Below are 56,359 nucleotides of genomic sequence, written 5' to 3' on the forward strand. Positions count from 1 at the left end.
TGCCGTTCGACTTGCATGTGTAAGGCATGCCGCCAGCGTTCAATCTGAGCCAGGATCAAACTCTTCAGTTCAATTCCTGTTACTGTTTTCGGTTGTCGCAGTTACCTGCTTGCAACCGGTCGCTCACTCAACGTACTGACGAATGATTAACCTGCGACTCTTCCGAAAAAGAGACAGGAAAACCTTCCTTTCATTACTGTGTGAGACTTGATACTTTCGCTTTACGTCAGGCTCCGAAGAACCCGACCGCGTCGCGCATCAAGCGCCCACACTTATCGGCTGTTAATTTTTAAAGATCGATCCGCATTCACCACCGAAACCGCGCCAACTTCACCTTCCGGCACCGCTTCGTTCTGCGTCGCTGCATCAGCAGCAGAGAAACGAGATTATGAAGAACTTCCGCTTGATCGTCAACAGGTTTTTTTAACTTCCTGAACCCGCCCGATCCGCTGCAAGCCTTGCCACTGCTGGCTCTCCCGCCTCCCGCGCCCGGTTGCCCGAAGCGCGAAAGACCGAGATTCTAGCGAGCCGGGAAGCGCTGTGCAAGCGTTATTTTGATACGCCCAAACAAAGGGGAGATTGGCGAGAACACGAGGCCGCTGCGACCAGCGCAAGGCATGCGGAGCACAACGAGAACACGGAAAAACTCACGCCACGGAATGAGCACTCATCACCCGCTCCACCACTTCTAGATAGTGATCGAGATCGGGCGTCGGGCGGTTGGCTTCCTTGGCGAGATCGTCCCACCGACGCACGCGCAGCGCGTCCTCCGCGTAGGGCTTGCTCAGGAAAGCGTCGGCCTCTTCCTTACTAAAGATGCCGCCCTGCAATTCGAGGCTACGTACCGAATCCACTGACAAATGCCCGAAGTATTCAGCGTCGATGGCACACAGGCAGCGCTTGGCGTCCACATGCAATCGAATCGGCTCCAGCACGGCATCCGGCAACACCGGCCGCAAAAACGGCAACGCAAAGTATTGATGCAGATCGTCGATGCCCCGCGCCGTCGGCGTCTCGCCAAAGCGGTTCAACAGATGGCCGAGGTCATGCAGAAACGCGGCCGCCACCAGCTCGTCGCCCGCGCCTTCCTGTTCCGCCAGCGCGGCGCTCTGCAACGCGTGCTCCAGTTGCGTGACGGGCTCGCCGCTATAAGCCAGCGCGCCGTGCTGCTCGAACAAACCGCGAATGTCATCCAGACTCAAAGCCATGCCATTACTCCCAAGGCAACGAAAACGTCTTGAGGTTGGTAAAGCTCTTCATGGCTTCCTGCACCCCTTCCTTATAACCTAGCCCCGAATCCTTGATACCGCCAAACGGCGTCAGCTCGATCCGGTAACCCGGCACTTCCCACACGTTGACGGTGCCCACGCGCAGTTCATTGACCAGACGGACGATCGCGTCCTGCCGGTTCGTGCAGACCCCCGAGGACAATCCGAACGCCGTGCCGTTGCTGATACGAATGGCGTCATCCAGCGTATCGAAGGTGATGATCGGCGACACCGGCCCGAAGGTTTCCTCGCGCACCAGCGCCATCGCCGGATCCACCCGGTCCACCACGGTCGGCGCATACAGCGCGCCCACGCGTCGATTGCCCGTCAACAGCCGCGCCCCTTGCGCCACCGCCTCGTTGACGCGCCGCTCGAACAGCCGCGCAGCGGCCTCGTCGATGACCGTGCCCATCTGGTTGGCCTCGTCGAACGGATCGCCGTAGGTCCACGCGCGGGTCTTCTCCACCACCCGCTCGGTAAATTCCGCCGCGACGCTCTTTTGCACCAGCATCCGTTTGACGGCCGTGCAGCGTTGTCCGGAGTTTTTATACGAGCCCTGCACCGCGAGCGTCGCCGCCCGGTCGAGGTCGGCGTCTTCGAGCACGATCAGCGGATCGTTGCCGCCCAGTTCCAGCACGACGCGCCGGTAGGCGGCCTTGCCCGCAATGTATTTGCCAATCGCGACACCACCCGTGAACGTCACCAGTTCGGCGAGCGGATGCGTGATCAGTTCGTCGGCGATCTCGCGCGGGTCGCCGGTCAGTACCTGCAACATCGGCTCGGGCAGACCGGCTTCATACAGGATATCCGCCAGGAAGAACGCCGACAGCGGCACCTTCTCCGAGGGCTTCAACAGAATCCGGTTGTTGGTCGCAATGGCCGGCGCGATCTTGTGCGCCACCTGGTTCATCGGATGATTGAACGGCGTGATGGCCACGATCACACCCGCGAGCGGCTCGCGCTGCGAGAACACGCGCCGCTTCTTGCCGTGCGGCGTCAAATCGCAAGAAAAACTCTGACCGTCGTCACGCAGCGCCTCGAACGAAGCAAACTTGAGCACATCGGCCACGCGCCCGATCTCGTAACGCGAGTCCTGCTTCGAGAGCCCCGCTTCTAGCGAGATCAGATCCGAGGCCGCTTCAGTGCGCTCGCGCAGCAACTGCGCCGCGCACTCCAGAATCTGCGAGCGCTCGTAGCGCGAGAGCGTGGAGTGATACGCGCCGGCGTATTCGAACGCCGCGCGCACATCGTCGACGCTTGCCATCGGCACCGTGCCCACCCGCAGGCCCGTGTACGGATCGAACACATCGAGCGTGCGTTCACGGCGCGCGCGTGCGCCGGCGAGACGCAGTGTTTCCTCGCGAAACGCGGGATGATCCGTTGAGGTCAATACGGCGTTCATGATGGCACCACGTGATTCAACGCCATGTCGAACACGTCGAAATTGCGCAGACGTTGACCGGCCTTCAAACCTTCCAGATGCCGATTGAAGAGCAACGGCACTTCCTGCTCGGACAGACCGCCATGCGATCGCAACGGCACGGTCAGCCCCGAGAGATCGTGTTCCGCGCGGCGCGTGCCCAGCACGACATTGCGCTGGCTCACGACGACGATGTCGCCCACCCGGTCGTTCGGCAATTCGAAACGCTCGCACGCAGCGCGGTTGTCCAGCACGACCTCGACGCCTTCGAGACCACCAATCCGCTCTATCACCTGACGCACGTTCACCTCACGCGGCAGATAGATCGTCGCAAACGAACCGAGCGCGCCGTGATGCACCACATACGGATCCGTAATCGGCAGGATGACCCGCGCCTTCGACGCGCCGAGCCATTCGTCCAGCACGTCCTGCAGATAGATCACGTTGGGCTCGCCGGTTTGCGGATCATGCTTGGCATTCATGCCGTGATCCGCAGTCAGCCCGATCACCCAGCCGAGTTCGTCGAGTTGGGCCAGATAGCGGTCCATCATCGCGTAGAACGCGTTCGCGCCTTCAGTGCCGGGTGCCCATTTGTGCTGGATATAGTCGGTGGTGGACAGATACATCAGATCCAGCTTGCGGGTTTGCGCGAGCCGCACGCCCGCTGCGAACACGAACTCGGACAACGCCGCGCTATACACGTCCGGCACCGGCAGTCCAACCAGATCGAGCACCTCGCCGATACCGTTCTCTTCCTGTGTCACCGTGTCGGCCTTCTCCGCGGAGAAGCAGATGCCCTTCAGTTGCCAGCCGAGCAGACGGCGCAGCTTGTCCTTCGCCGTCACGACCGCCACCGCCGCGCCCGCCTCTGCTGCGGCGGCGAGCAACGTCCCGGCACGCAGATACGCGGGGTCGTTCATCATCACTTCCGCGCCCGCGCCACCGTTGGCCTCAGGATCCCAGAAGTAGTTGCCGCAGATGCCGTGCACCGAAGGCGGCACGCCGCAGACGATGGACAGATTATTCGGATTGGTGAACGACGGAATCACGCAATCGCCCTTGAGTGCCGTGCCCGCTTTCAGCATCTTGCCGATGAACGGCGCGACGCCCGCCGCGACCGCGGCCTCCAGATAGTCGTATTCGCAGCCGTCCACGCACACCACGACCGTGGGCTGCGATGAGAGACGGTAGGCCCGGCCATTTACTTCGATAGTGCGCACGCTTTGTTCCGTATGGATTGACATCGATCTATTCCCTGCGCGTCGCTACGCGCGTTCTTCATCAGTCGGGGCCGACGACGGCAGCGCCTCGTTCCGTGGTCCAGCCGGTTCATAGGCCTCGTGTGCGCGTTGCCGTCCGCCGTTCACATGGGCCTGCATCAGTGCCGCCGCGCGCTCGGGTTCGCGCGAGGCGAGCGCCGTGAGGATGGCGCGATGTTCGGCAAGAGATCGTTCCATCGCGTCCGCCCGCACCACCAATGCGGCGCGCCGGAACAGACTCAACTCGCCCACCAGCCGCCGGTACGTCTCATACAGCTTGCTATTTCCTGCCGCCGCTACGATGCCGTCGTGGAACGCCACATTGGCGCGCGCGTAAGCGCCGTCGTCGCCCGCATCGAGCGCGCTGCGCATGGCGTCGATGTGCTTGCGCAGCCTCGCCAGTTGCGCCGCGTCGATGCGAGGCGCCAGGATCCGGCACGCCGCCTCTTCGAGCACGGCCCGCACTGCGTAAATCTCATCGGCTTCCGCCAGCGACACCACCCGCACGAACACGCCCCGATTCTTTTCGTTGCGCACGAGGCCGGCCTGCTCCAGCGCCCGGAACGCCTCGCGCACCGGCCCGCGTGAGACCTGCAGACGCGCGGCCCAGTCCGCTTCGTTGAGCTTGTCGCCAGGCGCCAGCACGCCTTCGATGATGTTGCGTTCGATGGCTTCGCGAACCAGCGCCGTCAACGAATGCCGACGCACCACATCAATTGGATCAGCGGAGCCCGTTTCCATATTTTCGGTCATTTCGACATTTTTTGCCACATTTTCATGCGTGAGGGAACGACTGGCACGATCCACAGAATGTCAGGGCAATCCGCCGCTCAGTCGAGCCGGCGGCGAGGCACCCGCGCGGCGATCACCAGCAGCGCGGCGAGTGAGACGAGCAGCAAGATCAACGAAAGAGCGGACGCCGGCAGGTAATAGCCGCGTTCCACCTGACCGACGACGACGATCGGCACCGTCGCGAAGCCTGGCGGGTACACGGTCAGGGTCGCCCCCAGTTCGCCGAGCGAGAGCGCAAAGCCGAGCGCCAGACTGGCGCGGATCGCGGGCACGAGTTGCGGCAGCACGACGCGGCGCAGCACCATCGAAGGCGGCGCGCCGAGACTGGCGGCCGCTTCGCGCAGCACCGTCAGCTCGGGTCGCAAAGCTGCGGCGGCGCAGCGGTAGCAGAACGGCAGCACCAGCGCGAGTTGCACGAACACGACGATTGCCGCGGAACTGGACAGGTCTACCGGCCGTTTGTGATACGCAATCAGCACGGCCAGACCGAGCACGACGCTCGGCACGCCATTGGGCATCATCGCGATCGTATCGACGAGCGCGCCAAGGCCACGCCGGTCACGCCCTTCGAGCGCGAGCGCCAGCCACAAGCCGAGGATGGTGCCCAGCACGGCCACGCCGAAACCGACTTCGAGGCTCGTGGTGAGCGCATCGAAATCGCTCGACCCCAGCCGTTCGAACCAGCGCATGCTGAAACCGTCGGGCAGGATCGTGCCGGACCAGTGCGCAGCGACGCTCGAGAGCGCCACCACCAGCACGGGCAACACGAACAACCAGAAGCACAGCAACGCGGCAAACGCGAGAAACACGCCGCCTGCCACGCGGGTTAGCAGACTGCGCTCGACAGGCCGCGCACGCTTGTGCATGACCGGCAACACTGTAGGGTCCAGATCGACGGGCATCAGCGCGCTCCTTTTACCTTGCGCCGGTTGACCTGGCGGTACAGCGCGTACAACGACAACGACATGGCCAGCATCACGACAGCGCCGGCGGCAGCGGTGGGCAAATCCAGATCCACGGTCGCGGAACTGTAGATGGCAACCGGCAGCGTGATCAGATGCGCGCTGCCCAGCACCAGCAGAATGCCAAACTCATTGAGCGTCAGCAGAAAGCACAGGATCGTGCCGGCCGCGATGCCAGGCCACGCGAGCGGCAGGATCACCTTGAACGCCACCATCCAGCCGTTCGCACCGAGACTGCGCGCCGCTTCGATCAGCCGCATGTCGAGCGTCGCGAATGATGCGAGTGTGGGACGCACGACGAACGGCGCGTAAAACACCACTTCGGCCAGAATCACACCGCCTACCCCGAACAGGAAGTCGAGCGGCGGCGCCTGGAGATGGAACAGCCGTTGCAGGCCGATACTCACCGAGCCCTGCGAGCCGTAGAGAAAAATCAGTGTGAAGGCCACGAGGAAGGATGGAAACGCCACGAACAGTTCGAGAAACCGCGTCACCAGCCGGGCGCCCGGGAACGGCTTGAAGAACAGCATCGAGGCAAGCGCCACGCCGAGCAGCGAGGCCAGTCCCGCGCTGGCGAACAGCACCCACAGCGTCGTACCGACCACGCCACGCGTTTCCGGATTGCCGAAGAACGTCGCGTACGCCTGAAAGCCGAGGCCACCATGCGGGCCGCTCAAACTCAACAGCACGAGCCGGATCAGCGGATACACCACCAGCGGACCCAGCACGACCACCGCAAGAAACAGCAGATGCCATTGCGCCGCGCGTTCGCGGCGGCGCACCGCAGCAGCGTGCGACGCGAAAGTCGCCGTGCGGCGCGCGTCGGCGGCGACGGCGTCCGGGGTGGCGTCAGGGCTGGATAAGGACGACATCGTCAGCCTCGTATCGCAGTGAAATGCGCGCGCCCTTTTCCGGCGACATGCCGTGGCCGCGCTGCATCGTGACGAGCACAGGCTCGTTGGGCATCGCATCGAGCGTAACGGACACGGACAACACCGCGCCGTACCACTCCACCGACGTAATCACGCCATGCAGTTGCCCTTCGCCAAGCGGCACCAGCCGCAACGCCTCGGGACGCAGGCAGGCGACGCGGTCACGCGTGTTGTAGCGCGCGTCGCCAAGCGGGAAGGCCACGTGCGGCGGCAGCAGATTCGCGGCGCCGAGATAGCGCGCGACGAAACTGTCGTTGGGCGCGTCGTACAACTGCTGCGGTGTGCCCAGTTGCGCAATGTGACCTTCACGCATCAGCAGCGTACGGTCGGACAGCACCAGCGCGTCGTCCTGGTCGTGCGTCACGCAGACGATGGTCAGATTCGGCAGCCGCTCATGCAGCGATTTCAGTTCGGAACGCACCGAGGCGCGCAGATTGGCGTCGAGTGCGGAAAGCGGTTCGTCGAGCAGCAGCACATCCGGTTCGATCACGAGCGCGCGTGCCAGGGCGACGCGCTGCTGCATGCCGCCCGACAGTTGCGCCGGCATCACGTGCCCCGCGTCGCCCAGTTGCACGAGCTTGAGCGCATCGGCCACGCGGCGGGCAATTTCCTTGGACGATTCGCGGCGCGCCCGCAAACCGAACGCGACGTTTTCGAATACCGAAAGATGGGGGAACAGCGCGTAGCTCTGGAACAGCAGGCCGAGATTGCGCTTGTGCGGCGGCACGTGGGTCAGGTCGTGGCCGGCCACCGTCAGCGTTCCGGCAAGACCATCCGCTTCGATGAAGCCGGCGATGAAACGCAGCAAGGTGGTCTTGCCGCAACCGCTGCGACCGAGCACGGTCAGCAGTTCGCCGCGTTCGATGTTCAGCGACAGGTCGTCGAGCACCGTGCGCGTACCGAAGCGCACCGTCAGATGCTCGATCTGCACGCCGCCCGGCGTGCCCGGTTGCGCTGCATCGCGCGCCTCTCGTGAAGCGCCCAGCGCGTCTGCGTGAGCAAGCGTAACGGTATTCACCGGGTTCATCCTCCAGCCAGGGTAGTGCGGTAGCCGCAGGCGCTGTTCCGATACGAAGATCGGGCGGCCCTGCGACAGACTTCAGGCGGACGTGAGCAGCGCTCGGTGCGCCGCCCACGTCGAACAGCAAAACAACGCCGTGCGATTACTGCGCCGGCTTGACCACTTCGACCTGCTTGCCCGAATCGCCGATCACGTCGGTCTTCCAGCGCGTCGTCCAGTCAGCCTTCTTCGCCATGACCTGGTTCCAGTCCACCGGAATCAGCTTGACGCCAGCAATGGCCTGCTTGACGGCTTCGCCGTTCTTGCCGGCGAGCGGCACGTCGCTGCGGCCCGGAATGCCGAAGATGTCCGGCACCTTGGCCTGCACGTCCGTCGACATCAGATAGTCGATCAGCTTCTTGCCTTCTGCCTGGTTCGGACCGTTCTTGATCAGGCCGATCGCGTACGGCAACTGGAACGTGGTCGGCTTGCCGCCGGCGGAAGCCGCGAGGAAGATCGGCTTGAGCGACAGACCGCCGTTAGCCGCGTCGTCCAGATCCATCTGCAGGTCGCCGTTGGCCACCGAGATTTCGTTACGCGAAAGCAGCACGTCGAGGTAGCCCGTGCCCTTGGTGTGGAACTTGGCGCTCTGCTCGAGCTTCTTCAGATAATCGAAGGCCTTGTCTTCACCCATCAACGAGGTAGTCAGAATGATCACGGCCATGCCGTCGCCTGCCGTGGCCGGGTTCGAGTACGCCACCTTGCCGGTGTAATCCGGGTGCAGCAGATCGGCAAACGTCTTCGGCTGGGTCTTCACCACGTCCGGGTTGATCGCGAACGAGAAGTAGTTGTTCACGAAGGTCGCCCACGAACCATTGGAGGCCTTGGCAATGGCCGGCACGTTCTTGTAGTTCGCGCTTTGATAAGCCTGCAGCAGACCCGCCTGATCGGCCTGCTGGATGAACGGCGGCAGCGTCACGAGCACGTCGCCCTTCGGAGCGTCCTTCTCGATGGTGGCGCGGTTCACCACTTCGCCGCTACCGGCCGTCACGATGTTGACCTTCACGCCTTCCTTCTTTTCGAAGGCCGGCAGCACGTCCTTGTAGAGATTCTCGAGGCCGTCAGCCGTGTACAGCACCACCGCGTCAGCGGCTTGCGCGGGCAGCGCCGCGCCGCCGAATGCCGCAGCCACCACGAGTGCCGGCAATGTTTTGCGGACGATGCTGGCAGTCGCGCGAAGGTGATTCGTCTTGTTCATGTCGCTCTCCGAAAGGCAAAAACCCGAACGAACGGGTTAACCCGAAACCTGTTGTATATGACGGCGGTAGCGCCGCGCCGCTTACGCTTGTCTGCAAGCCTCAGGCTAGCCCGAAGCGATTGCAGATTGCTGACAACCTCGTTGCTGCATTTCACACCGCTTCAGCCCGGCTGACAGCCCAACTGTGAATCCGACGCTGCCAGCCTTGCCTGAACGGGCACCGCAAGGATCACAGCTTTGCATGACAGCGCCATGACTATTTTCATGATTTCCAAAAAATGACACAATTCGCCAATAATATGCACATGCCGATCGCACTCGCCTAAGTGCGGCGCGATGCATTTTCTGAAGACGGAGGTTGTGTGATTTCTGGAAACGATCCGATCCTGCTCACCCCGGGGCCCCTGACGACCTCGCCCGTGACGCGCCAGGCCATGTTGCGTGACTGGGGTTCGTGGGACGCGGCGTTCAACCGTATGACCCAGTCTGTGTGCACCGATCTGCTGCAGATCGTACATGGCGAAAATGAATATGTATGCGTGCCGCTGCAAGGCAGCGGCACATTCGCCGTGGAAGCGGCCATCGGCACGCTGGTGCCGCGCCAGGGCTGCGTGCTGGTGCCTAACAACGGCGCTTACTGCGCGCGCCTCATCCGCATCCTGCAGCGCATGGGCATTGCGTATGTGGAACTCGCGCTGCGCGAGGACGAGCCTGTCAGCGCCGCGGCGATCGAAGACGCCTTCAATCGCGACTCGCGCATCACGCACGTGGCGCAGGTGCATCTGGAGACCAGCGCGGGGCTGCTCAATCCGCTCGACGATATCGCCGCTGTGTGTCAGCGGCACGGCAAAAGCCTGATCGTCGACGCCATGAGTTCGTTTGGCGCCTTGCCGATCGATCTGCGCCACGGCGGCATCGACGCACTCGTGTCGGCCAGCGGCAAGTGTCTGGAAGGCGTGCCGGGCATGGGCTTCGTGATCGTGCGCCGCAGCGTGCTGCAGGAGTGCGAGGGCCGCTCGCCGTCCCTCGCACTCGATCTCTACGACCAGTACGCCTACATGCAGAAGACCACGCAGTGGCGTTTCACGCCGCCCACGCACGTGGTTGCCGCGCTGCGCACGGCCCTCGACCAGTTCATCGCCGAAGGTGGCCAGCCGGCGCGCGGCGCGCGTTACATGCGCAACTGTGCGGCGCTGGTGGAGTCGATGAAGGCGCTCGGCTTCGAGACTTTCCTCAGACCGGAAGTGCAGGCGCCCGTCATCGTGACGTTCCATGCGCCGCGCGATCCGGCGTGGAAATTTGCGGATTTTTATGCGGCCGTGCGCGACGCGGGGTACGTGCTGTACCCCGGCAAGCTGACGCAGGTGGAGACCTTCCGGGTGGGCTGCATTGGCGCCATCGACGCCAATGAGTTGCTCAACGCGGTGGCGGCCATTGGCCGCGCGCTGACGGCGCTCGGTCTGAGCGTGCGGTAACGCCATTCGGGGTGCAGGCTCAGGCGATCAGCAGTTCCGGCCCGCGGGCGGCGATCGCCTTGGCGAGCGCGCGGTCCGGCGCGAGCTCCGTGACCAGATAGCGGGCACTTTCAAAGCCGTTGATGCGCACCGGCGTCACGCGGCCGAACTTCGAGTTGTCCGCCACCACTACCGCGACATTGGCCGCCGCGATCATGCGGCTGCGTACCTCGGCGGCCATGCGGGTGTAGTCGCTGAGCCAGGCTTCGGTGGAGATGCCGCCCGCGCCGACAAAGGCGAAGTCCGCGTGATACTGCGTCAACTGATGCACGGTATCCAGCCCGAAGGTGGCGTCTTCATTGTCCGACAGTTCGCCGCCCAGCAAGGTGACGCGGTTCTCGTTGCGGCGTCCGAGCAGCAGCGCGATGCGCCAGTCGTTGGTGTAGACAGCCAGGCGATGCCGGCTGGTCAGTGCCCGCGCCACCGCCTGGGTGGTGCTGCCCGAATCGATGATCACCGAGGCGCCGTCGGGCACCAGCTCGGCCGCGCGTTCGCCGATGGCTTTCTTGGCGCCGGCGTTGGCGGCCTCGCGCGTATCGAGGTCCGGCTCGCGACGATCGCTGGAAAGCGCGCCACCGTGCGTGGTGACGATCAGCCCGCGCGCGGCCAGCGTATTCAGATCGCGACGGATCGTTTCGCGCGACACATCGAGGTCGCGCACGAGTTCAGCTACCGATAGCGCGCCGTTTTTGGCAACCTGCGCCAGGATATATTGGTGACGTTGTTCTGCGAGCATTCGGTAGAGAGCCGTGAGCGGCGTACGAAGAGGTTCGGGAAGCCGCCGTATTGTAGTACGGTAGTACGGAATTCGTGCTCGCGTCCGCCAGTACCTGTTTCGACTGGTTCCGGCCGGTTTGTGCTGGTTTCTGCCGGTCTCCGCGCCCGCCGCAGCGCTTCCCTGCTAACCTGTGCGGCTATCCTGCGCGTCGGACGATGCGCCAGCCGTCCATTGAACTGCCAATGCCACCACTGTTTCGCCGCACCCTGCTGCTGTTCCACGCCCTGCGGTTTGGCGCTCGCCTGATCTGGCTCGCCGCGCCGCGCGAGCACAAGCTGCACTGGGCCGTCACGCTGATTGCGCGCGTGCACGCCTCCGAAGGCGGCCGTCAGAGTCTGCACAGCATGCTGCCCGCCCTCGGGCCGCTCGCCAGCAACTTCATGCAAACGCTCGCCGAGCGGCCAGAACTGGCTACCGGCACCGTGCACGAAGCGTTCGAGGCGGTCGGGCGCATGACGGCCCCGTTGCCGCCGCAAGAAGTGGAAGCCGCCTTCGCGAAGGCGCTCGGCCGTCCACCGGTGGGCCTCTTCACGCGGCTCGACCTGGTGCCCGCGCGCAACGGCTTCGCGGAACAGACGCATCTTGCCCGACTCGCCGAGCCGATCAACGGTCATCGGGACATCTCCATCAAACTGGTGCGCGCGGCCCAGCTTCAACAGATTGGCGACGAACTGGCGTTGCTGCGCTGGGTGGCGCGCTGGCTGGAAAAAATCTCCGGCAGTGCGCGCCGTCTGCACGTGAGAGCGCTGACCCAGACGTTTTCCGACGACGTGCTGCGTCGCTTCGACCTGCGCGCCGAGGCCGCCAACCTGAGTCAGACCGGACATCACTTCGAAGAGGACAAACGGCTGGTCGTGCCGGACGTGATCTGGGAACTGTGCACGGCGCAGACGCTGGCCGTGCAGCACGTTGAGACCGTCGCGGCCACGGATCTCGGGGGCCTGCTCGAACACCACATCAAGCTTGCGCGGCTGGCGACGCATATCGTCGAAGTGGTCACCGAACAGGCCTTCGAACACGGCTTCTTCCACGCGGCGTTCGACGCCGAGCATGTACGCGTCAGCATCGAACCCGAGAGCAACGGACGCATCGTGCTAGCCGAATTCGCGGCGATGTCCAGTTTGTCTTCGCACGAGCGCGAGTTCTTCGTGCATGGCGCGACGGCCCTGTTCGATCAGGATTACGGGCGTCTGGCTACGCTGCATCACGAAGCAGGTCACGTGGACGCCTCGACGCGCACCGAAGTGCTCGAAGCCGAACTACGACGGCGCAGCGAGGCGCATTTCGCGGCCGAGCCGGAAGATCGCTCGGCGGGCGACCTGTTCCATCATCTGCTGCATGCCGTGCTGCCCTTCGACGGCAGCGTCTCGCCACGGCTCGCGACGGCCCAGCGCTCCTTCGTGCAGGCCGAGGCGCTGGCGCGGGCGCTGCATCCGGGCGTGGATACATGGAACGTGGCGCGTTCGGTGCTGGGCGGTATCGCGCAACGCGATCTCGACCATCGCGGCTGGCTCAAACGCATCGGCCAGGAACTGCCGCATCTCGCCCACATGCTGCCCCGCGTGCCGCAACTGGCCGTGCGCTATCTGCAGCATCAGCACGATACCCACGGTAGTCGCGAGCATGCGCAATTGCTGCAGGACATTGGGCGCGAATACCGGCGTACGCGGGTCTTGTTATGGGCGTGCGCGGTATTTGGCGGTTTGCTCGGTGCGGGCGTGGTGCTGCTGAGTCATTGATTGAGCCGTTCAACGCCGCTCATTGAGGATTGAGACGCTTCTGCTTGACCACCGGGTCAACGGGTCAACAGGTCACTTCACCGCTTGGGCTCCTGGCCGCTGAGCCGCTGACTCCACGAAGCAACCACAGCCCAGCGCAGTGCAGTCTCGAACAAGACTTCACCCGCCGCTCTACCCGATACTGCGAGCCTTTCGCGCCAACCCAACCGCATCTCATGCTCGCAACGCTCACTGCCGTCGCTTTCGTCGTGGTCTGGTCGACGGGTTTCGTGGTTGCCCGTGCCATCACGCCCTTCGCCGATCCCAATCTGTTCCTGCTGGCCCGCTTCAGCGGCACGGCGCTGCTGTTCGCGCTGGCTGCCGGGCTGGGCCGCGCCGCCTGGCCGCGCGGGCGAGATCTGGGCAAGCACCTGCTCGCGGGCGGGTTGCTGCAGGGTGTGTATCTCGGCGCGGGATACTGGGCCGTTGCCCAGGGCATGAGCGCGGGCGTCATGGCGCTGCTCGGCGCCCTCCAACCGCTACTGACCGCCGCCGTCGCGGCACCGCTCTTTGGCGAGCGCCTGTCGCGACGCGGCTGGGCCGGCATGGCGCTCGGGCTCGTGGGGGTCGTGCTGGTGCTGCAACCCAAACTGGCGAGCGCGACGGCGCCGGGTTTATCGCACACGCAGCCGGGTCACGCGCCGGCGTGGCTCGTGGTCGCCGTGTCGATCGTCGCCGTGGCTGCGATCACGGCAGGCACGCTGTTTCAGAAGACCTCGCTGGCGCGGGCCGATCTGCGCAGCGCCAGCGCCGTGCAGAACTTCGGCGCGGCCGTGGTGGTGGCGATTCTTGCGCTTGCATTGGGCGAGCATCGCTGGATTGCGTCGACCACGCTCTGGATCTCGCTGGCGTGGGCCATCGTGATGCTGTCCGGTATCAGCGTCACCGCGCTGGTGTGGATGGTTCGGCGCGGCGATGCGGCGCGCGCCACCGCGCTCATGTTTCTGGTGCCGCCTTTTGCCGCGCTACAGGGCTACTTTGGATTCGGAGAAGTATTGTTGCCGGTGCAGATCGCTGGCTTCGTGGTTGCGTTGCTCGGGGTGTTGCTGGCGCGATCATAAGCAATAGCGCTGGGTTGCCGGCTCGCCCTCCGCGAGCGCATGTGCTGGCGTGACCAACGGGTATCCCGGCACGCCACACCATCAACTCCGCTTACGCTAGTCCGCTGTGTCCGCGCCAGCGGGCATCTGCGCCCGCGTCTTGCCGCTCGGTGCGGGTGACCACCCCGGGCGCGTCTTGCGACTGGAGTCGACTACCACGATGTACCGGCCCGCCCACGGCGTCACCTGACGGTCGGAGTGCAGCACCCACAATGACTTGCCCGACTCAGCCAACGTTTGATACTCGGCATCGAGAATGCCGTAGTGATCGAGGAACACGTTCAGCGACGCGGGAATGCGCACACAGCCTTTTGAATGGCGAATGCCGAGCAGCGGTTCGAGTTTGTCGGGGTCCGTGGCGTGCATCTGGAAGCGCATCTGCGACATGCCGCCCCTGCCCCAGCCCCGCTCGCCCTGGGCCCAGCCGAGATCGAAGATGCGCATGTCGCGCTTGCCATAGCCGCGAATATTGTTCTCGTTCATCGTGCCTTCCGCGCGGTAATCCATGTTGTCGGGCGTGTGCTCGAACACCCCGAGCGGCGTGACGAAATGATCGAACTCGCCTGGCCGGCCGGTGGCGACCGGCGACGCACCGATCATCGACCACGCATCGGAGGGCGTGGCGCGAAAGTAAATGAAGAGCGCCTGAACATTGGCGCAACGATCGACCAGCACCACGTATTCGCCGGAGAGATTGCCCAACTGGTCCGCCTGCAACGCAGCCTGGAGACGTTGGCCGTACTCCTGCTGGATCGCAGCGGGCACCTGCAGGCGGCGTGTCACGGTCTGCGCAAACGCAGCGCGTAATAAAAGCGCGCGGCGTGGATCGACGGCGCCCGCCGCGTCCGGCGCCGCAACCTCGGAAGCGGTTGGCGCGGGTGAGGCTCCAGTCGCAACGGGCGTGGGCGTGGGCGTGGGCGTGCCAGATGTTGCGCCCGATGCCGCGCCGGAAGACGCAGCGAATGAAGCCGGGATGGGCCTGGCCATTGAGGCAGAAGCCGGGGCAAAAACCGGAACAGACTTCGCGGTGGAAGTCAGGACAGAAGTCGAAGCAGCAGATGCGGCGCCACTCAACGACACCCAAAGCGCAATCCCCAGCAAGTGGCAGAGTGATTTCAACCGCTGCGCACGACGGACGCCGCTTGAATTAATCCCCGGCCGATCAACCGCATCGTTTTGCTCACGTAGGTCCCACCATTTCTGTTGGTTCATCGTGTGTTCGAGCAAACCTGCCTATGATTGATCATGCGGCGGCGTATTAGGTATGAATATGATATTACTCAGCGCGTCAGGTTGTGTCGATCAATGGACGAGCGCCCACTTATAAAGCCCGGTTGAGCGGTTCGATATCTGACAGTTGTGTGTCATCGAGCCTACGCCTGAATTAATCGGGCAGCCATTTGAAGGGATAGGCGCCGTTAAATCCGTTCGTCTCAATGGCATGTCTCAATGGCATGCAAACTGAATAAATCATGAGCCGCTCACGACGGCGTGCATCATGATGCAAAGAACCGCATGCTTCGCAAGAAGCTTCGGAACGTTTTAACCAGGAAACGTTTTGATGAGGAAACCATGAATCAACCGGATTCGGCGGAACGCCAGCAACGTATCGGCGCAGAGATGCACGTCACCGAGGCTTTCGACGCGGAACATCAAATCGAGCGGCGCGTCGCTTTTCTCGCGGATTATCTCCGCGCCAGCGGCCTGAAAACCTACGTGCTCGGCATCAGCGGCGGTGTCGATTCATCGACGGCGGGACGCCTCGCGCAACTGGCCGTCGAACGTCTGCGCGCTGCGCAATACGAGGCTCGCTTCGTCGCGTTGCGTCTGCCGTACGGCGTCCAGCAGGACGAAGCCGATGCCCAGCAGGCGCTCGCCTTCATTCGCGCGGACGAAAATCTGACAATAGATATCAAGCCGGCAGCCGACGCCATGCTGACTTCACTGACCGCAAGCGGCATGCGCTTTACCGATCACGTTCAGCAGGACTTCGTACACGGCAACATCAAGGCCCGGCAGCGCATGATTGCCCAGTATGCGGTGGCGGGTGCGCGCATGGGCGTCGTAATCGGCACTGACCACGCGGCGGAATCCGTGATGGGATTTTTCACGAAGTTCGGCGACGGTGGTGCCGACGTCCTGCCGCTCACGGGACTCGACAAGCGGCGGGTTCGCGCGCTGGCACGCGTCCTCGGCGCCCCCGATGCGCTGACCCACAAGGTGCCCACCGCCGACCTCGAAATGTTGCGCCCACAACGTCCTGATGAAGATGCCTACGGTATCCGGTACGACGACATTGACGATTTTCTTGAAGGCAAGCCGGTCAGCGCGGCAGTGCATGAAACCGTGTTGCGCTTCTACGATGCGACCCGTCATAAACGGGCATTGCCTTACACGCCGTACGACTGGCCAGTGAGTGAATAAAAACGCTTCGTGCGGAACTCACGCGCCGCATTGGCAGCGCGTGAGAATCAACTGACGGTCACAGAGTCATCACGCCGCGATGCACACGCTTGCACCCGCGATCGTGTTCGCCTCAGGCGTTTGCTCAGGCGGGCCTTGGCTCGCCGCCGCCAAACAACTCGGGGCTTGCTTGCAACCTGGCCCCGGCGAAGATTTTGCCCTGCAACTGCTGCGCGATGACTTCGCCGACGTACGAGCCATCTGAAGCGAGATCCACGGTCGCATAGGCCTTGGGCGTGCCCGCATCCTGCACGGTCACTCTTTTTGCGTAGTGACCCAGTTCATGCTCGAGAAATTCACGCACCTGCTGCTCGGTGCTCGATTCGGGAAAATTCCAGACAAACAGGTTCATGAGTACTCCAGATTAGCGCCAAGGACGCCTCTTACTGCGAAGCCGCAACGGCCCACGAACGGCCGGAGTCCCGACCGCGAGGGTGCGTCTGCCTGACGATTCGCTTCGCCGCTACATTGTTGATGAAGGCTGCTACCAGTGACGCCATCGCCACATAAAAAGCAACCATTTCAATGTCCCCTCGAGCTTCGCCCTGACATCAGGATAGTCACAAACTGTCGTAAATAATATGTGACACCGCAGTAGTGCGACCGAGGCAGGCCCCGTTGCGCGCTCTATCTATTGCCGCCATTCGCCTGCCAGCAATACGGCACGCGCCCTTGCACGGATGGAAATCTTCTCTTGACGGGTATCGCGCCGTCCGGCGCTGTTGAGAAAGCGCCAATGAACTGTACCTGAATCGCCTCGCACAAACGTACGCGATTCGTGCACGCTTGCGAGGACGCAACGGTTGACAAGACAGCGAAGTTTTAGGGCCCGTTAGACGACGCGCTATAGACGTGCATCAAGGCTGGTCTTAAGAGTTCCCCGATTACGGCTCGCTGTCACGGCTACCAGTCGCGACGTCGACGCCGTTCAGATTGCATGAGTTTTGACCGAAGCCGGGGTAGGCGGCGGACCAGTTGCCGAGGATGGTTGCCTGGGCGTCGCTCAGCGTCATCTTGCCCTCGCAGACGCAGTGCTTCAGACGCACGACGAGCCGGGATTTGCGGCGCTCGCCCTGATTGCCCGCCCACGGCAGCAAGTCGAAGTTGGCCGGCGAGTCGGGGGCACCGCCGAGAAGAACCGGCACGTGCCGGTCGAGCGCGTAAGCCACCCCCGCGTCCGTGCTGATGCCGAGGTCCGCGAGCAGACGCGCCTTGCGTTCCATCATCACACTGATGGACGGCGAAACCGCGTCGACGTAATCCGGACGGCAGATCGTGCTGCCAATCGACTGCTGCGTTACACGCCCGTCAAAGAGGGTCGCGTCGTGCGCCGCCGCTTGCTCGGCACGCAACGCTGCAAACAAGCCGAAGAGAACCGCCACACTGATTCGCCCCATGTGCGCGAGGTGTCGCCGGGACGCCCGCTCCGCGACGCACGGAGGGTTTGAATCTGTCATGCCTTGAACGCGAACGCGCCTACCTGTCTTACCTTCAATCATTCGTCGGCGCGCCAGGTCGTGACGCGGATAGTGAATTCGGCATGCAATTAAAACACATTCAATATGTACGGGTGCAATTGCAGCCCATACTTTGGGAAGTCGTGGCGCGCAGGGCCTGAGCGGCGCCCTGCCGAGCCAAAGCCGCGGGCTACGCCGGTTTGGGGGGTTTCGCCGGTTTTGCCTTGCGAGCCTGCAATGCGCGGATCCGGCTGACGGCCGCCGTATCCGACACCGTCGTGTCATACATCTTCGCCACATCGCCCTTCAGTGCGGTACGCGACGCCCCGTCGAGGTACACCATGTGCCCCGATGGATAGAAACGCGCGGACAGATTCTGACGCACCTGCGTGCTGACGAGCGGCATCTGCTGCAGATCGATCACCGTCTGATAGAACGGCGTCACGAAGTCGAAAAAGCCGTTCGCCGACAACACCTTGAGGTCCGGGTTGAGCGCCATCACAGCGGCGAGATCGCCGGCCGTGTAGAGAATGACGTTGCCCTTCGAATCCACGCCCTTCTGCGCGCCGGTTGGGTCGATGTGGCTGAAATCCCAATACTGGAAGGCCTGGTCGTTCAGGTCGGTAAAGGCGGAATTCGACGTGTACAGCAGTTGCTCGTTCAAATAGACGTTCCACATGGTCGTGTAGACGCCCGTCACCGCGGTCATGGTCGGATCGTTACCCCCCGAATTCGGGTTGATCTTGCCGGCGATACCGGTCTCGATGGCCGTCACCCGCCCGTCGTACTCACCCAGTGCGAGCCCCTTGGACTTGAGCAGCGTGGTCAGGAAGAGCGAATCGCCGCGGCTGTCGTAGCCGGCAATGTCGAGGTTCCACGCGAGCAGCGTGGGCTTGTCGATGCCGGTGTATTCGCTGAGCTTTTCGACCGTGGCCGCGTCCGTGGCGGGCGCCTTGCGCAAGGCTGCCAGATAGTCGGTGCGCGCGAACTGTGCCACCTCCTCGGCGAACGCACCGAGATCCTTCGGCGTAGGCGCGACGCCGAGCTTCTTGTGATACCAGGCGTCGGCCGCGGCGGTAGGCAAGGCACCCACCGGATTGCCCGACTGCGTGTAGTCGAGAATCGACGACTGCAGCGTAATGCCATTCAGATCGACGCCGTCTTCGTGCAGCAGATACGCCAGCACGCAACTGCGCGCCGTGCCGTACGACTCGCCGTACAGATACTTCGGCGAATTCCAGCGATTGTTCTTCGTCAGAAAGCGCTTGATGAACTGCTTGATCGAATTGGCATCCTGGTCCACGCCCCAGAAGTCGCGATTCTTCGCCGGAGCAATAGCTGCCGAATAACCCGTGCCGATTGGATTGATGAACACCAGATCGCTCTTGTCGATCATGCTGTCCGGGTTGTCTTCCATCGAATAAGGTGCAGGCGGCGTGAAACTGGGCATTGCCGTCTTGATGCGACGCGGCGCGAACGAACCGAGCAGCACGAACACCGACGACGAACCCGGGCCGCCGTTATAGAAGAACGTGACCGGGCGGCTTTCCTCTTTCTGCCCATCCTGCGTGAAGGCCACGTAGAACATTTTTGCGTTGGGCACCGAACTGCTGGGGTCGACCGTCACCAGATGCCCTGCCGTGGCCGTATAGGCAATCTTGCGTCCGCCAATGACGATGGAGTGTTTGGTGACGGCGGCGTTCTCGCTCGTGTCGGTGACCGAATCGTTGGGGCCATTACCGTAGGCAACCGGATCGAAGAACGGCTGGTCGCCTGCCTTGCGCTGCGCGGCGCTCGGGCTCGCTGCTTTGCTCGCGGCTTTTCCAGCGGCCGTGGCGGTGGCCGCCGGCGCAGGGGTCGAAGCAGGAGCCGGCGCGGCGGCAGACGCGGACGCAGGTGCTGGCGCAGATGCAGGTTTAGGCGCCGCGTGCGAGTTGTGAGACGACTGCGGACTGCCGGAAGCTGACTCGTTGTTCGTCATGATCGCTCCATCGGTTTCGTTTCAAGTCGTGCACGGCATGGACGCGCCGTACGAGCGTCTTAACAGGCAAGGCACCACCGCTCAGAGGCAAACTCAGTGGCACGGAAAGATGGCAAATACCCACGCATGCCAGGCAAATGCAGGACAAGGACGCGACGCCCCTACCCGCCCGCCCAGGCCAACCAGTCGCAGACACCGGTGACGCTGGTGACGCTGGTAACACCGGCGTCTGCTAACGAGGCTACAACTGACTATAGTGCCGCCGCGACCTTCTGACCATTAGGGCTACCAAGGCCTGTACACGCGTCCCATCCAGCGGAAGCCTCGTACGCACCGTTGTTGCCTTGCGTGATATCGCGCAAGGCACTGGGGTTCTTGTACAGCACCGGATTGACGAAACCCACCGGCGAGCCCTTCGCCGCATTGATGCGGGCAATCAACGCAGCCCACAACGGCGCTACCGCGCTGGTGCCGCCCACCACCGTTTGCGACCCGTCGATCAGCACTTCGTAGCCCGTCTCAGGCGACGCATTGCCCGCCACGTCCGGCACGCCGCGCCCCTTCAGCGCAGTTTTCACGCCTTTCGAGCTGGTGGACGACAGGCCCTGCTGCCAGCTCGGCACCGGGAAAGCCGCGCTGACTCCGCCGCCGCCCGAGCCGCCTTCCTTGCCGTCGTTCCAGACCACCTCGCTCGCAATGGTCTGCCCCGAGGCGGTGAGCTTCGTGCCGCCGCATGCCAGCACATACGGGCTCGAGGCAGGGAAATCGGCTACCGTGCCGGTGGAGCCGTCGCTCGAGCCGCTGTCGCCCGAAGCCACGCAGACCGTCACACCCATCGCCGCGGCCGATTGCAACGCGTTATTGAACGCCTGCAACGACTGCGACGTCCACCCCGACTCCGGGCCGCCCCAACTGATCGAAATGACCGACGGTTTGTTGGTGGTGTCGTGCACGGCAGTCGTTACCGCATCCATGAAACCGGAGTCCGTATTGGTCGTGAAGTACACGGCGATTTTCGCGGCCGGTGCAACCGCGCCGACCACCTCGATGTCGAGCGTGACCTCGCCGTCCGGACCGTTCGGATCGCCGGTCGGGCTGTTGCTGCCCTGGTCTACGCCCACCGACACCACGGTCGGCGCGCTCACACCCAGATTCGAGAAGTAGCTTTTCAGATCGGAAGTGTTGTAGCCCCCACCCAGCTCGACGATGCCAACGCACTGCCCGCTGCCATCTCCTTGCGGGAACTGGTAGAGCGAGGCGATCTGCAACGGCGTGAACGAACTTGGCTGCGCCGTTTTGGCGGGATGGAACGGCGGCCGGATACGGAAATGCGGACGCGCCTGCGGACGGTTGTCGAGCCCCAGTACCGCCGTGACGACACCTGACAGCGTATCGGGCAAGCTGATGACACCCGTGCGGCCACGGTACTGTCCGAGCACGTGATGCTGGTAGTGCTGGAGCTGAACGTCGAACGCAGTCTGGAACTGCGCAATGGTGCCGCCCAGCACCACCGTGCGCGAGGCGGCATCTTCACGCACTACCGTCAAGCCGGCCTGCGCAGCGAAGGCCTTGACCTTGCTCAGATCTTCCGCGGCCGCGCCGAACTCGCTGGCAAATGCCTCGCGTGACAGCGGCTTGACGCCCGGATCGCCCGCTTCGATCTTCTTCATCAAGGCGTCAAACTTTTCCTGCGCGGGACGGCGCAGGATCAGATGGACTTCGATCCGCTGGGCGGGGTCGCAATGTCCAACGACGGTTGAGCCCTCCACCGGGGCTCGCTCACTTCCTTGCAACACATGCCTGGCCATAGTCTCGACTCCTGTGATGCGTCGCCTCGCGTCGCGCGCGAGGCTCGCGTTAGTGCCGGCGGATACCACGTCGCCACATCAATGCAGTGCGGCAACTTCCGCCGGTGATGGTGGTTCAAGGGTGGTTTCAAGGACATCGTCAAGCCGTCCGACAAATTCATTCGAACACAGTTCCGGATCGCAAGACAGTCGGCCAGATGGCCAATGCAATTTCCTCACGGCTCGCGCTATGATGCTGCAGCGGCGATCCGGCCGTTGCATTGTTTCGCGCGGGCTCAGCGCACGCGCGGCGAAGAACCTGAGTGAACCAGAGGAACGTTCCATGTCCATTTCGATGTATCAAGCTTCCCTGCCCGTACTGGTGCGCGGCCTGACCAGCCTGCAAGGCATTCTTGGCAAGGCCGAAGCGCACGCGGCAGAAAAGCAGATCGACCCGTCCGTGTTCATCAATGCCCGGCTGTTCCCGGACATGCTGCCGCTCGCGCGTCAGGTCTATATCACCACGGACACCGCCAAGGGTTGCGCGGCGCGTCTGGCCGGCGTCGAGGCGCCCCGCTACGAAGACGTCGAAATGACGTTCGAAGAGCTGCATGCCCGCATTCAGAAAACGATTGATTACCTGCTGGAATTCAATGCGGCGCAGATCGACGGCTCAGAAGAGCGTTCGATCACGCTGAAGATGCGCAGCGGGCCGATTGAATTTACCGGCGTGAATTACCTGCTGCAGTTCGTGCTGCCCAATTTCTTCTTCCACATCACGACGGCCTACGACATCCTGCGTCATAACGGCGTCGAGCTGGGCAAGCTCGACTATCTCGGCGGTCGCTAACTAGCGGAAGCTGGCAAAGGGCGTCGCGACTACTCGCGGCGCCGGTGTGGCGCCGGTATGCATTCACGCCAGCATCTCTGTTGCTGGCAGCGCCCGCGTCAAACACGCGGCTGGAACGCAATCACGCTCATTCCAGCCAGCGTGAGCGCGACGCCCGCCAGGTCCCACAAGCTCGGGCGCACCTGCTCGACGCACCACAGCCACAGGATCGCCACCGCCACGTAGACCCCGCCATAGGCGGCATAGACCCGCCCGGCAGCCGCACCGTGCAGCGTCAGGAGCCACGCGAAGGCCGCCAGACTCAGCGCGCCTGGCACCAGCAGCCACACGGAGCCGCCCTCCTTGAGCCAGCGCCACGGCAAATAGCAGCCGAGAATCTCGGCGACGGCCGTCACGACGTACAGCAGAAAAGTTTTCATCGAAGCTGAGGCGGTGCAGGTGAGAGAGGTTGAAGGTGGCAGTCGGACCCGAACCCGGACCCGGACCCGGCATGTCTATCGCCCTTATTAACACAATCACTTGGCCCGCGACATGAGGGGCGTGCGAGAGTCCATGCATCCCATCCAAGGAAGCCCCGTCCAATGAGCGTCAAGTCGCCCTGTATCGACATTTGCAAATTCGACGCACGTACTGGCCTATGCGTTGGCTGTCTGCGTACGCGCGAAGAGTGCAAGGAATGGAAGCAGATGAAGAACAAGCACCGCAAGAAAATCATCGACGACCGGGCGCATCGCGCTGCAACCCTGAAGCGTTGACGCGCCAGACGAGGCGCTCGATGAAGAGCGCCTCGCAGCGCGCCGGCAAGGCGAAAAGCGGTTCAGTCGAACGACAACCGCAGCGCGAAACCAATGATCGCCGCTGAGAAAGCCCAGCGCTGCACCGTTTGCGCAAGCGGATGGGTGCGCATCCAGTTCGCGATGCGGGCGGCGCCAATCGCGTAGATGAAATCGAAGCATGCGCCCGTCACGACCAGGATCGCGCCCAGTTCGATCATCTGCCAGGCCACCGGGCCTGCCTGTGGCCGCACGAACTGCGGCAGCAGCACCGAGCAGAACAACAATGCTTTTGGATTCAGCAAGTTAGTCAAAAGCCCTTTGATGAACGCGGTGCGCAGCGGCTGTGCACCTGCCGCCATGGCGTCACCGGCAGGCAACGCAAAGACCGGTGAGCGAAAAATCTGCAAGGCAATCCAGCCCAGGTAGAGCGCGCCGCCGTAGCGCACCACGTCGTATAGCCAGGGCGCACTGCGCAGCAGCGCCGCCACCCCGCACGCCGAGAGCGTCACGTGGGTCGCACGCGAAATGCCCAGCCCGCCCGCAGCCGCAAAGCCCGTGCGGGCGCCGCGCGCAATGCTCGTCTGCATGACCAGCGCCATGTCCGGCCCAGGCACGGCATAGACCACGAGCAAGGCGACGACGAAGACGATCAGGAGATGCGCGGAAATCATGTTGAACCTCACGTTTTGAGGCCTCCATCTTGCTATTGCTTCGTGAGGGAATGCTGGCGATTTACATGGGATCAAGCGCTCGAATTAGGGGAATACGCTAGAATCAACTCTCTCTATGAGCTTTTCCCCTCATGATGAACGACCTCGATAAAGTAGACCGCGCCATCCTCGCCGCGCTGCAAAGCGATGGCCGCATGTCGAATGCGCGTCTCGCGGAAACGGTCGGTCTGAGCGAAACGCCATGCGCGCGCCGGCTCAAGCGCCTCGAAAGCGACGGGTATATCGACCAGTACCGGGCCATGCTGTCGCGCTCCGCCCTCGGCTATGGCGTGGTCGCGTTCGTCTATGTGCGTTTCGCGGTGCATGACCGCGCCGTCGCCACGCGTTTCGAGCGCGAGGTTCAGGCCATCCCGCGAATCTTGTCGTGTCATAACGTATCGGGCAGCGCCGACTACATCCTGCAGGTCGTCGCCCGCGACCTCGACGACTACGGCACTTTCATGCGCGACGAAATGCGCGGCCTGCCGGGCGTGACATCGGTGGAGTCGGCGTTGTCGTTGCGTGAAGTGAAGGCCAACGGCGGTCTGCCGATCCTCTGAAAGCCGCGCCTCTGGCACACCTCTGGCGTCTGACGGCGGGCGTCTCACGTTACCCGTGTTACCCGTGGCATAGTAGGCGCCTTGGCGTTATCGCCGCATGAACCACGGAGTCATTCCCATGAATCACGAACAGGCGCGAGCCGAAGAAACCGCCGCCATGGAGCGCGTGCTGGCTGCTACCCAACGCGTCAAGTCGGCGTTCGCATCGCTGCAATCGCAGTTCCCGCCGGCAGGCGAAGGACGTCCCTCGCAGTTCGCGCTGCAAACCTTCGACGCCGCCCTCCAGGAACTCGAAGACGCACAAGCCGCCTTCGACGAATTGCTGGGCGATCTGCTTGACGGGAACCGCTGAGTCGAATACTCGCGCCGCTGCTGCGTAGCAAGGGCGCGACGCGCGGCTGATGACACAGTACAGCCGCGCCGGCCTCGGTCGCGTCATTCGGCGGAGCCGGCGGCACCTGACCGTTAGTTGCGTTTTTTCGCCAAAGCTGTCGTTTCCATCCGATGCGTTCGGCCCGGCAAGCCGACCCAAACGCATCCCATCTGGGTTCTGCTTAAAAGCGCCCCACTACTTCACCTTCGCGGCAGCGGCCAGTTTGCGTGCGCCCTCTTGCGGGTCTTCGCTGGAGTTCATGAAGTTCGTGACGGCATCGGTAATCGCACCGGCCGTGACGGACGATTGCAGTTCACCGAACGCCAGTGACGGCAGGAAGCCACCGGACTTGATCGTGGCCTGCTCGTCCGTACGCGACTTCTTGGCGCAATCGTCGAATTTGTCCATCGGCACATCCAGCCGCACCGGAATCGAGCCTTTGTAAAGGCTGAATTGTTGCTGGAAGTCGGGCGACATGATCGTCCTGGCGAGCGCCAGTTGCCCCGGCGTCGCATCCTTTTTGCCGCCTTGCTGGAAGAACACGAACGCATCCACGGTGTACGTAAAGGCATTCGCGGTGCCTGGAGCGGGGGCGCAAATGTAGTCGACATCCGACTGCTTGTTCGCATTCGCAAACTCGCCCTTTGCCCAGTCGCCCATGAACTGCATTCCACCGGACCCGTTGATTACCATCGCCGTGGCGAGATTCCAGTCGCGCCCGGTCGCGCCTTTATCGAAGTACGTCTGAATCTTGCGGACAGTCTCGAACACCTGCACCATCTGCGGCGAGGTCAGCGTCTTCTGGTCCAGATCGACCAGCGCCTTGCGATAAAAGTCCGGCCCGTGCGAGAGCACCACCGTTTCCCAGATGGTCATTTCCTGCCAGGGCTGGCCGCCGTGTGCAACGGGCGTGATACCTGCTGCGCGGAATTTATCCGCCAGCGCAAAGAACTCCGGCCACGTCGTGGGTGCCTTGCCGCCCACCTTGTCGAGATCGGCTTTGTTGATCCACAGCCAGTTGATTCGGTGTACAGAGAATGGCGCGGCCACATAGTGGCCACCCGACTTCATGGTCTTGTCGATCCCTGCCGGTGAGTTCGCCTTCCAGTCCGTGGCAGCCTGATCGATATTCACCAGCACGCCCTGATCGGCCCAGTCCTGAATCAACGGCCCCTTGACCTGTGCGGCCGAAGGCGCATTGCCCGAGATGACCTGCGCCTTGAGCGCCGTCATGGCGGCGGCGCCCGCTCCACCTGCGATGGCGAAGTCTTTCCACTCGTAGCCCTGCTTGTTCATATCGTCTTTCAACACCCGGATCGCCTTCGATTCGCCTCCCGAAGTCCACCAGTGCAGCACCGAAAGCTGCTCGGCACCGAGTACCGCCTGCGTTCCAGTCACGAGCAGCGCCAATGCCGCGGCAACCGATGTCAGTGATCGTTTCATTGCAGTCTCCGAATCTTCGTTTTTTAATTGAGCGGTGTCAGGCAACCACCGCAAATACTTAGGCCTACTTCTTAGTACATAGGGAACAACATCGAAACCGAACTACAGATCAAACCCAAGTTGTGCCTTGCCGAGCGGCGTAAGATCGTCGGCCGTCGCGCGTCCGGTGAAATCCACTTCGAAATGGTCAGCCGGAAAATCGGGCGGGCTCTCGCCCTTCAGGAAGCTCGGCAACTGCCGCTTCAGATAGGCGTCGTTCTTGGCGCAGGTGGGCGCCGAGGGGATATACATCACATTGCTATAGCCCGCGCCGCGATGTTCGTCTTCCACCGCGTGAATCACGTCGCTGTGCCAGAACACGGTATCGCCCGCTTCCATCTTCGGAATCGACGAGAGCGCTTCGAACAGGGGCGCGTGAAACTCCGTCTTGATCGACAGCGCGCGGCCCGGCATCGCACCGCACAGGTCGTCCTCGGCCACGTCGTCCTGCAACGCGCGCAGCAGGATATACGCCATCGCATTGGCAATGGGCACGAGTTGCAGGGTGCCGTCGCCCGGACCTTGCGGTGTCAGCGCAGTCCATCCTTGGAACGTGCGGAACATCGAGCACACCGCAGGCGAGGCGATCTCCTCCACCTCCGTGCGGTAAGCGGCATCGAACGGATCGTAGTCGCGCCAGTTACCTGCAAACACGTGGCGGTAGACGTGACGAAAATTGCTTTCGATCCAGCGCTCGACCGAGCCGCCATCGCAATGCGCCGACAAGCCAAGCGACGCGGAACCCGGCGGCCGGCGACGCAGCCGGTCGGCATACACCGGCACGCGATCCGGATCGAAGTGCACGCGGCCTTCGCTCTCGGTGCGCCACAGGCGGTTCAGAAACACGCGCGCCGTGGTCAGTGCTTCGGACTGCCTGGCGAGCATCTGCGGCTTCGACCAGTACACGCCGTAGATTTGCGGTTTGCTGGACGCCAGTTGCCCAAAGTATTTGTCTTCGGCGCGGTTTTCGAGCCGCTTGTCGAGGTTATTGCGCTCGACGTACTGCGCAATGTCCGCGTCCCAGCCCTGCACCAGTTCGCGGGGAAACACCTTGCGGATCACGCACGCGCCGCGCGCCTTGATGAGCCCGATCTGCTCTGCTGTGATGCGCTGTTCGACGATATCGGCAAACTGGATTTCGGGGATCACGTCCTCGCCGCGATCGCGCTGCGCGGCAATCCGTTTCGCCTCGGCGCTGATCGCAGCTTCGACTTCGGCGAAGACTTCCCGATAGTTTGGCAACGCAGCGCGCAGCGCCCGTTTGGCTTGCCGGATCGCGCCCGGCAGATCTTCGACGATTAACGCCATGATTGTCTCCGTGTGATTTGATATGCCCGAGCATATGACGGGCGGACTCGCACGAGTGATACTATTCAGGCAATTCATTTGCGTTTTCAGCCATGAAACCAGCCTACGAGCACGTCGAGTTCGGCGAGAACTGTTCGCTGCGGGTTTACCATCGGCGCCTGCCGCGCATTCCGTTCGAGTGGCATCACCATCCCGAGTACGAGTTAACGCTAACCATGAACAGTCATGGCAAGCGCTACATCGGCGACTCTGTCACCGACTATGAAGCCGAGGATCTCGTCCTCGTGCCGCCGGATTTGCCCCATACGTGGGCCTCGAATCGTTCCATCGACCCTGCCTCGCCGCAGGTCGCCATCGTGATCTGGTTCGACGGCGACTGGGCGCGCCGCATGGCGGATTGCTGCCCCGAATATGAACCGCTGCGCAAACTGCTGCGCCGCGCCGCCTGCGGCCTCGCCTTCGCCCCGCCCGCCGGCAACGCGATGCGCGAGCGGCTTGCGCACCTGCTTTCCAGCGAGGCACGCGAGCGCCTCGGCACCGCGCTCGACATTCTCTGCACGCTGGCCGACGCACCGGGCCAACCGCTGGCATCGCCCAGCACGTTCAATGAAGCAATCGGGCCCTCCGGTCACGAACCCGAACGGATCAACCGGGTTCTTTCCGTGATCGACGCCCGCTTCGCCGAGCCGCTGCGCATGGCGGAACTGTGCGAGGCCGCGAATCTGTCGGAACGCTCGCTCACGCGCTACTTCGTGCAACACATCGGCGAGAGCGTCGGACGGTATATCGCCCGCGTGCGGATCGGACACGCATGCCGCATGCTGGTGGATACCTCCTTGCCCGTCGCTGTGATTGCCGCGCGCTCAGGCTTCGCGAACGTCGCCAATTTCAACCGGCAGTTCAGGGCCGCGAAACAGACCACACCAGCGGAATATCGGCGCCGCTTCGCGGCTGCGGGTTCGCCTGATACCGATGCCTCTGCCAGCTTGACCGAGCGCTCGCCGTCTCTGCAACGCAAGCGCAAGACAGCAGGTTCACAAGGCGAACTCACCGCTTAGGATTGCCATACATTATGAAAACGAGCCTGCGCATCATGATTAGGGCGTATCAAGCAAGGAACGCATGGACCGTCTGACCTGCATCAGCGTGTTCGTCGCCGCCGTCGACGAAGGCAGTTTCGCCGCTGCTGCACGGCGGTTTGGCTTATCTGCCGCGATGGCTGGCAAATATGTGAGCGCGATCGAGGCCGAACTCAATGCCAGACTGCTTCACCGCACGACGCGTCGTCTGAGTCTCACGGAAATCGGCCACACCTATTACGCGCGTTGCAAGCGGATTCTCGAAGCATGGGACGAGGCCAATCGCGAGGCGAGCGATGCGCGCGGTACCGCACGCGGCGTGTTGCGTGTCGCCGCGCCCGTCACGTTCGGCGCGATGCATCTCGGCCCGGTGCTCGCCCGATACCTGGCGGATCATCCCCACGTCAACGTCGAGGTGTCGTTGAGCGATCGTTATGTCGATCTGCTCGAAACCGGCGTAGACGTGGCCGTGCGGATTGGGCGCCTGCCTGATTCAGCGCTGGTGGCGCGGCGTCTCGCACCGTGCCGCATGGTGATCTGCGCGTCACCCGCGTTCCTCGAGAAGAACGGCACGCCGCGCAGTCCCGACGATCTCCAGCAGGCGCCGCGACTCACGTTTAGTGAGGCGGTGTCAGCCGGCGACTGGATGTTGACCGACAGCCAGGGGCGCGTGCATCAGGTTAGCGGCCCGAGCCGCCTGTCTGCCAACAATACTCAACTGTTGCTCGCCGCCGCGCTGGAAGGAAGCGGGATTGTCTATGGACCGACGTTCGTGTTCGGCGAGCACATCGCACGCGGCGAACTCATCGAACTGCTGCCCGATTATCACGCGGCGGAACTGACGATCCAGGCGGTGTTTCCCAGTGCGCAGCACCTGTCGCTCAAAGTGCGTCATCTGCTGGACTATCTGGCCGCTGCATTCGGCGACGCACCGCCGTGGGACCAGCACACACCACAACGCATTCAGCGCGCGCGGCAACCTCAGAGAAAGTCGCGGCGCGCGAAGGCCTGACAATCGAACGCGCCATGAACGTTTAGGCTCGCACGAAACCCTACTCGTGCGTGCTGCAGTTATCGTCACTCGCCAGCGGTTCGAGTTCAGCAACGAACTCCCGGATAACCGTGGCAACCGCCGCCGGCGCTTCGAGCGGCGACAGATGCCCAATGCCCGGTAACACGTGCAGCCGGGCGCCCTGGATGCGCGGCAGCAATTCGTTGCGCAGCGTCTCCACGCTATCCACCTGATCGCGCTCACCCGAAATCACCGTGACGGGCACATTGATAACGCCAACCTCAGCCGTGATGTCTTCGAGCATGCCGGCGTTGGGCCATGCAGCTTTCGCTTGCGGCGCACCGCGCAGACTGTCGGCGATGACCTGTTCACGTTGCGCGCGCGTCAGCGGGTTGGCGGTCAGCACGTTGTCGAGGACCCCACTGATTGATTCACGCGAATCGTAAGCAGAACTCATCGCTGCACGTTGCTCGGCCGAAAACTTCATTGCCGAGGGCGGCGATGGCGCGACCAGCACCACGCCCTGCAGTCCTTGAGGCCGACGCGACGCGAGCAGTTGCGCCACCTTGCCGCCCATCGAATGCCCAACCAGCACGAAAGCGCGCAGTTTCAGCTCGGCAATCACGTCCTCGGCGTCGTCGGCCAGATCGGCGATGGTGTAGCCGTGCGCCGGCGCGTCGGACTCACCCCAGCCGCGATGATCAATGGCGATGGACCGATATGCGCTCGACAGGCTGTCCACAACGCCATCCCACGTGCGGCACGAACCACCCCAGTAGTGCAGAAACACCAGCGCCAGGCGCCCCTCGCCCTGCTCCTCGACGTGAATCCGCGCACCTCTCGTATGGATATCCATTGCAATGCTCCCTTGATTTCTGGTCTGCTGTGCCAGTGGCACATCGCTCGACTCGCCCGGCCAAATCCGGACCCGAGGAGAAATCATAGAATGCATCGTCTTACGCGATAATCCATCTCTTCGTATCAGCAGTCGATCATGTGGTGATCGAATCGCGCTCACCGTCCATCGAATTTCTCCGCCAGCCGCCGCTCACGAAAAGCCTCGACCACGAAGTCGACAAATGCGCGCGTTCTCGCCGGCAACAGCTTCTTGTTCGGGTAGTAGAGCGAAATCGGCCCCTGCTCGGCGTACCACGTTGGCAGCAGCCGCATGAGCGTGCCTTCCGATAACCAGCGAGCGGCGTGGGGCATCGGCAGGTAGGCAATGCCCTGGCCGAGCATCGCAGCGTGGGCGATCGCCTCGGGGTCGTCGAAGATGATGCGCGTACGAGACTCCGCGCGGTATTGCTCGCCGAGCTGGTTGCGCAGCGTCCAGACCCGCAGCCGCCCGGTCGTGGCCGAGCGCCGCACGATGGCGTCGAACTGGTCCAGTTCCGCCGGATGTTTAGGCATCTTCCGCGTCGCCATGTAAGCAGGCGACGCAACCACGACGACATGCGTGTGCGCGAGTTCGCGCGCCACGATGCCCGGCGTGAGTTCGATGCCACCGCCAATGGCGACGTCGAAGCCGCCCGCAATCAGATCGACGGGCCGGTTATCGAAATGCCAGTCCGGCACGATGGCGGGATACCGCGCAAGAAAATCGCCGAGCAGCGGGACCAGATACTCGCGGCCAAACGCGAGTCCCAGGCTGACTTTCAACAAACCCGCAGGCTTGCCCTCCTGGGTCGTCGCGCCCGCAAACGCATCCTGCAGCGCCGTGAAGGGCTCGCTCACCTCGCGCAGAAACTGCTCGCCCGCCGGCGTCAGCGTGAGATTGCGCGTGCTGCGCTGAAACAGCCGCAGTCCGAGCGCGGCCTCCAGCCGTGCGACGTTCTTGCTGATCGCCGCGGGTGTCAAACCGAGCCGGCGCGCCGCCGCGGAAAAACTGCCGTGCTCGGCCGTCAGCACGAAGGATTCGACGAGATTGAGCGCTTCCATTGAATGAGGATTCGATACAAATGGTTGAAAGAGATAGTCTAGATCACCCGCTACTCAAGGTGTAATCAAGAGTCGATACTGCGTCCATCAACACTCACCTCGAGCACATCATGACTTCGAATCTGAACGGAAAAGTAGCGTTTGTCACCGGCGGCAGCCGGGGTATTGGCGCAGCCATCGTGCGGCGTCTGGCGCGCGATGGCGCGACTGTGGCATTCACTTACAAGGGATCGGCGGCCAACGCGAGTGCGCTTGCTGCCGAGATTGAAACGGCCGGTGGACGTGCCCTTGCATTGCAGGCCGACGCGGGCGACGCGGCTGCCGTCGGACGCGCAATTGACGCCGCCGCAACCCAGTTTGGCAAGATCGACATTCTCGTCAACAATGCAGGCGTTCTCTTGATGGGCGGCGTCGACACGTATTCGCTGGAGGATTTCGACCGTACGCTTCAGGTCAATGTGCGCGCCGTGTTCGTGGCGATCAAGGCCGTGCTGCCCCACATGGGCAACGGCGGCCGCATCGTCAACATCAGCAGCGTCAACGCCGAACGCATGCCGTTTGCCGGCGGCGCCGCTTACGCCATGAGCAAGTCCGCGCTACGCGGTCTGGTGCAAGGTCTGGCGCGCGACCTCGGCCCGAAGGGCATCACTGTCAACAACGTGCAACCGGGTCCGGTGGACACTGACATGAATCCCGAAACAGGTGATTTCGCTGCGATGCTGCATGGTCTGATGGCACTGCCGCGCCACGCGCATCCTGACGAAGTGGCCGGGATGGTGGCTTACGTGGTCAGCCCGGAAGCCGGCTTCGTGACCGGCGCCAATCTGACCATCGATGGCGGCTTCAACGCTTGAGCGCGGCGTTGCATCTTGGTCCTGCCTGTATTAATCGGCAGGACGAACTAATCTTGAGGGCGCGGCCAGCGCTCTCCCTCAATTGAGGTGACATTATGATGACGATGATGAAAGCCATTCAGGTGTCGACGTTCGGCGCGCCCGATGTCCTGGAGTGGGTCGATCTGGAGAAACCGCGGCCAGCGGCCAATGAAGTGCTGGTCGAAGTGGCGCGCGCCGGAGTCGGCCCGTGGGATGCGTGGATTCGCGCCGGTAAAAGCGTGCTCCCGCAGCCGTTGCCGCTTACGCCCGGGTCCGATATCTCGGGAACAGTGGTCGAACTCGGCGCAGACGTAACAGAATTTGCCGTCGGCGATCGCGTCTTTGGCGTGACCAATCCGCGCTTCACCAACGGCTATGCGCAGTTTGCGACGGTGCGTGCCAGCATGATCGCAAAGATGCCTGCCGGCATGCGCTTTGACGATGCCGCTTCGATGCCGGTGATCGCCGTGACGGCGTGGCAAATGCTGCACGATTTCGCGCATGTTTCGGCCGGGCAACGCGTGCTGATCTATGGCGGGGCCGGCAATGTCGGCGCGTACGCCGTGCAGCTTGCGCGCATCGCGGGTGCGTTCGTCGTCGCCACGGCATCCAGCAAGGATCTCCAGCGCGTGAAAGATAGCGGCGCGCACGAAGTACTGGATCGCTCGGCGTCGCTCGATGCTTACGCGGATTCCTTCGACGTGATCGTCGATACGGTTGGCGCAGACGCGCTGCAAGGCAGCTATGCGCTCGTCAAACGCGGCGGAACGATCGTATCCATCGTGGAAAAGCCCGACGAAAAACGCGCCGCGCAACGCGAGTCACGCGCGGACTTTCTGCTCGTCTCCGTCGCCACGGCCACCCTCGAAACGCTCGCTGATCTGGTCATGAAAGGTCAACTGAAGACTCATCTCGGCGATGAGCTACCGCTTCGCGACGCACGGCTTGCACATCAGATGATCGAGGGATCGCAGCAGCACCGGCCAGGAAAGATATTGCTGGTGCCCTGAATGCCGTTGGCAGACGGCTACGCCCGAATCAGCGCCTCGGTAAAAAGCCTCACACGGGCGTGTAAATCGCGAGCTTCAGCGCGGGATCGTCGTTCGCCTGGAACGTAGCGTACTCGTACCGCAGCAGCCCACGTTGTGGATGCATGAGCAACTTGCGTCCGGATACGCCGCTCACCACATCATGCGCGTTCCACCACTGCGCGAATTCAGCACTGTGCGAGCGCAGGCGCTCGACCAGCGCGACGAAGGTTGGATCGTTGGCGTGCAGATCATGCGTCGCGCGAAACAGCGCAATCATGCGGCGCGCCTCATCGGCCCACGTCTCGCCGAACAGGCGCCGCGCGTCCGCTTCGATAAACATGAACACGAGGATGTTGCGATCGGCTTTCGCCAGACGCTGAAAGCCGAGAAATTCCGCGGCCGCCGTGTTCCAGGTCAGGATGTCCCAACGCCGGCCTGTCACGTACGCCGGCAAAGGCAGGCTCGCCACCATGCGCTCGATGGCAGGCGGCACGCGCTCCACCTCGAAAGCCCGATGCGGGTGCTCGCGCGCCAGTGCCCGCATATGCGCAGCTTCGACCTCGCCAAGTTGCAGCGCACGGGCGAGCGCATCGAGCGTTGCATGGGAAGGGCTAACCGTTCGTCCTTGTTCGAGCCGCACATACCAGTCCACGCCGATGCCGGCCAACTCCGCGACCTCTTCGCGCCGCAAGCCAGGCGTGCGGCGGCGCCGGCCATTGCTGGCGTGTTGCGTTGGATCGAGCCGTTGCCGGCGCGAGCGCAGGAAGTCGCCCAGTTCGCTTCGTTTTGCCGCCGGCATGTCGTCCTCGAAGAAGGTGGTACGCAGCAATCCTGGGATAGTGCCAGGCCTTGTTAGCGATTCTAGCGCTGCCAGAATGGTGCGATCGACACTATCCGAGGAGCACACGATGAAAGCCGCAGTGCTAAATGCATTTGGACAACCGCTCGAGATTGTCGAGAAACCGGACCCGCAGATCGGCACGGGAGAGGTGATCGTCGATGTCGTGGCCGCGCCGGTACTATCGTACGCGAACGAAGTATTCAGCGGCGAGCGGCGCTATCTGATGGAATTGCCCATGATTCCCGGTTGTGGCGCAATTGGCCGCGTGAAGCTGAGCGGTCCCGACGCTACGCATCTGCAAACCGGCGACTGGGTATTCTGCGACCCGACCGTGCGTTCGCGCGACGACGCCTTGACGCCCGACATCACGCTACAGGGATGGAGCGCGCGTGGCGACGGTGGCTTGCGTCTACAGCGGCACTTTCATGACGGCCCCTTCGCCCAACAGTTGCGTGTGCCGACCGAAAACGCGATCCGCATTGGCGCCATCGAACCGCACGAGGCCGCCCACTGGTGCGCGCTCAACGTCGCGCTCGTGCCGTACGGCGGCCTGCTGGCGGCCGCGCTACAGGCCGGCGAAACGCTGCTGGTGAGCGGCGCTACCGGCAACTTCGGCAGCGCCTGCGTGGCGGTGGCGCTGGCGATGGGCGCACGCTGTGTGGTTGCGCCAGGACGCAATACGAAAGCACTCGCTGATCTGGAGCGGCGCTTTGGCGAACGCGTGCGAACCGTCATCCTGTCCGGCAATGAAGACGTCGATCGTGAGCAGCTTCGCGCGGCGGCCCCTGGTCCAATTGATTGCGTGATCGATCTGCTGCCACCCTCGGCGGACACGAAGGCCGTTCGCGCGGCGGTCATGGCCGTGCGTCCCTATGGCCGCGTCATTTTGATGGGCGGCGTAGGCATGCTCGGCGGCGACGGACTGAGCCTGCCCTATCCGTGGATCATGCGTAACGACATCACGATCCGCGGCAAATGGATGTATCCGCCAGAAGCTGTCACCCGCATGACAGGCCTGGTTCGCGCGGGGCTGTTCGACCTCAGGCAATTCGAAGTCACCACATTTGCGCTCGATGACGCAAACGAGGCCGTCGCTCACGCCGCCCATCACGGCGGTCCATTCAGGATGACGGTGATTCAGCCTTAGCGTTGCTGGTGTTGCTAGCGTTGCCGGCGTTGTATTGGCCGGCCATTCGACACGCGCAGCGCTGCCATGCTTTCGAACACGCCGTCACGAAACACGAAAGCATGAAGCAGCGCGGCGCCGAGATGCGCGAAAAAGACGGCGAACAGCAACAGCGCCAGCACGGTATGCGTGTGCCGCAACGCCGCGTAAAGCGGCGCATCATGCGGCAACAAAGTCGGCAGATGAACGGCGCCGAACAGCACCACCGGATAGCCGCCCGCCGACAGCATGCCCCAGCCGACGAGCGGCACCGCGAACATCAATGCGTACAGCGCAACGTGACTGGCGTGCGCTGCAAATGCGATGAGACGCGGCATCCCAGGCGGCAATTGCGGCGGCGGATTGAGCAGGCGGTTGATCAGACGAAGCGCGACGAGTGCGAGCACTGCGATACCGAGCGGACGATGAATCGACACCAGCGCCTGATAATGCAGCGGCGTCGTGACCATGCCAATGCCGATGAACAGCATCGCGACGATCATGACGGCCATGAGCCAATGCAACAACCGCGACAACGAGGGAAAAGCCTGAACTTTTGTCATTGGTGCGCCCCTTCTGCGCCGCTCGCGGAAAAACGAACTGCGGGCGATGGCGCAGGTTCTCCCGAGCGCCGCACGAACGATGGTGAGTACGCGGCGGAACGGGCACTGAGGATAGGATCGTCGGACCCTTCGATGCCGGCTGGCAGGATCAGCGGATCGAACGTGACATCGCGGCAAGGTCCCTGGGTTTCGTCTTGCAGTTGATTCACGGTCAGCACCCCAAGCTGGACATGTTCACGATCGGCAGGCCACGCCTGGGTCGGATCACTGGTCGGATCTTCAGGACGACCAATCGTTGCGATCAGACGCCAGCGCACCGGCGCAGCATGAACGCGGTCAGCGAGATCGTCGAACAGGTAGTTGTGATCCTGCAATTGCGCCGGCGTCGGCTTGTCGGGACGAAACGGCTCTTCCGGCACCATGCTCCAGCGCACGGGCGTTGTCTGACCTTGCGAACTGGTGAAGATAAACGCGTCCAGACTGTTATAGGTCGTGTCGGCGAAACCCGATGAAAATGGCTGTGCCATGATGATTTTCATGGCACGGGCCGTATCGGGGTGAGACGCGAAAAAGGCCTTCATCCGTGCAGGATCTGGCTTGCCAGTGCGTGGATCAGGTGTCGCCGCACCCAGTTGATCATAGAGATCCCGCAGGCTGTGTACCGTGAATACAGGAATGCCGTTCATGCCGGTGCGCCAGATTTCGCCGTTGCTCAACGTGAAGTTCACCGCCATGCTGCGCACGGCCGTCGGTCCATCCATCATGAAGGGCTGGCCGCCGGCGAGCGCAAATCGTCCGAACACGGGCGTCGTGCCCGGCTTGAAAATCAATGCCTTCGACAGTCGCTCGCCCTGGCCATCGCTTTCAAACGAGCCGGTAAAACAGACACCTTTTGAATGATTGCGACGAAAGCCGGGATGCGGTCCATTAGCCCGTTCGAACTGATCCACCACACGCGTTTGTGTGAGTCGGTGCGGCGACAGAAAACCGCCCGTGTATGCAAAAGCCACGACCGTGCAGGCCAGAATGGCGGCAATGCCAAACAGCGCCGGGACGTTCGCGAACGAAAGCACGCGCCGCGCGCTGTAGGTGTCGGCGCTAACGGGGCGATCGGTTTCGTTCGACGCGGGCGGCGGCGGAGGTTGGGTTCTGCTCAACGGATCAGCCTCCTTGGTGTGATCAGGAACGTGATAGCGGACTACTGGTAGTGGACACATCGACGGTGTCCTCATGCTAAAGACCGCCATCACAGCGGTCTTTCAAGTTTCGACACGTATCAAATTGCGGAAGCCCCAGGTTTTGTCTGCTCAAATGACGCCAATGCCGCCAACACCGCGCTGCTCGCGAGGGCCGCGCGATGTACATGCAAATTGGCGTGTGCTATGTTTTTATCGCATACGCGCAGTAATAATTCGCGTACCCGTTTGCCGCTTTGAGCGGTTGCATCGCAGTCCTGTCAGGAGCGTGTATCGACATGAACGCGGCCATTCCGCAGCTGAAAAGCTATCAGCGGTCCAGAGGCGAAGCCATCGACATGCACACCTCCGAGGACGTGTGCGCGCTCCTCATGCCCGTGACGGAGGGCGCCGCGCAAGTGACGCGCAAGGGCAGAAAGCTGTTTAGCGGGGCGTTGCGGCCTGGCATGCTGCGTCTGTCGGTGCCCGAGGAACGCAGTCAGACGGTGTTCGTCGCGCCCTTGCAGCAACTGGAATTGATCGTGCCAGGCGATACGCTTCGCCGGGCGTTTAGTGAGGCCGGCTATCTCTGGCCCGCCGAGCCGGTTCGATTCACCCCGTTGGTGCGCCCTCACCCCGTGGTCGCGACGCTGGCAGCAGCATTTGCCGCCGCGAGCCAGTTGAGTTCACCTCAGCGTGAAGCATATCTGGAGGGTCTGGTGCAGGCGTTGCTGGCCAATCTGGTCGACTGCCAGCACTTCAATCTTCCTATCAATGACCATACGCGACTCGGACCGCTGGACGATGCGTCGTTCGCACGATGTGTCGAGTTTGCCGACGCCAATCTCGAAGCGAAACTCAACGTGCGGGATTGGGCCGCTGTGCTGGATCTGGGCACAGGCGAGTTTGCCCGCGCCTTCAGAAAGCGGACGGGCAAATCGCCTTACGCATGGTTCGTAGATCGTCGCATTGATTTTGCCAAGCGTCTGCTCGCCGAAAACGCGCTCTCATTGGCCGACATCGCCCTGCGCGCCGGATTTTGCAGTCAGAGCCACTTCACTGCATCGTTCCGTCAACGAGTGGGATGTTCCCCGGCACGCTGGGCACTTTCCTTCAAAACCAATGCGATGGACTACGAAACATTGAGCTGAGCATGAGCTGATTGACCGCGGGCCGTTCAGCGCAGCGCGAGGTCTGCTGCACCTGCCTGAAGCGCGGCCTGAAGCAGCGGCTTCCCCGCGTCGTCCAGCCACTCATCCATCGTCTGCAGCGCGGGAAATGGAGCCACTCGAAGTATTCAGCGGCTGGAACAGGGTGCATTGGCCGGCCATCGAGCGGGCTCGCAAGGATTTCGACGCGCGAGCTGCGGAGACGCTGTAAGTGGAAAGTGCACGGATGAAACGCCAGGCCAGGCAGCCCTGCAATAACGCGTCCGTGGCGACTATTGGCAGGCGTGCTGCACGCGGTGCCCCGCCCACGCATCCATAACAGCAGCGATCGCACCCTGCAACGCGGCCCCCTTACCAAACGCAGCAACCGCCACCACGGGCGGATACGGAACCGCACGTTCGAGTTGTGCTTCGATAGCGGCCAGCACGGCTGGAACGCGCGCCATCCCTCCGCCGATCACGATGTGCGACGGGTCGAGCAGAAGCGCCATATTGGCGACGTGCATCGCGAGACCATCGAGCGCATCGTCGATCAACGTCGCGACTGCTGGCATCGACGCCGCGAGTTCGAACGCCTCCCGTGTGGTCACCGTGCGTCCGAGCAGTGCGCTCGTGCGGTCGGCAAGCGCGCGGCCCGAGATGAAATTCTCGAGCGGCGCGCCGCCGTCGACGAACGGCACTTCGCCCATCACGCCACGCAACTGGTAGCCGATTTCACCCGCTGCGCCGTGCGCGCCGCGCAGCACTTTTCCACCCACCACGGGCGCGGCCGCGAGTCCGGTTCCGACGTTCAGATACAGCCCATATTCAACGCCCATCAGCGCCCCGCAGCGCGCTTCGGCCAACGCCGCCGCCTTGACGTCAGTGGCGACGCTCACGCAGTCGACGCCAAACCCTTCGCGCAGACGCGCCGCAAGAGCGAGGCGCTCCCAGCCCGGATTATTCGGCGCAAGATGAATGCCGTCGGGCTGCACGATGCCGGGCGTCACGGCGGCCACCGCGAGCAACGCACCGTCCGTGTCTAACGCTGTTTTCGATGCGAGCGTCAGCGCCGCGTCGAACATGCGCGCCAGCACCCGGTCGGCGCCCTGCTCGGCCCATGTCGGGATTTCCGTTTCGTGAAGACGCTGCCCCGTTGCGGTGACGGTCGCCATTGCGATCTTCGTGCCGCCAAAGTCGATGGCGAGCAGAAAGCCGTTGTCTTCGTCGCTGAATGCCTGTTGTTGCATGGATGAATCCGTGTCGTACATGAGCGCGATCAGTGACCCGTACCGGCGTTTTGTCGTTCGATGAAGGCTTCGCGCACGTGCTTCGGTCCGAACGGCCACTGCTTCGCAACGCGCGCCCAGATCACGAATGCAATCAGCCCCAGCACGACCCAGCCGGTCGAGAGGATCTGCGACTGATGATCAGTCGCATAGAACACGTAGAGCCATCCAACCAGCGCCACCAGACTCGGCAGCGGATAAAGCCACTGGCGATACGGCCGGACGAGTTGCGGTTGACGGCGGCGCAGCACGGTCAACGCCGCAATCTGCGCAACCGATTGCAGCAGCACCGCCACAGCGACCAGCATATTGATGACCGTGGTCAGGTCGAAGAAAGTGCCAGCGGCGGTCACCACGCCCATCACGAGCAGCGCAACGTGCGGGAAATTGTGCTTCTCATGCAGCTTGCCGAACGCCGAGAGGAACACGCCATCGCGTGCGGCATAGAACGGCACACGCGAGCCGCCCAGCAATCCGGCGAACACGGACGCGAATGCCGCAATCAGGATCAGCACCGTGACGACCGACGCAGCAGCGTGCCCCCAGTTGCGCGATACCACGAGCGAAGCCACCGACGTAGACTTCGCGACGTCCTGCCACGGCACCGTGCCGATCACGCCGATATTCATGGCGAGATAGAACACCATCATCGCGAGGATCGAGATGATGATGGAACGGGGCATGACGCGACCCGGATTCTTGAGTTCGTCGCCCATGTAGGCCGTGGTGTTGTAGCCCGCATAGTCGTAGATGGCGATGATCAGCCCCGCGCCCAGCCCCGTGAAGAACTTGCCGATATTGCCCGCGTCCGGCGGCAGCGACATGGCGAGGCTCAGATGGAAATCGGAGTAAGCGGCTGCGGTGGTCAGGCCCACTGCCAGCACCATGATGATCCACAGCACGGCGCTCAAGGCGCGGATCGACTCGATACGGCGATACAGCGCAAACACCACCAGCGCGACGACCGCGATACCAATGGCGTGGGTCTGCCAGGGCGTGAGATTGGGCAGGAAGAAGCCGAGGTATTGCACGAAGCCGATGATGCCCGTGCTCATGATGAGCGGAATGGAAAGCATCGCAGTCCAGACGAACAGGAACGGCATCAGCTTGCCGGTGCGGTACTGGAATGCCTCGCGGACATACAGGTACGTGCCGCCCGCGCCCGGCATCGCCGCCCCAAGCTCGGCCCACACCAGACCGTCCGCCATCGCGAGAATGGCGCCGCAAATCCAGCCAATCACGGCAAGCGGCCCGTTCATCACCGCGACGATGGCGGGAATGGTCAGGAATGGACCCACCCCGCAGATCTGGATCATGTTGACTGCAATGGCCGGGAACAGGCCAACCGAGCGCCGGAAATGCGGCTGTTCGGCATCCGCAGGCTGCGCTGCCTCGGCCTGTGAACCGTTGGACCGGTCCTGCCAGGTGGAATCGCTCATCAATGTCTCCGTGCGGCGTATGCCGCGTCTCGTTGTCTGGAACTGCCTCAGGATAGGCGCCGCTTCTTGGTGTCGGCGTCATGGTGTTGAATGATAGGAAAGATTCTTTACGAATGCAAATGTGTCAAAATTCGTCTCGCGCTGATCCATGACGGCGCTCCCCGAGGCGCCAGTGCGTGCTCGTGCTTGCCCGGGGATCATGGTCGTTGATAGCATCGGCCATCCTGTCACCTTGCCGCGCATGAACCACCACACTCTGAAGGCCATCCAGTCCACCGCGCCGGTCACACGCGGGCCGGCATTCGTCCGTCAGGGCAATGAGTGGGCGATCTATCAGCACCTGTTGTCGCTGGCGCCCGCCTCCAGCCCGCAACTGGCCGCGAGCACCGGCCTGTCCAAGGTGACGGTGTCGGCTGCACTAGGCAATCTGGAACAACTTGGGCTTGTCGAGCAGACCGGCGTGCGCGCCGGCAACGCGGGGCGCTCGCCGCGTCTCTATGCGCCCCGTGCGCGTGCCGGCTTCGTGGTCGCCATCGACGTGGGTGCCGAATGGATTCGCGGCGCCGTGGCCGATCTGACGGGCGGCATCATCGCGCGGCTGGAGAAACGCACGCCCGCTCGCGTGACCCAGCACGTGCCGCGCATCGTCGAACTCGTCGACGCCATGCTCGAACAGCAGAGCGTGCCACGTGAAGATGTGCTGATGACCGTGATCGGTTCGCCCGGTGTGCTGGATGCAGCCAGTGACCGGCTGCGTCTCGCGCCTAATCTACCCGACTGGGAAAAAGCCGGGCTGATTCCCTCGCTGCGCGCGGCGCTCGGCGCCGACATCGTCATCGAGAACGACATCAACCTCGCCACGCTGGGCGAGCAGCGCCACGGTGTCGGACGTGACGTCGAGAACTTCGTGTTCATGTCCATCGGCACCGGCATTGGCGTGGGTATCGTCGCCGGGGGCCGCCTGCATCGCGGCGCACATGGATTTGCCGGCGAAATCGCCGTGTTGCCGTCCGCGCCTGCCGAGGATGGCAGCACGCACGACGGCACTCATCGGACTTTCGAATCGTTTGCCGCCGCGAAAGGCATCGTCGCCTACGCTCAGCGTCTCGGGCTTGCCGTATCGAACGCCGAGGAGGTGTTTATCGCCGCCCAGGCGGGCGACGCGCGGGCCCAGCGCTGCCTGGACGAAGAAGCGCGTCAGCTTGCATGGGGACTCGCCGCCATCATCCCGGTGCTCGACCCGCAACTGGTCGTGTTCGGCGGCGGCATTGGACGTAGCGGTGCGTTGATGCTGCCCGCCATCCGCGAGCATCTGTCGTCGCGGCTGCCCATTCCCGTGCCTGATTTCGCGGTCTCTGCGACCGGCACGGATGCGGTGCTGCTGGGCGCGATCGTGCATGGCATCGACCGGGCGCGCGTGAAGGCATTCGAGCGTATCGGCTACAAGGCCTGAACGCGTCGTTGCACGCCGGCTTCATTGCTCTGCTGGCAAAGCGCTGCCTGCACGTGGTTTCGGTTGACGCTCATCCAGCGCGACTGCGTCGCTTAACGCTTCCCGAGCGGGATCGCCGTCACGAGTACCGTGAAGCACCGCATGCATACGCGGACGATCGAGTTCACCTTCCCAGGCCGACACGACGACCACCGCGACCGCGTTACCGATGATGTTCACCAGCGAGCGACACTCCGCCATGAACCGATCGATGCCCAGAATGAGCACCATCGACGCAACGGGAACCGTGGGTACGACGGCGAGGCTCGCCGCGAGCGCAATGAAGCCTGCACCGACCACCGCGCTGGAACCCTTGGAGGTCAGCATCGTGACCGCCAGCAAGGTCAACTCTTGCCCCATCGTCAAATGAATATTCGTGGCCTGGGCGAGAAACAGAACCGCGAGCGTCATATAGATGTTGGCGCCGTCCAGGTTGAACGAATAGCCGGTCGGGACGACTAGCCCCACCACCGCCTTCGAGCAACCCAACCGCTCCAGTTTCTGCATCAGTTGAGGCAGCGCCGCCTCGGACGTGCTCGTGCCCAGCACGATGAACAGTTCGTCCTTGAGATATGCCAGCAGACGCCACACGCTGAATCCGGAAACCCTTGCGACGGCGCCAAGCACCACGGCAACGAACACGAACGCGGTCACGTAGAACGTCACGATCAGCTTCATGAGCGGTATCAGCGAGGCGATGCCGTACGTTCCGACGGTAAACGAGATCGCGCCGAACGCGCCTAACGGGGCCGCTTTCGTGATGATCCTGACCCACGAGAAGAACACCGCGGAGAGTTTTTCGATCGCTGTGGACACCCCCTTGGCGTGCTCGCCCGCCGCGGAGACCGCAATACCGAACATCACCGAAACGAACAGAATCGGCAGCGTATCGCCTTTGGTAAACGCTTCACCGAACGAGGCCGGAATGATTCCCAGCAGAAAGCCCTCGAGTCCATCATGACGATCCGCCTGGCTGACGAAGCCCGAGATTGCCCGGGAATCGAGAGACGCGATCGACACGTTGAAGCCGTTGCCCGGATGCAGCAGATGACCGAACAGCAAGCCGACCGCCAGAGCGATGGACGACACCACTTCGAAATACAGCAACGCCTTCCCGCCTACACGCCCCACTTTCTTCAGATCGCTCATGCTGGTGATGCCGGTCACGACGGTACAGAAGATGACCGGACCGATGATCATGCGAATCAGTTTGATGAAGGCGTCACCTAGCGGCTTCATCGCTGTCGCGTAGTGCGGGTAGAGATGGCCGAGCAGGATACCGGCCGCGATTGCCGCCAGCACCTGGAGGTAAAGGACCTTGTAGAAGGGTTGTCTCATGATGTCGTTTTCCGGTTCGTGCGGCAGCGTATCGACCTGCCCACCCACGGCATGCGCCAGCAGGCAAACGGCGTTGATCGGCGCGCCGCGCGATGCGGCGACCGAAGCTTGCATGTCGTTACGTTAGAGGGCGCGCGATCCCCGGTCCATGTCGAATCAGCATGGTTTCCAGGTCATTTATAGCGTCGCCGCCGGAAGCATCGCGTCCGGCGGCCGTCATCCCAGGCGCGCAACGACCTCGCCATGAATCTGCGCTGACGGATTTACGCGCTGGCCTCGACGTCCAGCGCATAGCGCGGCGCCGCCTTGGCGTTGGCGAATTTCGGCGCGAGCGCGCGGCGCGCTGCTTCCCATTGCGTCCATTCATTACCATCGTGCAAGGTGGGAATGGTCACGAGTTCGCCCTGATCGAGTCCGGCGAGGGCGGCATCCACCAGGTCGGCGGCCGTCATCGTGCTGGCAGACTCTTTCTGCTTCGCGTAGCCCGCCACGTCCCAGAACTCGGTGGCCGTCGCTGCCGGCAAGACCGTCTGCACGCGCACACCCTTGTCCGCGAGGTCGCGTTGCAGTGCGTGACCAAAGCTCAACACATAGGACTTCGAAGCACCATAAACACCATTCAGAAGTTCGACAGCGATACCGACCGCCGAACTGATGTTGATGATGGTGCCTGCGCCCTTCGCGACGAAAGCGGGGGCAACGGCATAGGTGAGACGCGTCAGCGCGGTGATGTTGAGGTTGATCATCGCCTCCATGTTGTCCACGTCGCCGTTCAGGACCGATGCAACGGAGCCGATGCCTGCGTTGTTCACGAGCATCGTGATGCGCTTGTTCTCGCGCAGAATGGTTTCGACCCTGGCAAGCGCCGCCTTGTCGTTGAGATCGGCGGCCACCGTCACGACCGACACGCCAGTCTGCGTGGCGAGCCGGCTAGCCAGTGCGTCGAGACGATCCTGGTTGCGTGCCACCAGAATCAGGTCGTAGCCGCGCTTCGCTAGACGATCCGCGTAGATCGCGCCAATGCCAGTGGATGCGCCCGTGATCAGCGCGGTACCGTGTGTTGAAGCATTCATGATCGATTCTCTCCGTAGATTGAACGCGACAGAGTGTCGTGTGTTGGAGAGCATTCTGGCTTCCACACCGCGCATCCTCAATGACGTAGATGCAAGGTTTCAGGACATGGCGTGAATCCAGCCTTAGCATGCTTTCGCCACGCGTCGACCCTTGCACCGTTACGAGCCCTTCCCGCCGCGCTTACCCATCCCGTTGACCGAAAACCTTGCATATTCGTCCTTTGGGAAATCAGGACCGACTCGGCAAAATCGGCTATCAAACGCTTGAGAAACATCATGCACAGAGTCGGACTTGTCGTTTACCCAGATTTTCAGTCGCTCGCGCTCGCGGTCGCGAGCGTGTTCGAGTACGCCAATCTGCTGCACAGCGAACAGGCCTACGAGTTCCGCATCGTGTCGGAACGCGGCGGCCCGGTGTCGTCGTCGCAGGGCTTTTCGGTGCACAGCGAAGCGCTCGGCGATGGCAGCTACGACACGCTCATCGTTGCGGGTGACAACGAATGCCGTCTGCCTTCAGCGACGCTGCTCGACTACGTTCGTGATGCAGCGCTCCACTCGCGCCGCATTGCGTCGATCTGCACGGGTGCCTTCGTGCTGGCGGCAGCGGGCCTGCTAGATGGCAAGCGGGCGACGACCCACTGGTATCACGCGCGCGAGTTCAAGAAGCGGCACCCCAGCGTACAGCTCGAAGAGGACCGCATCTTTGTGGTCGATGGTCAAATCTGGACTTCCGCCGGCATGAGTGCGGGCGTCGATCTTGCCCTCGCCATCGTGGAAAGCGACCTCGGTCTGGAAGCGGCGCGTATGGTTGCCCGCAAGCTCGTGCTTTATCAGCGGCGCGGCGGCGGACAGTCGCAATTCTCCACCTTGCTGGAACTCGACGCGCGGTCCGACCGGGTGCAGATGGCGCTGGCCTACGCGAGTGAAAACCTCGCCGGCGATCTCACGGTTGAACGGCTCGCCGAAGCGGCGCGTCTGAGTCCACGGCAATTCAGCCGCGTGTTTCGTGAGGAAACCGGGCACTCCCCCGCGAAGGCAGTGGAGCGGCTTCGCGTGGAAGCCGCTCGCCTGATGATGGAGACGAGCCGCCATCCGATCGAAGTCATTGCAAGAGAGACGGGCTTTGGCGACCGGGAACGCATGCGTCAGGCTTTTTTGCGGGCCTTTGGTCAAACGCCGCAAACCATACAGCGGGCGTCGGGCGTGGCGCAACTCGCGCTGTAATGCTTTGGGCCGGCTTGAGCCGATTTGGGCCGGATTGGGCCGGATTGGGCCGATTTGTGCCGCTTTGGCTCGGCCGATTTGGCTCGTTTTGGACCAGCGGGATGCGATGCACCCTGCTGACCCGTCCAGCGTGTGTTACTGCTCGCCGGGCGCCCATTCCGGGCTGTATCCGCCGAGCGCCGGGTGATACATCTCATCACCGGAATGTTGGGTGAATTCGACGTTGAGGCGGTCTTCACGCAAGCCGAGAATCTCGATGCAATGCGCGCAGAGGGACTTTGCGACCTCCATGCGAAGCTCGGGCGGCCGGCCCTTTCTGATGTCCAGCATCATGACGGCAACCGGAGTAGGCTCGGTGCCCGCTTCGGCGATGCGCCACACGCCGCCCTCCCCCAGTTCGCGTATGGCCACGCTGATGCGTCGGATGTCCACCGACATCATCTGGGCATAGGTTTCACTCATCCGCGCGGCAAGCAGGCGCTTTTTTTCCACCGGATAATGGTCGTTCAGGTCCAGTTGCAGATAAGGCATGATGTTCAAAACTCCTGGAAGGTAGGTCGCACATGTGTGGCACGGGCGTGCGCAGCGGCGCCGATATCTGATTCTGGCACCCGATGCATCCTGTCCTCAACGACGGATTCGCAAGGATTCAGGACATAAGGGATGGCGGCGCCAGCACTCGCGAGCTGCGCTCGTGACGCCGCCCTAAGCAAAGATCACACTGACCCGAAGAACCTCCGCGTCAACCATGTCGATCTGCTCGACCTGCCCGGCACTGCACAAGTCGTTCTGTGCGGATCGCAAAAGCGCCACGCGTTGCGAGGAGTCGCTGACGGTCAAACGGGCGACAGGTGCCTTCATCGACAGCTTTGCTTCCGATTTGACCCGGCGTATTTCGCGCAGAACATCGGAGACGACGTCGACCGTAGCATCGGTCGCCTCCGGCCCGGCGAGCCGTTCGAGCGCGTCGACGTCCGGCCACGGCGCGCGATGAACCGACGTCTCATTCCACCATGACCAGCATTCCTCCGCTGCGAAAGGCAGAAAAGGGGCGAACAGCCGCTGGAGCACCGACAGGGATTCGCCGAGTGCCCGATGCGCAGACGCCGCGCCGCTTCCCGTGCCATGTGCACGGCCCTTCACCAGTTCGACGTAGTCGTCGCAATACCACCAGAAAAACGCCTCCGTTTGCTCCATCGCCTTGCTGTAGTCGAGCGAGTCGAGCGCGGCGGTGGCCAGGTCCGCGATCTTCGCAAGACGGCCGATCATCGCGCGATCTAGCGGCTCGGTGAGCCTGTCGTCAGGCGCGCGGGGAAAACCGAGTGCGAACTTCGACACATTCAAAAGCTTCAACGCCAGCCGCCGGCCGTTCTTCATCTGCTTTTCGTCGAACACCGCGTCCATTCCCGGACGGCCCAGGGCTGCCCAGTAGCGAACGCCGTCTGAGCCGTAGGTGTCGAGGAGCGCGATGGGCGTCACCACGTTGCCCTTCGACTTCGACATTTTCTTCCGGTCAGGATCGAGGATCCAGCCTGACAGCATCGCGCGCTGCCACGGCAACTGCTTCGTTTCCAGATGCGATCTGACGACGCTCGAAAAGAGCCAGGTCCGGATGATGTCGTGTCCCTGCGGACGCAGATCCATAGGAAACACCCTGTCGAAACAACCGTCCGCCTCTTCCCAACCCGCAGCGATCTGAGGCGTCAGGGAACTCGTCGCCCACGTGTCCATGATGTCCGCGTCGGCGATGAAACCTTCAGGCTGTCCTCGTTGAGACGCAGTGAATCCCGGCGGGATATCCGACTGCGGGTCGATCGGCAAAGTCGCCTCATCCGGGCAAATGGGTGAGTCGAAGTCCGGCTGACCTTGCTGATCGAGCGGATACCACAGCGGAATCGGCACGCCGAAAACCCGTTGACGGCTGATTAGCCAGTCTCCGTTCAGACCACTCACCCAATTCGCGTAGCGGCTCCCCATGAAGCCCGGATACCAGCGAAGCGCTTCGCCTGCGCGCAGCAGTTCATCACGCAACGCCGCGTCACGCCCGCCATTACGCAGATACCATTGACGCGTTGCGATAATCTCAAGCGGACGGTCGCCTTTTTCGAAAAACTTGACGGCGTGCGTGAGCGGGCGCGGCACACCGATCAGATCGCCGCTCGATGTCAGCATCTCGACGATCCGGCGACGTGATTCCGCGACCGTACAGCCAGCGATTTGCGCGTACGATGCGCGCCCTTCCGGCAACTCGATCCAGTCCGGTGCAGCAGGCTCCATGCGGCCATCCTTGCCCACCACGGCGCGGGTCGGCAGATTCAATTCCCGCCACCAGATCACATCCGTCAGGTCTCCGAATGTACACACCATCGCGAGACCGGTTCCTTTGCCGGGGTCCGCGAGCGCGTGCGTCATCACGGGCACTTCCATGCCGAACAACGGGCAGCGGACCCGTGTGCCGAGCAGGTGGCGAAAGCGCTCGTCGTCAGGATGCGCAACCAGCGCAACGCAGGACGGCAGCAATTCGGGGCGGGTGGTGGACACCATCACACCGTTGCCGTGAGCGTCGATAAAACGAAGATCATGATAGGCCCCTGCGATGTCGCGATCTTCGAGTTCGGCCTGCGCGATTGCCGTCTGAAACGTCACGTCCCACAGACATGGCGCCTGCTGGCTATAGAGTTCGCTGCGTTGCAGATTTCGCAGCAGCGCACGCTGACTGGCGCGTTGCGCACGTTCGTCGATCGTCGCATAGGCGAGGCTCCAGTCGACGGAAATGCCGAGGCGAATGAATAGATCGCGGAACGCAACCTCGTCGATCGCCGTCAACTGGTGACATAGTTCGAGGAAATTGCGCCGGCTAATCCGCGCAAACGATGATCGCTGCGACGGCGGAGCATCAGGCGGCGAAAAATGTTGATCGTAAGCGGCGGCCGGATCACAAACGACGCCGTAGTAGTTCTCCACGCGGCGTTCCGTTGGCAGGCCGTTGTCGTCCCAACCCATTGGATAAAACACCGTCTTGCCTCTCATGCGCTGGAAGCGCGCGATGATGTCGGTATGTGTATAGCTGAGCACGTGGCCGACGTGCAGGGAGCCTGAAACAGTCGGCGGAGGCGTGTCGATAGAAAAGATGGCGTCGCGCCCGGCATCGCGCGCGAACGCGTACGTGCGTTGAGTCTCCCACTGCTGGGTCCAGCGCGCTTCGAGTCCTTCGAGTTTCGGCTTTTCCGGAACACGGTTCGCCACCGTACGTGGCGCGTCTGATGAAAATGGATGGCTCTTCATTCTGTTGTCGGCATAGATAGAGGAATGGCGCGTCCACGTTTGCGCATGGCAACCCAGGCGAGCGCGGCGCTAGCCACGACGTTGATGACGGCGAAGCTCGCAAACGGGGCGAACGATTATTCAGAGAGGTCGCGCGGACCGCACGCCGGTAAGCTCCGTTGCCAGGCAAGGCTGGACTGACGGACGAAAACAGAGCGCGACGACGCAAGCGACGGCAATATCAGGCGACGGAGGGAAGAGCCAGCAACGAAGACCGGCGAAAAACAGAACTAAAGAACTTGCAGGGATGGCGGGGTCAAGCGGCGCGCGATGCCACAGGCGCATGAAGCGGGAGGTGCGGCGAAAATTGAAGTGGGAATGACGAGCCTTCAGTGACGCGGTTGCGCCATTCAGCGCATCGTTACGTTTAACGGTGACATAGCATCCTCCTAAGGTTGGTGGAGAAAACGGCTGTTCGAGCTTGTGGCCCGGTCATATTTTTATAACCGATTCCCATGATTCCCGCAACACCCCTTTATACCCGGCGTGCGGCCACGAAAATCGAACAGCCTGCCAGCGTTCAAGCAGGAAGATCGCGCACCACCTCGATCAGCTCGCCTTTGTTCATCTCGTAGAAGAATCCATAAAGCTGCACTCTGCTGGGCACGGCCGCGGTCTCCCGCAGCAGTTTGATGTCATGCCTGAGCGAGTCTTCGAAGTTCATGATCGCAAGACTGTCATGATCGAACATCGCTGAGATATCAGCATGATGGCAGTCGCGATACCTGTCGATAAGCTGATCGGGCCGGAAGCCCGTCGCGCCGCAGAACGAGTGATGCACGACCACGACTTTCTGGACATTGAAGAGGTAGTCCATCGTCGCAATGGATTGCAGTGCCGACGCCGCACGCCCACCCGCGCAGTACACCGTAAACAGGGTACGTGTGTGGCCAATCTTGTTCCCGTGCTCGTCGAGGACATTCTGACCGGGATAGACCTCGTCCCCGAAATGCTCGGATACGATCTGCGGAACTTCGGCCGCGCGTGGATCGAAGCAGCAAATCACCATCGTCTTCATAGGGATGGCCTGATTGAAGCCCTGGAAATTGTCCTGATCGAACCAGGGTTGGGTGCGGAATTCGTATTCGCTGTACTTTGCTGTCATTTTCATGCTCCAAGGCGTGGTTTCTGACCCACGAGGTTCACATCGCGGCGGTGCTATGGCCGCCGACCCACGCTAGCTTTGAAAGGGTGCATGGTCGATCAGGTCGCAGACATTCGCACATTCGAATCCATGAACATGGCGCCGTGCGACATCGGCCACGCCCGTCCCCACAGCGGTATGGGGTTTCTTTCTGGCGACTTCGGCGAGCGCCTGCTGGAACGCCAGCTTGAACCCCTCTCGCGGATAAATTTGCAGTACGTCGTCGACAAACGATGGCGTAATTTCGTCCAGAAACATGCCAAAGACGTCGACGTGCGCGCCCAGATAGATCAGGGCAATCTCTGACTGTTTGCGCTCTGCGATGCCACCGCTCGAATGGAGAGCGATGCTGTCCCAGACCAGAGCCGCTTTTTCCTCGGGATAGCGGTCCGCGAGCAGAATGCGGCTCGCCGCGTCTGCGCCATCCACCTCGAAGCGGTTGTCTGCACAGAATTCATCCGTCAAACCAAGGTCGTGATACAACGAGGCGAGATACACCACCTCGCGGTCGTATTTCAGACCGCGCCTGTTTCCCAGAAATTCGGCGAACCACCAGGTGCGATGAACGTGTGCCATCATCGCTTTCGAATGGGTACGCTCGACGAGCGAAACCGCTTTGCGTGTGTAAGTTGAATCGGGCGCAGTGAATGCCCCGATCGAGATGGGTTGGGTCATGACATGTCGATCCTGGCTTGCCCATGCGGGGCAGAAGAAGTGGAAGGCAGCTCGTGCAAGCGAACCGCCTCGATGCTATGAATTCTGTATCCTTGCGATACCTGATCCAATTACCCGCAGGGTAATCGCGCAAGCAACCACCCTTGTATAGGCTCGCGGAGCAACCTGGGAGTGTTCAGCATGGTCGAAGCCAATCCGGCTGCGAGGAAGGCCCGGCTAGGCGCCGGCGAGCTACTGCGATACTGGCGCGATCTTCGCGGGCAAAGTCAACTCAAACTCTCGCTGATCAGCGGGGTTTCGCAACGGCACATCAGTTTCATCGAAAGCGGGCGAAACTCTCCGAGCCGGCAGATTCTGCTGGATCTGGCCGAGTCGCTGGACATTCCTCTGCGCGATCGGAATAGCCTGCTGCTGGCCGCCGGCTACGCGCCGGCTTATCCGGAAGGCACATGGGAAGGTGCCGAGATGATGGGCGTGGCGACTGCGCTCAAACGGATGCTGCGTCAGGCGGAACCGTATCCGGCAGTGGTGATGGATCGTTACTGGAACGTGCTCATGACCAACGACGCGCTGCCACGCCTGTTCAACTGCTTCACCGATACTTCACGCTGGTCAGGACAACAAAACATACTCCGCACCATTTTCGATCCGGCACTGCTGCGCCCTCATATCGAGGACTGGAATCTGCTCGCAATCAGTCTGATCCATCGGGTTTATCGTGAGGCGGTGGGTCGTCACGTCGATCAGAAAACCAATGAACTGCTGGAAAGTCTGCTTGCATATCCGGGCGTCCCTTCCGAGTGGAAAACCCCGAAAGGTCTCGACATCCCGCTTGATTCGCCCGTGGTACCCCTTTCCCTGCTGAAGGATGGGAAAACGCTGCGCCTGTTCTCGATGGTCACCACCGTTGGTACGCCGCAGACAATTGCCGGGCAGGAGGTGAGGCTGGAGTGGATGATGCCTGTCGACGAGGAAAGCGAAGCGCTACTCAAGGTGCTGCTGGAGCAGTCACGTAGCAGCACCTGAACGCGGCGACACACTGCTCGGCGTGAAGCGCGCCACGAGGCGTTGCAGGTCCCCCGGGAACCACAGGCGCACGCTCGTGATCGGCGCACCCATTCGCCACGTTTGACGGTCTACTACGAGACACGCCAGTCCCGGCTCGATGGCGAGCAGCGCTGCCACGTCATCCGGCGCGTTACGCGCCGTTATCTGATGTTCCGCCACGTGCCACGGAATATGGCGGAGCAGCCATCCACCTGGCGGCTCGAGCGCAAAATCGGCCTGCTGCGCATCCGGCACCTCGTCGAGCACGATCAGCCTGTCTTCGAACGCCACCGGTCGCGCGTCCGCATGGTGCAGACACGACACCGCGAGCACGGTGGCGCCCGCTCCCAGCTTCATCGCCTCCCGGTCGTGTTTCGATGCGCGGCGTTGCCGCTTCGTCAGCAGTTCGTAACGATACGACTGGCCGCGCGCGAGGATTTCCGCCTCGATATCCGGAATCGCCATCACCGCCGATTGCGCGATGGGCCGCGTCACGAAGCTGCCGGCACGGCGCCGGCGTTCGATCAATCCGGCCTCCGTCAGCGCGGATAACGCCTTGTTGACGGTCATGCGCGCGCATTCGTACTGGACCATCAATTCGTGCTCGAACGGAATGCGATGGCCGGGCCGCCACTCCCCGGACAGGATGCGCCGCTCGATATCCACGCGAATACGCTGATGTAGCGATTCCTCGCTCTTCATAATGGGTCGCTCCGCTACAACTGCTTCCGTCCTGGGCGGCGTGGTTCGCACCGTCCACACGATCGTCATAATCGCACGATCGCCAATAATGTCTATACATAAGTACTACTCCCGATGGTTTCTGTGCGCCGCGCTTCCTATGCTTAAGAACGCGGTATTGAGAACATGCCGAAGGAGAACAACATGCACACGGATTCGCGCAAGCGCAGGGCCTCGCTGCTTTTCGCCTTCGTCGCCGTCGCGGCGCTCGGCTGCGTCTCGATGCCATCCAGCGCGCAGACTTACGGAAGCTGCGCCATCACCGGCAAGAAAGGTTCGATGCCGCTCAAGCCGGCCATTCCAGGCCAGTTGACGGTCGAGGTGTCGCTACCCGCGCCCGGCTGGTGGAACGGCGATACACCGGAATCCATGAAGGACGGCTACGAGTACTGCATGGCCGCGAATATCGCGTGGCGTGCGGGGCTCGATAAGGTCGCGGTGCGCAACGTGTCGTGGGACGCGCTGATCGCAGGTCAGACCAAGGACTATGACCTTGCGCTGTCCGAAGCGTCGATCACGCCAGAGCGCGCGAAGGTGGTGGATTTCTCGACGCCCTACTTCGATTCGGACATCGGCGCGCTGGTCAAATCGTCGAACCAGGTCACTGCCAGCAATATTCGCACGATGCGTATCGGCGTCCACCAGGGCACGACCGGCGCCGATTTCGCCAGCAACGTGCTGAAGCCGTCGCAACCCGTCAAGGTGTTCCCCGATACGTCGGGCATGTTCACCGCGCTCGCCGCCAACCAGATCGACGTCGTGCTGACCGACACCGCGTACTCGCTCGGCCAGGCCGCCAATTCGCACGGCACGATGAAAGTGGTCGGCCAGTACACGACGGGCGAGAAATACGGCGCGATCTATCCGAAAGGCTCGGCCAACGCCGCGGACCTGAACCACATCATCAAGGCGATGGCCGATGACGGCACACTGAAGATGCTGACGCAGAAGTACCTGGCGGCGGCGTGGGGCCAGGATCCGACCCAAATCCCCTACTTCAAGCCATAAGGCGGCGCCGCTCGCATGCAACAACCGCTTGAACTGCAGGCCGCACCCGAGGATCGTTACTGGCACTTTCGCGCCCCGCCCAAAGACACCACCCGGGGCGCTCTGGTCGTCACCGTGTGTGCGCTGCTGGTCGTGGCGTGCTTCTGGCGCACGCTATTCGATCTGCGCGTGGCGCTGGCATCGCTTGGTGTGACTGGCAAGGGAATCGAGGGGCTGCTGGTCCTGCTCGGCATCGGTGGACTGTATCCGCTGGTGCCCGCGCTACGCAGCCTGCGTGACGCGCGGCGCGCCCGTCGCGCGGTCGCTGATGGCGATCTTTCCGCAGCGCGCACCGCCGCCTCTGCTTCGCGCAGCGCCACGTGGACCTCGGCCGGACTTGCGGTCTCGCTGCTGGTCATCGTCGGCGTCATACAGTTTCTGATCGCCAACGATCTGGCTGTCAGCCGCACGTTTTTCCTGCTGCCGCTGATGGCCGAGACGCTGCCGCTCGTCGTCAAGGCGTTCTGGACCAACATCCATATTTTCATGGTGGCGGAGGTGCTGGTGCTGATTGTCGGTCTGGCCGCCGCCATCGCACGGATGGCGCCAGGTGCAGCGGGCCGTCCGATCCGCGTACTCGCCGTCACGTATATCGACGTATTCCGCGGCCTGCCCGCGATCATCACCATCTACCTGGTCGGCTTCGGCATCTCGCTGACCGGCCTGCCGGTTCTGAAAGACCTCTCGCCCGAGTCGTTCGCGATCATCGCGTTGACGCTGACCTCGAGCTCGTACGTGGCGGAGATTTACCGCGCCGGCATCGAAAGCATTCACTGGAGCCAAACCGCGGCGGCGCGCTCGCTTGGGCTGTCCTACGCGCAGACGCTGCGTTTCATCGTGATCCCGCAAGCCGTACGCCGGATGATTCCGCCGTTGCTCAACCAGTTCATCAGCTTGCAGAAGGACACCGCGCTCGTGAACATCATCGGTTCGATGGACTCGTTCAATCAGGCGAAGATCATCGCGAGCAACCATTTCAACCTCTCGGCGGTGTCGACGGTGGCCATTATTTTCATCGCGATCACGATTCCGCAGACACGCCTCGTCGACCGGCTGATCGAGAAACGCCGCCTTGCGAGCGGTATGTGAGGCCCGTATGCCCTTGATCGAGATCGCCGATATCCGCAAACGCTATGGGGAGCACACCGTGCTCGACGGGCTGCGGCTCGACGTGGATGAACACGATGTGGTGTGCCTGATCGGGCCGTCGGGTTGCGGCAAGTCCACGCTGCTGCGCTGTATCAATGGCCTCGAACAGATCGACGGTGGCGAGATCCGTATTCACGGTGACCGCATGACCGGCGCGGGCGTCGACGTCGACGCGCTGCGCCGCGACATTGGCATCGTGTTTCAGAGCTTCAATCTGTTTCCGCATATGACGGTGCTCGCCAACGTGACGCTCGCGCCGATCCGTGTGCTCGGCGTCGATCGTCAGGAAGCCGAAGCAAAAGCGCTGAAGCTGCTCAAGCGGATCGGCCTCGAACACAAGGCGAACGCCTACCCGGACCGGCTATCGGGCGGCCAGCAGCAGCGCGTTGCAATTGTGCGCGCGCTGGCGATGGGGCCCATGCTGCTGTTGCTCGACGAGATCACCTCGGCACTCGATCCTGAACTGGTGTCCGAAGTGTTGCGCATGGTGCGCGACCTCGCCGCCGAAGGCATGACGATGCTGCTCGCCACGCACGAAATGGCATTCGCCCGCGAAGTCGCGAGCAAAGTATGCTTCCTCTACGAAGGCCGTGTGCATGAGGAAGGGCCGCCGCAACAGATCTTCGACGCGCCACGCAACGAACGCACTCGTGTGTTCCTGCAGCGGATCGTCGAAGCCGGCCGGCTATAGTGATCGCGGCACTGGAGACGTGAGATGAGAATCGAACCGATGGTGGGCGCG

General features: G+C 62.6%; 53 protein-coding genes and 1 rRNA gene (1 of these 54 cut by a window edge). 21 read left to right on the plus strand and 33 right to left on the minus strand.

Features of this window, described 5'->3' with window-relative positions; all coding sequences use genetic code 11:
• The 9 genes from D0B32_RS24085 to phnS form a co-directional block, all read right to left on the minus strand.
• A 16S ribosomal RNA gene (locus D0B32_RS24085) occupies window positions 1-71 on the minus strand; the annotation flags it as partial.
• 576 nt (window positions 72-647) lie between these two features.
• Entirely contained in the window at window positions 648-1,208 is a 561-nt protein-coding gene (locus tag D0B32_RS24090; RefSeq protein ID WP_117336822.1) for a phosphonate degradation HD-domain oxygenase, read from the minus strand.
• A 4-nt stretch (window positions 1,209-1,212) separates the two neighbouring features.
• Entirely contained in the window at window positions 1,213-2,670 is a 1,458-nt protein-coding gene (phnY, locus tag D0B32_RS24095) for a phosphonoacetaldehyde dehydrogenase (protein ID WP_117336823.1), read from the minus strand.
• Window positions 2,667-3,932: a phosphonoacetate hydrolase gene (gene phnA / locus D0B32_RS24100; RefSeq protein WP_117336824.1), complete on the minus strand. Its 1,266-nt coding sequence runs from the start codon at window positions 3,930-3,932 to the stop codon at window positions 2,667-2,669. The genes phnY and phnA overlap by 4 nt, the downstream gene beginning before the upstream one ends.
• Before the next feature lie 21 nt (window positions 3,933-3,953).
• The gene (locus D0B32_RS24105) at window positions 3,954-4,700 is read right to left on the minus strand and encodes a phosphonate utilization associated transcriptional regulator (protein WP_117336825.1); all 747 of its coding nucleotides are present in this window, start codon (window positions 4,698-4,700) and stop codon (window positions 3,954-3,956) included.
• Between the two features lie 77 nt (window positions 4,701-4,777).
• Window positions 4,778-5,641: a 2-aminoethylphosphonate ABC transport system, membrane component PhnV gene (gene phnV, locus D0B32_RS24110; RefSeq protein WP_117336826.1), complete on the minus strand. Its 864-nt coding sequence runs from the start codon at window positions 5,639-5,641 to the stop codon at window positions 4,778-4,780.
• Entirely contained in the window at window positions 5,641-6,573 is a 933-nt protein-coding gene (locus D0B32_RS24115; RefSeq protein ID WP_117336827.1) for a 2-aminoethylphosphonate ABC transporter permease subunit, read from the minus strand. Before D0B32_RS24115 ends, phnV begins: the two co-directional genes overlap by 1 nt.
• Window positions 6,551-7,651 (minus strand): 2-aminoethylphosphonate ABC transport system ATP-binding subunit PhnT, encoded by a 1,101-nt coding sequence (gene phnT / locus D0B32_RS24120; protein WP_117337159.1) that lies wholly within the window; start codon window positions 7,649-7,651, stop codon window positions 6,551-6,553. Before phnT ends, D0B32_RS24115 begins: the two co-directional genes overlap by 23 nt.
• Before the next feature lie 145 nt (window positions 7,652-7,796).
• The gene (gene phnS / locus D0B32_RS24125; protein WP_117336828.1) at window positions 7,797-8,891 is read right to left on the minus strand and encodes a 2-aminoethylphosphonate ABC transporter substrate-binding protein; all 1,095 of its coding nucleotides are present in this window, start codon (window positions 8,889-8,891) and stop codon (window positions 7,797-7,799) included.
• Between the two features lie 365 nt (window positions 8,892-9,256).
• Here phnS and D0B32_RS24130 point away from each other — a divergent pair, with 365 nt between their 5' ends.
• A complete protein-coding gene (locus D0B32_RS24130) occupies window positions 9,257-10,366 on the plus strand; it encodes a 2-aminoethylphosphonate--pyruvate transaminase (protein ID WP_117337160.1) in 1,110 nt (369 codons plus the stop codon).
• Window positions 10,367-10,385: 19 nt separating this feature from the next.
• Here D0B32_RS24130 and D0B32_RS24135 read toward each other — a convergent pair whose 3' ends face one another.
• Window positions 10,386-11,141 (minus strand): DeoR/GlpR family DNA-binding transcription regulator, encoded by a 756-nt coding sequence (locus D0B32_RS24135; protein ID WP_117336829.1) that lies wholly within the window; start codon window positions 11,139-11,141, stop codon window positions 10,386-10,388.
• Window positions 11,142-11,365: 224 nt separating this feature from the next.
• Here D0B32_RS24135 and D0B32_RS24140 point away from each other — a divergent pair, with 224 nt between their 5' ends.
• The gene (locus D0B32_RS24140) at window positions 11,366-12,922 is read left to right on the plus strand and encodes an AarF/ABC1/UbiB kinase family protein (RefSeq protein ID WP_117336830.1); all 1,557 of its coding nucleotides are present in this window, start codon (window positions 11,366-11,368) and stop codon (window positions 12,920-12,922) included.
• 215 nt (window positions 12,923-13,137) lie between these two features.
• Window positions 13,138-14,022: a DMT family transporter gene (locus D0B32_RS24145; protein WP_117336831.1), complete on the plus strand. Its 885-nt coding sequence runs from the start codon at window positions 13,138-13,140 to the stop codon at window positions 14,020-14,022.
• A gap of 96 nt (window positions 14,023-14,118) precedes the next feature.
• Here D0B32_RS24145 and D0B32_RS24150 read toward each other — a convergent pair whose 3' ends face one another.
• A complete protein-coding gene (locus D0B32_RS24150) occupies window positions 14,119-15,048 on the minus strand; it encodes a L,D-transpeptidase (protein ID WP_117336832.1) in 930 nt (309 codons plus the stop codon).
• A 585-nt stretch (window positions 15,049-15,633) separates the two neighbouring features.
• Between D0B32_RS24150 and nadE the strand changes: the two genes are divergently transcribed.
• Window positions 15,634-16,485, plus strand: a complete 852-nt coding sequence (nadE, locus tag D0B32_RS24155) for an ammonia-dependent NAD(+) synthetase (RefSeq protein WP_117336833.1) — start codon at window positions 15,634-15,636, stop codon at window positions 16,483-16,485.
• A gap of 124 nt (window positions 16,486-16,609) precedes the next feature.
• Here the strand turns inward: nadE and D0B32_RS24160 are convergent, their stop codons facing one another.
• The 4 genes from D0B32_RS24160 to D0B32_RS24175 form a co-directional block, all read right to left on the minus strand.
• Window positions 16,610-16,876: an RNA-binding protein gene (locus D0B32_RS24160; RefSeq protein WP_117336834.1), complete on the minus strand. Its 267-nt coding sequence runs from the start codon at window positions 16,874-16,876 to the stop codon at window positions 16,610-16,612.
• Between the two features lie 532 nt (window positions 16,877-17,408).
• Window positions 17,409-17,921 carry a hypothetical protein gene (locus D0B32_RS24165; protein WP_117336835.1) on the minus strand — a complete coding sequence of 171 codons (513 nt, stop codon included), beginning with the start codon at window positions 17,919-17,921 and terminating at the stop codon, window positions 17,409-17,411.
• Between the two features lie 250 nt (window positions 17,922-18,171).
• Window positions 18,172-19,962, minus strand: coding sequence for a S10 family peptidase (locus tag D0B32_RS24170; protein ID WP_117336836.1), 1,791 nt, complete (start codon window positions 19,960-19,962; stop codon window positions 18,172-18,174).
• A gap of 251 nt (window positions 19,963-20,213) precedes the next feature.
• Entirely contained in the window at window positions 20,214-21,770 is a 1,557-nt protein-coding gene (locus D0B32_RS24175; protein WP_117336837.1) for a protease pro-enzyme activation domain-containing protein, read from the minus strand.
• Between the two features lie 322 nt (window positions 21,771-22,092).
• On the opposite strand from D0B32_RS24175, the gene D0B32_RS24185 reads away from it, so the two are divergent.
• Window positions 22,093-22,599 carry a DUF1993 family protein gene (locus D0B32_RS24185; protein ID WP_117337162.1) on the plus strand — a complete coding sequence of 169 codons (507 nt, stop codon included), beginning with the start codon at window positions 22,093-22,095 and terminating at the stop codon, window positions 22,597-22,599.
• Between the two features lie 98 nt (window positions 22,600-22,697).
• On the opposite strand, the gene D0B32_RS24190 is transcribed toward D0B32_RS24185, so the two are convergent.
• Window positions 22,698-23,018: a YnfA family protein gene (locus D0B32_RS24190; RefSeq protein WP_117336838.1), complete on the minus strand. Its 321-nt coding sequence runs from the start codon at window positions 23,016-23,018 to the stop codon at window positions 22,698-22,700.
• 162 nt (window positions 23,019-23,180) lie between these two features.
• Between D0B32_RS24190 and D0B32_RS24195 the strand changes: the two genes are divergently transcribed.
• Window positions 23,181-23,354: a DUF1289 domain-containing protein gene (locus tag D0B32_RS24195; protein ID WP_117336839.1), complete on the plus strand. Its 174-nt coding sequence runs from the start codon at window positions 23,181-23,183 to the stop codon at window positions 23,352-23,354.
• Window positions 23,355-23,416: 62 nt separating this feature from the next.
• Here the strand turns inward: D0B32_RS24195 and D0B32_RS24200 are convergent, their stop codons facing one another.
• The gene (locus tag D0B32_RS24200; RefSeq protein WP_117336840.1) at window positions 23,417-24,046 is read right to left on the minus strand and encodes a LysE family translocator; all 630 of its coding nucleotides are present in this window, start codon (window positions 24,044-24,046) and stop codon (window positions 23,417-23,419) included.
• A 131-nt stretch (window positions 24,047-24,177) separates the two neighbouring features.
• Here D0B32_RS24200 and D0B32_RS24205 point away from each other — a divergent pair, with 131 nt between their 5' ends.
• Both D0B32_RS24205 and D0B32_RS24210 read left to right on the plus strand, forming a co-directional pair.
• Entirely contained in the window at window positions 24,178-24,645 is a 468-nt protein-coding gene (locus D0B32_RS24205; protein WP_259295119.1) for an Lrp/AsnC family transcriptional regulator, read from the plus strand.
• 118 nt (window positions 24,646-24,763) lie between these two features.
• Window positions 24,764-24,997 (plus strand): hypothetical protein, encoded by a 234-nt coding sequence (locus D0B32_RS24210; RefSeq protein WP_117336841.1) that lies wholly within the window; start codon window positions 24,764-24,766, stop codon window positions 24,995-24,997.
• A 216-nt stretch (window positions 24,998-25,213) separates the two neighbouring features.
• On the opposite strand, the gene D0B32_RS24215 is transcribed toward D0B32_RS24210, so the two are convergent.
• Window positions 25,214-26,461, minus strand: coding sequence for an ABC transporter substrate-binding protein (locus D0B32_RS24215; RefSeq protein ID WP_117336842.1), 1,248 nt, complete (start codon window positions 26,459-26,461; stop codon window positions 25,214-25,216).
• 102 nt (window positions 26,462-26,563) lie between these two features.
• On the minus strand, window positions 26,564-27,808 hold the full coding sequence (locus D0B32_RS24220) for a DUF1479 domain-containing protein (RefSeq protein WP_117336843.1): 1,245 nt from the start codon (window positions 27,806-27,808) through the stop codon (window positions 26,564-26,566).
• 92 nt (window positions 27,809-27,900) lie between these two features.
• Between D0B32_RS24220 and D0B32_RS24225 the strand changes: the two genes are divergently transcribed.
• Both D0B32_RS24225 and D0B32_RS24230 read left to right on the plus strand, forming a co-directional pair.
• Window positions 27,901-28,866, plus strand: a complete 966-nt coding sequence (locus D0B32_RS24225) for a helix-turn-helix domain-containing protein (RefSeq protein ID WP_117336844.1) — start codon at window positions 27,901-27,903, stop codon at window positions 28,864-28,866.
• Between the two features lie 64 nt (window positions 28,867-28,930).
• On the plus strand, window positions 28,931-29,899 hold the full coding sequence (locus tag D0B32_RS24230; protein ID WP_117336845.1) for a LysR family transcriptional regulator: 969 nt from the start codon (window positions 28,931-28,933) through the stop codon (window positions 29,897-29,899).
• Between the two features lie 40 nt (window positions 29,900-29,939).
• On the opposite strand, the gene D0B32_RS24235 is transcribed toward D0B32_RS24230, so the two are convergent.
• Entirely contained in the window at window positions 29,940-30,755 is an 816-nt protein-coding gene (locus D0B32_RS24235; protein WP_117336846.1) for an alpha/beta fold hydrolase, read from the minus strand.
• A 158-nt stretch (window positions 30,756-30,913) separates the two neighbouring features.
• Entirely contained in the window at window positions 30,914-31,837 is a 924-nt protein-coding gene (locus D0B32_RS24240; protein ID WP_117336847.1) for a LysR family transcriptional regulator, read from the minus strand.
• 110 nt (window positions 31,838-31,947) lie between these two features.
• On the opposite strand from D0B32_RS24240, the gene D0B32_RS24245 reads away from it, so the two are divergent.
• Complete coding sequence (locus D0B32_RS24245) at window positions 31,948-32,691, plus strand: SDR family oxidoreductase (RefSeq protein WP_117336848.1); 744 nt, start codon at window positions 31,948-31,950, stop codon at window positions 32,689-32,691.
• A 95-nt stretch (window positions 32,692-32,786) separates the two neighbouring features.
• The gene (locus D0B32_RS24250) at window positions 32,787-33,722 is read left to right on the plus strand and encodes an NADP-dependent oxidoreductase (protein WP_117336849.1); all 936 of its coding nucleotides are present in this window, start codon (window positions 32,787-32,789) and stop codon (window positions 33,720-33,722) included.
• A 49-nt stretch (window positions 33,723-33,771) separates the two neighbouring features.
• Here D0B32_RS24250 and D0B32_RS24255 read toward each other — a convergent pair whose 3' ends face one another.
• A complete protein-coding gene (locus D0B32_RS24255; protein WP_259295120.1) occupies window positions 33,772-34,572 on the minus strand; it encodes a helix-turn-helix transcriptional regulator in 801 nt (266 codons plus the stop codon).
• Window positions 34,573-34,651: 79 nt separating this feature from the next.
• On the opposite strand from D0B32_RS24255, the gene D0B32_RS24260 reads away from it, so the two are divergent.
• Window positions 34,652-35,731, plus strand: coding sequence for a zinc-binding alcohol dehydrogenase family protein (locus tag D0B32_RS24260; RefSeq protein ID WP_117336850.1), 1,080 nt, complete (start codon window positions 34,652-34,654; stop codon window positions 35,729-35,731).
• A 14-nt stretch (window positions 35,732-35,745) separates the two neighbouring features.
• Here D0B32_RS24260 and D0B32_RS24265 read toward each other — a convergent pair whose 3' ends face one another.
• Both D0B32_RS24265 and D0B32_RS24270 read right to left on the minus strand, forming a co-directional pair.
• Entirely contained in the window at window positions 35,746-36,312 is a 567-nt protein-coding gene (locus D0B32_RS24265) for a cytochrome b (RefSeq protein WP_117336851.1), read from the minus strand.
• A complete protein-coding gene (locus D0B32_RS24270; protein WP_259295121.1) occupies window positions 36,309-37,469 on the minus strand; it encodes a catalase family peroxidase in 1,161 nt (386 codons plus the stop codon). Before D0B32_RS24270 ends, D0B32_RS24265 begins: the two co-directional genes overlap by 4 nt.
• A gap of 317 nt (window positions 37,470-37,786) precedes the next feature.
• Here D0B32_RS24270 and D0B32_RS24275 point away from each other — a divergent pair, with 317 nt between their 5' ends.
• Window positions 37,787-38,638 (plus strand): AraC family transcriptional regulator, encoded by an 852-nt coding sequence (locus tag D0B32_RS24275; protein ID WP_117336853.1) that lies wholly within the window; start codon window positions 37,787-37,789, stop codon window positions 38,636-38,638.
• 290 nt (window positions 38,639-38,928) lie between these two features.
• Here the strand turns inward: D0B32_RS24275 and D0B32_RS24280 are convergent, their stop codons facing one another.
• A complete protein-coding gene (locus D0B32_RS24280; protein WP_181969894.1) occupies window positions 38,929-39,885 on the minus strand; it encodes an ROK family protein in 957 nt (318 codons plus the stop codon).
• A gap of 29 nt (window positions 39,886-39,914) precedes the next feature.
• Window positions 39,915-41,363, minus strand: coding sequence for an APC family permease (locus D0B32_RS24285; RefSeq protein ID WP_117336855.1), 1,449 nt, complete (start codon window positions 41,361-41,363; stop codon window positions 39,915-39,917).
• Between the two features lie 241 nt (window positions 41,364-41,604).
• On the opposite strand from D0B32_RS24285, the gene D0B32_RS24290 reads away from it, so the two are divergent.
• Window positions 41,605-42,816, plus strand: coding sequence for an ROK family transcriptional regulator (locus tag D0B32_RS24290; RefSeq protein ID WP_181969895.1), 1,212 nt, complete (start codon window positions 41,605-41,607; stop codon window positions 42,814-42,816).
• A gap of 21 nt (window positions 42,817-42,837) precedes the next feature.
• Here the strand turns inward: D0B32_RS24290 and dctA are convergent, their stop codons facing one another.
• Together dctA and D0B32_RS24300 are read right to left on the minus strand one after the other, a co-directional pair.
• Complete coding sequence (gene dctA / locus D0B32_RS24295; RefSeq protein ID WP_117337165.1) at window positions 42,838-44,193, minus strand: C4-dicarboxylate transporter DctA; 1,356 nt, start codon at window positions 44,191-44,193, stop codon at window positions 42,838-42,840.
• A gap of 263 nt (window positions 44,194-44,456) precedes the next feature.
• On the minus strand, window positions 44,457-45,266 hold the full coding sequence (locus tag D0B32_RS24300) for an SDR family oxidoreductase (protein ID WP_117336857.1): 810 nt from the start codon (window positions 45,264-45,266) through the stop codon (window positions 44,457-44,459).
• Between the two features lie 276 nt (window positions 45,267-45,542).
• Here D0B32_RS24300 and D0B32_RS24305 point away from each other — a divergent pair, with 276 nt between their 5' ends.
• Entirely contained in the window at window positions 45,543-46,490 is a 948-nt protein-coding gene (locus tag D0B32_RS24305) for a GlxA family transcriptional regulator (RefSeq protein ID WP_117336858.1), read from the plus strand.
• Window positions 46,491-46,625: 135 nt separating this feature from the next.
• Here D0B32_RS24305 and D0B32_RS24310 read toward each other — a convergent pair whose 3' ends face one another.
• The 4 genes from D0B32_RS24310 to D0B32_RS24325 all read right to left on the minus strand — a co-directional run bounded on the left by D0B32_RS24310 (window position 46,626) and on the right by D0B32_RS24325 (window position 51,633).
• Complete coding sequence (locus D0B32_RS24310) at window positions 46,626-47,021, minus strand: tautomerase (RefSeq protein WP_117336859.1); 396 nt, start codon at window positions 47,019-47,021, stop codon at window positions 46,626-46,628.
• A gap of 174 nt (window positions 47,022-47,195) precedes the next feature.
• On the minus strand, window positions 47,196-49,775 hold the full coding sequence (gene valS, locus D0B32_RS24315; protein ID WP_117336860.1) for a valine--tRNA ligase: 2,580 nt from the start codon (window positions 49,773-49,775) through the stop codon (window positions 47,196-47,198).
• Between the two features lie 559 nt (window positions 49,776-50,334).
• Window positions 50,335-50,919: a carbonic anhydrase gene (locus D0B32_RS24320; RefSeq protein ID WP_117336861.1), complete on the minus strand. Its 585-nt coding sequence runs from the start codon at window positions 50,917-50,919 to the stop codon at window positions 50,335-50,337.
• 72 nt (window positions 50,920-50,991) lie between these two features.
• Entirely contained in the window at window positions 50,992-51,633 is a 642-nt protein-coding gene (locus D0B32_RS24325) for a phosphohydrolase (RefSeq protein ID WP_117336862.1), read from the minus strand.
• 180 nt (window positions 51,634-51,813) lie between these two features.
• Between D0B32_RS24325 and D0B32_RS24330 the strand changes: the two genes are divergently transcribed.
• Window positions 51,814-52,659, plus strand: a complete 846-nt coding sequence (locus tag D0B32_RS24330; RefSeq protein WP_117337166.1) for a helix-turn-helix domain-containing protein — start codon at window positions 51,814-51,816, stop codon at window positions 52,657-52,659.
• Here D0B32_RS24330 and hutC read toward each other — a convergent pair.
• Window positions 52,642-53,382 (minus strand): histidine utilization repressor, encoded by a 741-nt coding sequence (hutC, locus tag D0B32_RS24335; protein WP_117336863.1) that lies wholly within the window; start codon window positions 53,380-53,382, stop codon window positions 52,642-52,644. The two genes, D0B32_RS24330 and hutC, sit on opposite strands and share 18 nt — an antisense overlap.
• A 183-nt stretch (window positions 53,383-53,565) precedes the next feature.
• Between hutC and D0B32_RS24340 the strand changes: the two genes are divergently transcribed.
• The 4 genes in view from D0B32_RS24340 to D0B32_RS24355 are tightly spaced (at most 24 nt apart) and all read left to right on the plus strand, a layout consistent with a single transcriptional unit that may run on beyond the window.
• Complete coding sequence (locus D0B32_RS24340; protein ID WP_220444957.1) at window positions 53,566-54,429, plus strand: ABC transporter substrate-binding protein; 864 nt, start codon at window positions 53,566-53,568, stop codon at window positions 54,427-54,429.
• A gap of 15 nt (window positions 54,430-54,444) precedes the next feature.
• Entirely contained in the window at window positions 54,445-55,557 is a 1,113-nt protein-coding gene (locus tag D0B32_RS24345; protein ID WP_117336864.1) for an amino acid ABC transporter permease, read from the plus strand.
• Between the two features lie 13 nt (window positions 55,558-55,570).
• Window positions 55,571-56,308 (plus strand): amino acid ABC transporter ATP-binding protein, encoded by a 738-nt coding sequence (locus D0B32_RS24350; protein WP_310591209.1) that lies wholly within the window; start codon window positions 55,571-55,573, stop codon window positions 56,306-56,308.
• A 24-nt stretch (window positions 56,309-56,332) separates the two neighbouring features.
• Window positions 56,333-56,359: the 5' portion of a TauD/TfdA family dioxygenase gene (locus tag D0B32_RS24355; RefSeq protein ID WP_117336866.1), read on the plus strand. It continues 780 nt past the right edge of the window; only the first 27 of its 807 coding nucleotides appear in the window; the start codon lies at window positions 56,333-56,335; the stop codon falls past the right edge of the window.

Origin of the sequence: Paraburkholderia sp. DHOC27 (assembly GCF_003429005.1) — a bacterium.
In the GTDB taxonomy this organism is placed as follows: Bacteria; Pseudomonadota; Gammaproteobacteria; order Burkholderiales; family Burkholderiaceae; genus Paraburkholderia.

What these genes read in the sequence shown, in the direction of transcription:
- D0B32_RS24140 (WP_117336830.1), top strand. Translation starts at nt 11,366, where the DNA reads ATGCCACCACTGTTTCGCCGCACCCTGCTGCTGTTCCACGCCCTGCGG.
- D0B32_RS24280 (WP_181969894.1), bottom strand. Translation starts at nt 39,885, where the DNA reads ATGCAACAACAGGCATTCAGCGACGAAGACAACGGCTTTCTGCTCGCC.
- D0B32_RS24145 (WP_117336831.1), top strand. Translation starts at nt 13,138, where the DNA reads ATGCTCGCAACGCTCACTGCCGTCGCTTTCGTCGTGGTCTGGTCGACG.
- D0B32_RS24160 (WP_117336834.1), bottom strand. Translation starts at nt 16,876, where the DNA reads ATGAACCTGTTTGTCTGGAATTTTCCCGAATCGAGCACCGAGCAGCAG.
- phnY (WP_117336823.1), bottom strand. Translation starts at nt 2,670, where the DNA reads ATGAACGCCGTATTGACCTCAACGGATCATCCCGCGTTTCGCGAGGAA.
- D0B32_RS24220 (WP_117336843.1), bottom strand. Translation starts at nt 27,808, where the DNA reads ATGGCGTTAATCGTCGAAGATCTGCCGGGCGCGATCCGGCAAGCCAAA.
- D0B32_RS24245 (WP_117336848.1), top strand. Translation starts at nt 31,948, where the DNA reads ATGACTTCGAATCTGAACGGAAAAGTAGCGTTTGTCACCGGCGGCAGC.
- D0B32_RS24105 (WP_117336825.1), bottom strand. Translation starts at nt 4,700, where the DNA reads ATGACCGAAAATATGGAAACGGGCTCCGCTGATCCAATTGATGTGGTG.
- D0B32_RS24340 (WP_220444957.1), top strand. Translation starts at nt 53,566, where the DNA reads ATGCACACGGATTCGCGCAAGCGCAGGGCCTCGCTGCTTTTCGCCTTC.
- dctA (WP_117337165.1), bottom strand. Translation starts at nt 44,193, where the DNA reads ATGAGACAACCCTTCTACAAGGTCCTTTACCTCCAGGTGCTGGCGGCA.
- phnV (WP_117336826.1), bottom strand. Translation starts at nt 5,641, where the DNA reads ATGCCCGTCGATCTGGACCCTACAGTGTTGCCGGTCATGCACAAGCGT.
- valS (WP_117336860.1), bottom strand. Translation starts at nt 49,775, where the DNA reads ATGAAGAGCCATCCATTTTCATCAGACGCGCCACGTACGGTGGCGAAC.
- D0B32_RS24310 (WP_117336859.1), bottom strand. Translation starts at nt 47,021, where the DNA reads ATGCCTTATCTGCAACTGGACCTGAACGACCATTATCCGGTGGAAAAA.
- D0B32_RS24215 (WP_117336842.1), bottom strand. Translation starts at nt 26,461, where the DNA reads ATGAAACGATCACTGACATCGGTTGCCGCGGCATTGGCGCTGCTCGTG.
- D0B32_RS24150 (WP_117336832.1), bottom strand. Translation starts at nt 15,048, where the DNA reads ATGGCCAGGCCCATCCCGGCTTCATTCGCTGCGTCTTCCGGCGCGGCA.
- D0B32_RS24135 (WP_117336829.1), bottom strand. Translation starts at nt 11,141, where the DNA reads ATGCTCGCAGAACAACGTCACCAATATATCCTGGCGCAGGTTGCCAAA.
- D0B32_RS24275 (WP_117336853.1), top strand. Translation starts at nt 37,787, where the DNA reads ATGAACGCGGCCATTCCGCAGCTGAAAAGCTATCAGCGGTCCAGAGGC.
- D0B32_RS24300 (WP_117336857.1), bottom strand. Translation starts at nt 45,266, where the DNA reads ATGAATGCTTCAACACACGGTACCGCGCTGATCACGGGCGCATCCACT.
- D0B32_RS24325 (WP_117336862.1), bottom strand. Translation starts at nt 51,633, where the DNA reads ATGACCCAACCCATCTCGATCGGGGCATTCACTGCGCCCGATTCAACT.
- D0B32_RS24195 (WP_117336839.1), top strand. Translation starts at nt 23,181, where the DNA reads ATGAGCGTCAAGTCGCCCTGTATCGACATTTGCAAATTCGACGCACGT.
- D0B32_RS24205 (WP_259295119.1), top strand. Translation starts at nt 24,178, where the DNA reads ATGATGAACGACCTCGATAAAGTAGACCGCGCCATCCTCGCCGCGCTG.
- D0B32_RS24185 (WP_117337162.1), top strand. Translation starts at nt 22,093, where the DNA reads ATGTCCATTTCGATGTATCAAGCTTCCCTGCCCGTACTGGTGCGCGGC.
- D0B32_RS24285 (WP_117336855.1), bottom strand. Translation starts at nt 41,363, where the DNA reads ATGAGCGATTCCACCTGGCAGGACCGGTCCAACGGTTCACAGGCCGAG.
- phnS (WP_117336828.1), bottom strand. Translation starts at nt 8,891, where the DNA reads ATGAACAAGACGAATCACCTTCGCGCGACTGCCAGCATCGTCCGCAAA.
- D0B32_RS24200 (WP_117336840.1), bottom strand. Translation starts at nt 24,046, where the DNA reads ATGATTTCCGCGCATCTCCTGATCGTCTTCGTCGTCGCCTTGCTCGTG.
- D0B32_RS24225 (WP_117336844.1), top strand. Translation starts at nt 27,901, where the DNA reads ATGAAACCAGCCTACGAGCACGTCGAGTTCGGCGAGAACTGTTCGCTG.
- D0B32_RS24250 (WP_117336849.1), top strand. Translation starts at nt 32,787, where the DNA reads ATGATGACGATGATGAAAGCCATTCAGGTGTCGACGTTCGGCGCGCCC.
- D0B32_RS24175 (WP_117336837.1), bottom strand. Translation starts at nt 21,770, where the DNA reads ATGGCCAGGCATGTGTTGCAAGGAAGTGAGCGAGCCCCGGTGGAGGGC.
- D0B32_RS24320 (WP_117336861.1), bottom strand. Translation starts at nt 50,919, where the DNA reads ATGACAGCAAAGTACAGCGAATACGAATTCCGCACCCAACCCTGGTTC.
- D0B32_RS24210 (WP_117336841.1), top strand. Translation starts at nt 24,764, where the DNA reads ATGAATCACGAACAGGCGCGAGCCGAAGAAACCGCCGCCATGGAGCGC.
- D0B32_RS24230 (WP_117336845.1), top strand. Translation starts at nt 28,931, where the DNA reads ATGGACCGTCTGACCTGCATCAGCGTGTTCGTCGCCGCCGTCGACGAA.
- D0B32_RS24240 (WP_117336847.1), bottom strand. Translation starts at nt 31,837, where the DNA reads ATGGAAGCGCTCAATCTCGTCGAATCCTTCGTGCTGACGGCCGAGCAC.
- D0B32_RS24190 (WP_117336838.1), bottom strand. Translation starts at nt 23,018, where the DNA reads ATGAAAACTTTTCTGCTGTACGTCGTGACGGCCGTCGCCGAGATTCTC.
- D0B32_RS24265 (WP_117336851.1), bottom strand. Translation starts at nt 36,312, where the DNA reads ATGACAAAAGTTCAGGCTTTTCCCTCGTTGTCGCGGTTGTTGCATTGG.
- D0B32_RS24235 (WP_117336846.1), bottom strand. Translation starts at nt 30,755, where the DNA reads ATGGATATCCATACGAGAGGTGCGCGGATTCACGTCGAGGAGCAGGGC.
- nadE (WP_117336833.1), top strand. Translation starts at nt 15,634, where the DNA reads ATGAATCAACCGGATTCGGCGGAACGCCAGCAACGTATCGGCGCAGAG.
- D0B32_RS24345 (WP_117336864.1), top strand. Translation starts at nt 54,445, where the DNA reads ATGCAACAACCGCTTGAACTGCAGGCCGCACCCGAGGATCGTTACTGG.
- hutC (WP_117336863.1), bottom strand. Translation starts at nt 53,382, where the DNA reads ATGAAGAGCGAGGAATCGCTACATCAGCGTATTCGCGTGGATATCGAG.
- D0B32_RS24290 (WP_181969895.1), top strand. Translation starts at nt 41,605, where the DNA reads ATGAACCACCACACTCTGAAGGCCATCCAGTCCACCGCGCCGGTCACA.
- D0B32_RS24305 (WP_117336858.1), top strand. Translation starts at nt 45,543, where the DNA reads ATGCACAGAGTCGGACTTGTCGTTTACCCAGATTTTCAGTCGCTCGCG.
- phnA (WP_117336824.1), bottom strand. Translation starts at nt 3,932, where the DNA reads ATGTCAATCCATACGGAACAAAGCGTGCGCACTATCGAAGTAAATGGC.
- D0B32_RS24115 (WP_117336827.1), bottom strand. Translation starts at nt 6,573, where the DNA reads ATGTCGTCCTTATCCAGCCCTGACGCCACCCCGGACGCCGTCGCCGCC.
- D0B32_RS24165 (WP_117336835.1), bottom strand. Translation starts at nt 17,921, where the DNA reads ATGGGGCGAATCAGTGTGGCGGTTCTCTTCGGCTTGTTTGCAGCGTTG.
- D0B32_RS24260 (WP_117336850.1), top strand. Translation starts at nt 34,652, where the DNA reads ATGAAAGCCGCAGTGCTAAATGCATTTGGACAACCGCTCGAGATTGTC.
- D0B32_RS24330 (WP_117337166.1), top strand. Translation starts at nt 51,814, where the DNA reads ATGGTCGAAGCCAATCCGGCTGCGAGGAAGGCCCGGCTAGGCGCCGGC.
- D0B32_RS24170 (WP_117336836.1), bottom strand. Translation starts at nt 19,962, where the DNA reads ATGACGAACAACGAGTCAGCTTCCGGCAGTCCGCAGTCGTCTCACAAC.
- D0B32_RS24090 (WP_117336822.1), bottom strand. Translation starts at nt 1,208, where the DNA reads ATGGCTTTGAGTCTGGATGACATTCGCGGTTTGTTCGAGCAGCACGGC.